Origin of the sequence: Tropicimonas sp. TH_r6 (assembly GCF_033101155.1) — a bacterium.
Taxonomy (GTDB): Bacteria; Pseudomonadota; Alphaproteobacteria; order Rhodobacterales; family Rhodobacteraceae; genus Tropicimonas.
The window spans coordinates 287,536-343,903 of the sequence record NZ_JAWMPX010000002.1; the positions used below are offsets into that span (position 1 = coordinate 287,536).

General features: G+C 59.0%; 54 protein-coding genes, 1 tRNA gene and 1 pseudogene (1 of these 56 cut by a window edge). 23 read left to right on the forward strand and 33 right to left on the reverse strand.

Going from position 1 to position 56,368, the window contains the following annotated elements; genetic code table 11:
- Nucleotides 1-278: 278 nt before the first annotated feature.
- From R3X27_RS03370 to R3X27_RS03385, 4 genes are all read left to right on the forward strand, one after another.
- Nucleotides 279-1,253, forward strand: a complete 975-nt coding sequence (locus tag R3X27_RS03370) for a substrate-binding domain-containing protein (protein ID WP_317707412.1) — start codon at nucleotides 279-281, stop codon at nucleotides 1,251-1,253.
- Nucleotides 1,254-1,350: 97 nt separating this feature from the next.
- A complete protein-coding gene (locus tag R3X27_RS03375; RefSeq protein WP_317707413.1) occupies nucleotides 1,351-3,273 on the forward strand; it encodes a sugar ABC transporter ATP-binding protein in 1,923 nt (640 codons plus the stop codon).
- 10 nt (nucleotides 3,274-3,283) lie between these two features.
- Nucleotides 3,284-4,234 carry an ABC transporter permease gene (locus tag R3X27_RS03380; RefSeq protein WP_317707414.1) on the forward strand — a complete coding sequence of 317 codons (951 nt, stop codon included), beginning with the start codon at nucleotides 3,284-3,286 and terminating at the stop codon, nucleotides 4,232-4,234.
- 17 nt (nucleotides 4,235-4,251) lie between these two features.
- A complete protein-coding gene (locus R3X27_RS03385) occupies nucleotides 4,252-5,157 on the forward strand; it encodes an SMP-30/gluconolactonase/LRE family protein (protein WP_317707415.1) in 906 nt (301 codons plus the stop codon).
- 224 nt (nucleotides 5,158-5,381) lie between these two features.
- On the opposite strand, the gene R3X27_RS03390 is transcribed toward R3X27_RS03385, so the two are convergent.
- On the reverse strand, nucleotides 5,382-6,269 hold the full coding sequence (locus tag R3X27_RS03390; protein WP_317707416.1) for a LysR family transcriptional regulator: 888 nt from the start codon (nucleotides 6,267-6,269) through the stop codon (nucleotides 5,382-5,384).
- A 103-nt stretch (nucleotides 6,270-6,372) separates the two neighbouring features.
- Between R3X27_RS03390 and R3X27_RS03395 the strand changes: the two genes are divergently transcribed.
- Complete coding sequence (locus R3X27_RS03395; RefSeq protein WP_317707417.1) at nucleotides 6,373-6,870, forward strand: lactoylglutathione lyase family protein; 498 nt, start codon at nucleotides 6,373-6,375, stop codon at nucleotides 6,868-6,870.
- 393 nt (nucleotides 6,871-7,263) lie between these two features.
- Nucleotides 7,264-8,607, forward strand: a complete 1,344-nt coding sequence (locus tag R3X27_RS03400; RefSeq protein WP_317707418.1) for a sodium-dependent transporter — start codon at nucleotides 7,264-7,266, stop codon at nucleotides 8,605-8,607.
- Nucleotides 8,608-9,038: 431 nt separating this feature from the next.
- On the opposite strand, the gene rquA is transcribed toward R3X27_RS03400, so the two are convergent.
- Nucleotides 9,039-9,749 carry a rhodoquinone biosynthesis methyltransferase RquA gene (gene rquA, locus R3X27_RS03405; RefSeq protein ID WP_317707419.1) on the reverse strand — a complete coding sequence of 237 codons (711 nt, stop codon included), beginning with the start codon at nucleotides 9,747-9,749 and terminating at the stop codon, nucleotides 9,039-9,041.
- 536 nt (nucleotides 9,750-10,285) lie between these two features.
- On the opposite strand from rquA, the gene aroQ reads away from it, so the two are divergent.
- The 3 genes from aroQ (at nucleotide 10,286) to R3X27_RS03420 (ending at nucleotide 12,367) form a co-directional block, all read left to right on the forward strand.
- Nucleotides 10,286-10,729, forward strand: a complete 444-nt coding sequence (gene aroQ, locus R3X27_RS03410) for a type II 3-dehydroquinate dehydratase (RefSeq protein WP_317707420.1) — start codon at nucleotides 10,286-10,288, stop codon at nucleotides 10,727-10,729.
- Nucleotides 10,726-11,478 (forward strand): LuxR family transcriptional regulator, encoded by a 753-nt coding sequence (locus R3X27_RS03415; RefSeq protein WP_317707421.1) that lies wholly within the window; start codon nucleotides 10,726-10,728, stop codon nucleotides 11,476-11,478. The genes aroQ and R3X27_RS03415 overlap by 4 nt, the downstream gene beginning before the upstream one ends.
- Nucleotides 11,479-11,983: 505 nt before the next feature.
- Nucleotides 11,984-12,367, forward strand: a complete 384-nt coding sequence (locus R3X27_RS03420) for a hypothetical protein (RefSeq protein WP_317707422.1) — start codon at nucleotides 11,984-11,986, stop codon at nucleotides 12,365-12,367.
- Between the two features lie 227 nt (nucleotides 12,368-12,594).
- On the opposite strand, the gene R3X27_RS03425 is transcribed toward R3X27_RS03420, so the two are convergent.
- From R3X27_RS03425 to R3X27_RS03435, 3 genes are read right to left on the reverse strand one after another with little or no spacing between them, the layout of a single operon-like run.
- The gene (locus R3X27_RS03425) at nucleotides 12,595-14,070 is read right to left on the reverse strand and encodes a carboxypeptidase M32 (RefSeq protein ID WP_317707423.1); all 1,476 of its coding nucleotides are present in this window, start codon (nucleotides 14,068-14,070) and stop codon (nucleotides 12,595-12,597) included.
- A gap of 1 nt (nucleotide 14,071) precedes the next feature.
- Nucleotides 14,072-15,217 (reverse strand): heme A synthase, encoded by a 1,146-nt coding sequence (gene ctaA, locus R3X27_RS03430; RefSeq protein ID WP_317707424.1) that lies wholly within the window; start codon nucleotides 15,215-15,217, stop codon nucleotides 14,072-14,074.
- 11 nt (nucleotides 15,218-15,228) lie between these two features.
- The gene (locus R3X27_RS03435; RefSeq protein ID WP_317707425.1) at nucleotides 15,229-15,951 is read right to left on the reverse strand and encodes an RNA methyltransferase; all 723 of its coding nucleotides are present in this window, start codon (nucleotides 15,949-15,951) and stop codon (nucleotides 15,229-15,231) included.
- Between the two features lie 141 nt (nucleotides 15,952-16,092).
- On the opposite strand from R3X27_RS03435, the gene R3X27_RS03440 reads away from it, so the two are divergent.
- Entirely contained in the window at nucleotides 16,093-16,707 is a 615-nt protein-coding gene (locus tag R3X27_RS03440) for a thiamine phosphate synthase (RefSeq protein ID WP_317707426.1), read from the forward strand.
- 67 nt (nucleotides 16,708-16,774) lie between these two features.
- Here R3X27_RS03440 and R3X27_RS03445 read toward each other — a convergent pair whose 3' ends face one another.
- Together R3X27_RS03445 and fumC are read right to left on the reverse strand one after the other, a co-directional pair.
- Complete coding sequence (locus tag R3X27_RS03445; protein ID WP_317707427.1) at nucleotides 16,775-16,975, reverse strand: DUF4169 family protein; 201 nt, start codon at nucleotides 16,973-16,975, stop codon at nucleotides 16,775-16,777.
- Nucleotides 16,975-18,375: a class II fumarate hydratase gene (gene fumC, locus R3X27_RS03450; protein WP_317707428.1), complete on the reverse strand. Its 1,401-nt coding sequence runs from the start codon at nucleotides 18,373-18,375 to the stop codon at nucleotides 16,975-16,977. The genes R3X27_RS03445 and fumC overlap by 1 nt, the downstream gene beginning before the upstream one ends.
- 344 nt (nucleotides 18,376-18,719) lie before the next feature.
- Between fumC and R3X27_RS03455 the strand changes: the two genes are divergently transcribed.
- Nucleotides 18,720-19,304 (forward strand): HNH endonuclease, encoded by a 585-nt coding sequence (locus R3X27_RS03455; protein ID WP_317707429.1) that lies wholly within the window; start codon nucleotides 18,720-18,722, stop codon nucleotides 19,302-19,304.
- A 22-nt stretch (nucleotides 19,305-19,326) separates the two neighbouring features.
- Here R3X27_RS03455 and R3X27_RS03460 read toward each other — a convergent pair whose 3' ends face one another.
- From R3X27_RS03460 to R3X27_RS03485, 6 genes are all read right to left on the reverse strand, one after another.
- A complete protein-coding gene (locus tag R3X27_RS03460; RefSeq protein ID WP_317707430.1) occupies nucleotides 19,327-19,662 on the reverse strand; it encodes a DMT family transporter in 336 nt (111 codons plus the stop codon).
- Between the two features lie 12 nt (nucleotides 19,663-19,674).
- Complete coding sequence (locus R3X27_RS03465) at nucleotides 19,675-20,295, reverse strand: YitT family protein (protein ID WP_317707431.1); 621 nt, start codon at nucleotides 20,293-20,295, stop codon at nucleotides 19,675-19,677.
- Nucleotides 20,296-20,365: 70 nt separating this feature from the next.
- On the reverse strand, nucleotides 20,366-21,103 hold the full coding sequence (locus tag R3X27_RS03470; protein WP_317707432.1) for an SDR family NAD(P)-dependent oxidoreductase: 738 nt from the start codon (nucleotides 21,101-21,103) through the stop codon (nucleotides 20,366-20,368).
- 66 nt (nucleotides 21,104-21,169) lie between these two features.
- Nucleotides 21,170-22,030 (reverse strand): lysophospholipid acyltransferase family protein, encoded by an 861-nt coding sequence (locus R3X27_RS03475; protein WP_411572452.1) that lies wholly within the window; start codon nucleotides 22,028-22,030, stop codon nucleotides 21,170-21,172.
- Nucleotides 22,027-22,803 carry a GNAT family N-acetyltransferase gene (locus tag R3X27_RS03480; protein WP_317707433.1) on the reverse strand — a complete coding sequence of 259 codons (777 nt, stop codon included), beginning with the start codon at nucleotides 22,801-22,803 and terminating at the stop codon, nucleotides 22,027-22,029. Before R3X27_RS03480 ends, R3X27_RS03475 begins: the two co-directional genes overlap by 4 nt.
- Before the next feature lie 153 nt (nucleotides 22,804-22,956).
- The gene (locus tag R3X27_RS03485) at nucleotides 22,957-23,127 is read right to left on the reverse strand and encodes a DUF3553 domain-containing protein (RefSeq protein WP_411572456.1); all 171 of its coding nucleotides are present in this window, start codon (nucleotides 23,125-23,127) and stop codon (nucleotides 22,957-22,959) included.
- Nucleotides 23,128-23,165: 38 nt separating this feature from the next.
- On the opposite strand from R3X27_RS03485, the gene R3X27_RS03490 reads away from it, so the two are divergent.
- Nucleotides 23,166-23,771 carry a histidine phosphotransferase family protein gene (locus R3X27_RS03490; RefSeq protein ID WP_317707435.1) on the forward strand — a complete coding sequence of 202 codons (606 nt, stop codon included), beginning with the start codon at nucleotides 23,166-23,168 and terminating at the stop codon, nucleotides 23,769-23,771.
- Nucleotides 23,772-23,787: 16 nt separating this feature from the next.
- Here the strand turns inward: R3X27_RS03490 and R3X27_RS03495 are convergent, their stop codons facing one another.
- The 9 genes and pseudogenes from R3X27_RS03495 to R3X27_RS03535 all read right to left on the reverse strand — a co-directional run bounded on the left by R3X27_RS03495 (nucleotide 23,788) and on the right by R3X27_RS03535 (nucleotide 31,192).
- A complete protein-coding gene (locus R3X27_RS03495; protein ID WP_317707436.1) occupies nucleotides 23,788-25,041 on the reverse strand; it encodes a glutamate-5-semialdehyde dehydrogenase in 1,254 nt (417 codons plus the stop codon).
- 145 nt (nucleotides 25,042-25,186) lie between these two features.
- Nucleotides 25,187-26,299, reverse strand: a complete 1,113-nt coding sequence (gene proB, locus R3X27_RS03500) for a glutamate 5-kinase (RefSeq protein ID WP_317707437.1) — start codon at nucleotides 26,297-26,299, stop codon at nucleotides 25,187-25,189.
- Nucleotides 26,299-27,339: a GTPase ObgE gene (gene obgE / locus R3X27_RS03505; protein ID WP_317707438.1), complete on the reverse strand. Its 1,041-nt coding sequence runs from the start codon at nucleotides 27,337-27,339 to the stop codon at nucleotides 26,299-26,301. The genes proB and obgE overlap by 1 nt, the downstream gene beginning before the upstream one ends.
- Nucleotides 27,336-28,385 carry a GNAT family N-acetyltransferase gene (locus R3X27_RS03510; protein WP_317707439.1) on the reverse strand — a complete coding sequence of 350 codons (1,050 nt, stop codon included), beginning with the start codon at nucleotides 28,383-28,385 and terminating at the stop codon, nucleotides 27,336-27,338. The genes obgE and R3X27_RS03510 overlap by 4 nt, the downstream gene beginning before the upstream one ends.
- A 12-nt stretch (nucleotides 28,386-28,397) precedes the next feature.
- Entirely contained in the window at nucleotides 28,398-28,940 is a 543-nt protein-coding gene (locus R3X27_RS03515) for a GNAT family N-acetyltransferase (protein WP_317707440.1), read from the reverse strand.
- A complete protein-coding gene (locus R3X27_RS03520; RefSeq protein ID WP_317707441.1) occupies nucleotides 28,931-29,365 on the reverse strand; it encodes a hypothetical protein in 435 nt (144 codons plus the stop codon). Before R3X27_RS03520 ends, R3X27_RS03515 begins: the two co-directional genes overlap by 10 nt.
- Nucleotides 29,366-29,437: 72 nt before the next feature.
- Complete coding sequence (gene rpmA / locus R3X27_RS03525; RefSeq protein ID WP_317707442.1) at nucleotides 29,438-29,707, reverse strand: 50S ribosomal protein L27; 270 nt, start codon at nucleotides 29,705-29,707, stop codon at nucleotides 29,438-29,440.
- A 27-nt stretch (nucleotides 29,708-29,734) separates the two neighbouring features.
- Nucleotides 29,735-30,097 (reverse strand): annotated as a pseudogene (gene rplU, locus R3X27_RS03530) (50S ribosomal protein L21); the annotation flags it as partial.
- Nucleotides 30,098-30,325: 228 nt separating this feature from the next.
- Entirely contained in the window at nucleotides 30,326-31,192 is an 867-nt protein-coding gene (locus R3X27_RS03535) for a DUF2059 domain-containing protein (RefSeq protein ID WP_317707443.1), read from the reverse strand.
- Nucleotides 31,193-31,356: 164 nt separating this feature from the next.
- Between R3X27_RS03535 and R3X27_RS03540 the strand changes: the two genes are divergently transcribed.
- From R3X27_RS03540 to R3X27_RS03550, 3 genes are all read left to right on the forward strand, one after another.
- A tRNA-Ser gene (locus R3X27_RS03540) sits at nucleotides 31,357-31,446 on the forward strand.
- 653 nt (nucleotides 31,447-32,099) lie between these two features.
- Nucleotides 32,100-32,564: a hypothetical protein gene (locus R3X27_RS03545; RefSeq protein WP_317707444.1), complete on the forward strand. Its 465-nt coding sequence runs from the start codon at nucleotides 32,100-32,102 to the stop codon at nucleotides 32,562-32,564.
- Nucleotides 32,561-33,493: a TerB family tellurite resistance protein gene (locus tag R3X27_RS03550; protein ID WP_317707445.1), complete on the forward strand. Its 933-nt coding sequence runs from the start codon at nucleotides 32,561-32,563 to the stop codon at nucleotides 33,491-33,493. Before R3X27_RS03545 ends, R3X27_RS03550 begins: the two co-directional genes overlap by 4 nt.
- Before the next feature lie 300 nt (nucleotides 33,494-33,793).
- Here R3X27_RS03550 and R3X27_RS03555 read toward each other — a convergent pair whose 3' ends face one another.
- The 9 genes from R3X27_RS03555 to R3X27_RS03595 form a co-directional block, all read right to left on the reverse strand.
- Nucleotides 33,794-34,873 carry a tyrosine-type recombinase/integrase gene (locus R3X27_RS03555; protein WP_317707446.1) on the reverse strand — a complete coding sequence of 360 codons (1,080 nt, stop codon included), beginning with the start codon at nucleotides 34,871-34,873 and terminating at the stop codon, nucleotides 33,794-33,796.
- A gap of 510 nt (nucleotides 34,874-35,383) precedes the next feature.
- A complete protein-coding gene (locus tag R3X27_RS03560) occupies nucleotides 35,384-35,827 on the reverse strand; it encodes a hypothetical protein (protein WP_317707447.1) in 444 nt (147 codons plus the stop codon).
- 68 nt (nucleotides 35,828-35,895) lie between these two features.
- Nucleotides 35,896-36,288, reverse strand: a complete 393-nt coding sequence (locus R3X27_RS03565) for a hypothetical protein (protein WP_317707448.1) — start codon at nucleotides 36,286-36,288, stop codon at nucleotides 35,896-35,898.
- 175 nt (nucleotides 36,289-36,463) lie between these two features.
- The gene (locus R3X27_RS03570) at nucleotides 36,464-37,876 is read right to left on the reverse strand and encodes a hypothetical protein (RefSeq protein ID WP_317707449.1); all 1,413 of its coding nucleotides are present in this window, start codon (nucleotides 37,874-37,876) and stop codon (nucleotides 36,464-36,466) included.
- Complete coding sequence (locus R3X27_RS03575) at nucleotides 37,876-39,771, reverse strand: tyrosine-type recombinase/integrase (protein ID WP_317707450.1); 1,896 nt, start codon at nucleotides 39,769-39,771, stop codon at nucleotides 37,876-37,878. Before R3X27_RS03575 ends, R3X27_RS03570 begins: the two co-directional genes overlap by 1 nt.
- A 190-nt stretch (nucleotides 39,772-39,961) precedes the next feature.
- Nucleotides 39,962-40,381 carry a helix-turn-helix domain-containing protein gene (locus R3X27_RS03580; protein WP_317707451.1) on the reverse strand — a complete coding sequence of 140 codons (420 nt, stop codon included), beginning with the start codon at nucleotides 40,379-40,381 and terminating at the stop codon, nucleotides 39,962-39,964.
- Nucleotides 40,382-40,577: 196 nt separating this feature from the next.
- A complete protein-coding gene (locus R3X27_RS03585; RefSeq protein WP_317707452.1) occupies nucleotides 40,578-42,209 on the reverse strand; it encodes a YfjI family protein in 1,632 nt (543 codons plus the stop codon).
- 256 nt (nucleotides 42,210-42,465) lie between these two features.
- On the reverse strand, nucleotides 42,466-44,157 hold the full coding sequence (locus R3X27_RS03590; RefSeq protein WP_317707453.1) for a hypothetical protein: 1,692 nt from the start codon (nucleotides 44,155-44,157) through the stop codon (nucleotides 42,466-42,468).
- Entirely contained in the window at nucleotides 44,157-44,936 is a 780-nt protein-coding gene (locus tag R3X27_RS03595) for a hypothetical protein (RefSeq protein ID WP_317707454.1), read from the reverse strand. Before R3X27_RS03595 ends, R3X27_RS03590 begins: the two co-directional genes overlap by 1 nt.
- 446 nt (nucleotides 44,937-45,382) lie before the next feature.
- Between R3X27_RS03595 and R3X27_RS03600 the strand changes: the two genes are divergently transcribed.
- The 8 genes from R3X27_RS03600 to R3X27_RS03635 all read left to right on the forward strand — a co-directional run bounded on the left by R3X27_RS03600 (nucleotide 45,383) and on the right by R3X27_RS03635 (nucleotide 54,233).
- Entirely contained in the window at nucleotides 45,383-45,562 is a 180-nt protein-coding gene (locus R3X27_RS03600; protein WP_317707455.1) for a hypothetical protein, read from the forward strand.
- A gap of 162 nt (nucleotides 45,563-45,724) precedes the next feature.
- A complete protein-coding gene (gene dcm / locus R3X27_RS03605; protein ID WP_317707456.1) occupies nucleotides 45,725-46,801 on the forward strand; it encodes a DNA (cytosine-5-)-methyltransferase in 1,077 nt (358 codons plus the stop codon).
- A gap of 13 nt (nucleotides 46,802-46,814) precedes the next feature.
- A complete protein-coding gene (locus R3X27_RS03610) occupies nucleotides 46,815-47,291 on the forward strand; it encodes a DNA mismatch endonuclease Vsr (RefSeq protein ID WP_317707457.1) in 477 nt (158 codons plus the stop codon).
- A 1-nt stretch (nucleotide 47,292) separates the two neighbouring features.
- The gene (locus R3X27_RS03615; protein ID WP_317707458.1) at nucleotides 47,293-48,918 is read left to right on the forward strand and encodes an ATP-binding protein; all 1,626 of its coding nucleotides are present in this window, start codon (nucleotides 47,293-47,295) and stop codon (nucleotides 48,916-48,918) included.
- Nucleotides 48,919-48,927: 9 nt separating this feature from the next.
- Nucleotides 48,928-49,746, forward strand: coding sequence for an HNH endonuclease (locus R3X27_RS03620; RefSeq protein WP_317707459.1), 819 nt, complete (start codon nucleotides 48,928-48,930; stop codon nucleotides 49,744-49,746).
- Entirely contained in the window at nucleotides 49,736-51,559 is a 1,824-nt protein-coding gene (locus tag R3X27_RS03625; protein WP_317707460.1) for a DEAD/DEAH box helicase, read from the forward strand. The genes R3X27_RS03620 and R3X27_RS03625 overlap by 11 nt, the downstream gene beginning before the upstream one ends.
- Nucleotides 51,556-51,990 carry an EcoRII N-terminal effector-binding domain-containing protein gene (locus R3X27_RS03630; RefSeq protein WP_317707461.1) on the forward strand — a complete coding sequence of 145 codons (435 nt, stop codon included), beginning with the start codon at nucleotides 51,556-51,558 and terminating at the stop codon, nucleotides 51,988-51,990. Before R3X27_RS03625 ends, R3X27_RS03630 begins: the two co-directional genes overlap by 4 nt.
- Entirely contained in the window at nucleotides 51,987-54,233 is a 2,247-nt protein-coding gene (locus R3X27_RS03635) for a helix-hairpin-helix domain-containing protein (protein WP_317707462.1), read from the forward strand. Before R3X27_RS03630 ends, R3X27_RS03635 begins: the two co-directional genes overlap by 4 nt.
- A gap of 892 nt (nucleotides 54,234-55,125) precedes the next feature.
- On the opposite strand, the gene R3X27_RS03640 is transcribed toward R3X27_RS03635, so the two are convergent.
- Nucleotides 55,126-55,767 carry an aspartate/glutamate racemase family protein gene (locus R3X27_RS03640; protein WP_317707463.1) on the reverse strand — a complete coding sequence of 214 codons (642 nt, stop codon included), beginning with the start codon at nucleotides 55,765-55,767 and terminating at the stop codon, nucleotides 55,126-55,128.
- A protein-coding gene (locus tag R3X27_RS03645) for an ABC transporter permease (protein ID WP_317707464.1) crosses the window boundary here: on the reverse strand, nucleotides 55,768-56,368 show its 3' portion. Its footprint extends 242 nt past the window's final position; 601 of the gene's 843 nt are visible here — the last part of the coding sequence; the start codon falls outside the window, past its right edge — the gene reads right to left on this strand; the stop codon is at nucleotides 55,768-55,770.

Here is a 56,368-nt window from a genome sequence, read left to right on the forward strand (position 1 = left end):
CCCGCAAACGATCTGCGGCTGCTGGTGTTTCGCTTCGCCGGACCATCGGGCAGTCTCGCACCTACACGCAAGATTGGCCGATGCAATCCGGGAGGGCGCAAAGGCCACTTCGTCCGACACAGGTCCCGAAATCAGGCGCATTCATGCGGTCCTCGGATGTGTCGCGACGCGGCGACTTGCGATGATGCCATTCCTGTCAGCCCGCCAAGGCCGGCGACAGAGAGGTGACGTTTGAAACGGGACGAACCGTTCGTCCTCGGTACCTGGGAGGTAACAACATGAATAAACGTGGTTTTCTGATGGCGTCGGTCGCGCTCGCCAGCTCGATGCTGCTTGGCACATCCTTCGCGTCGGCGGCGGATGGTAAATTCGTTTATATCACGCCGTCGCTGAACGTATCGTTCTGGCGCTATGTCGCCTCGGGCGCGGAAGCGGCTGCGGTGGAAGCCGGCTACACGTTGGAGACGCTCGATTCCAACAATGACGCCAAGACCCAGCTCCAGAATGCCCAGGACGCCATCACGCAGGGCGCCGTCGGCATCGTCATTTCGCCGACCGACAGCTCGACCGCCCCGAGTGTTCTGAAGCTCGCCGAAGAGGCCGGCATTCCCGTCGTCATCGCCGATATCGGCACGACGGGCGGCGAATATGTCGCCTTTGTCGGCTCGGATAACTATGGCGGCGCCAAGGGGATCGGCATGGCCACGGCCGAAGTGCTGACGGAGAAGGGCTGGACCGATGGCTCCTATGGCATCATCGGCATCCCGCAGGCCCGGATCAACGGCCAGCTGCGCACCAACGGTTTCCGCGACGCGATGAAGGAAATCGGCATGGAGAAAGAGGTGCCGATGCAGCAGATGGCGACCTTCACGCCCGACGAGTCCTTCCGCTTCGCACAGGACATGATGACCGCCAATCGCGACCTGCGCGTGATCTTCGTGCAGTCCGACGCACAGGCCGTTGGCGCCCAGAAGGCCGTGAAGGCGGCGCGCAAGACGGGCGACATGCTGGTTGCCGCCTTTGACGGCACGCCGGAACTGGTCGAGCTGATCAAGTCGGGCGACATTGTCGGCGCCGGCATGCAGCAGCCCTACCTGATGGGCTTCACCGCCACCGAGACGCTTGCCAAGAGCATCGCGGGCGAAGAGGTCGAGAAGGAGATCGCGCTGCCGATCCTGATCGGCACCACGTCGAATATCGAAGGCATGCTGGACGAGGTCAATCTCAACGTCTTTGCCGGCGAACTCGACTGACGCGCCCCCGAAACCGGCCGGCGCCTTCGTGGCGCCGGTCCCCCGCCGGTCCAACCCGACCGGCGACGTTCTCAGGATCGGCATGCAAGGAAATACGGTGCCCGCCACTCAGGAAATTCTGCTCACCGCCGATGGTATCAGCAAGGCCTTCGGAAGTTTCTACGCGCTGAAGGGCGTCGAATTCGAGTTGGCCGCCGGTGAGATTCACGCGCTGTTCGGTGCCAACGGGGCCGGGAAGTCGACCCTGGCCAAGGTGATCTGCGGCCATATCGCCCCAACGGCCGGGACGATCCGCGCCTTTGGCGAGCCTGCAAGCTTTCAACGTCCGCGCGACGCGATGGATGCCGGGATCGGCATTGTCACCCAGGAAACCAGCCTCGCAGGTGATCTCTCGGTCTGGGAGAACATTATCCTGCCGGTCTATGGCAGCCGCTCTACGCCGTCGCAATCGGCGCTGCGCAAGATCGCGAAGGATGCGATCGCGCGGCTTGGATTTGCCGGCGAGATCGATATCGAGAAGAACTGCGAGGAGCTTTCGGCCGCCCACAGGCAACTGGTCGAGATCGCTCGTATCGTCGCGCTCGGCAGCCGAATCATTATTTTGGACGAACCTACTGCCGCCCTCAGCCCCGGCGAAAGCGCGCGCCTTTTCAAGGTGATGGATGCGCTGCGCGCGGAGGGACGTGGGTTGATCTTCGTCTCGCACCGGCTGGAGGAGATCTTTGCGATGACCGACCGGATCACCATCCTGCGCGATGGTGCGTCGGTGAAGAGCAACCTGACGACGACCGATCTGACCCAGCCCGAGCTGATCCACCTGATGGTCGGGCGCGAGGTCGAACAACTCGCGCCGGAAGAGATCCCCGACACATCCGCTGCGCCGATCCAGCTCAGCTTGACGGAGATCCGGTCGGAACCCGCAGTCCGGTCCGTGAGCCTTGAGGTGCACGCGGGCGAGATTGTCGGGCTTGGCGGGCTCGTTGGTTCCGGTCGCTCGGAACTGGCAGAGACGCTGATGGGGTTACGGCCGCTGGACGCGGGCGCGATCACTTTGCTCAGCAAGGATTATCAGCCGAGCAATCCGCGCGGCGCGTTGACTGCGGGGCTGGGCTTTCTGCCCGAGGACCGGCGGCGGCAGAGCATCGTGCCGGATTTCTCCGTGCGCGAGAACATCCTGCTCAGCCATCTCAGCCAGCTCACCGGCCCGCGCCTGCGCTACGGCACACGCAACAGCCGCATCGACGAGTTGGCCGATATGATCGGGCTCGACCGCGCGCGGCTGGATGACAGCTCGCTGCTGAACTATTCCGGCGGCATGCAGCAAAAAGCGCTGGTGATGCGAGCGCTTCTGCTGGAGCCGCGCGTTCTGTTGCTCGACGAGCCGACAAAGGGCGTCGATGTCGGAGCGCGGGCGACGATCTACAGCTTCCTGCGGCGGCTGGCCTCCGAGGGGATCGCGATCCTGTTGATTTCTTCCGATTTCGAGGAGCTGCTGGCGCTCTCCCACCGCATCGTGCCGATCAGCGACGGCCGCACCATCGGCACTGTGTCCGCCGGGGATATCAACGAGGAGCAACTGACGCTGATCTGCGCCCCGCGCAGCTCGCATGAGCACCAGAACGCGCTGCTGTCCAGGCTCGCGGAGCAGTTCGGCGTCCAGGCCGGCTGGGTCATGACCGCCGGCAACCAGCTGCTTTGCCTGACGCGGCAGGGGGCGGCCAGCGGCGCCTCGCTGCCGGATCCGGGGATTGTCGCGCCGATGGCGGGCTCGCAGATCGCGGTCTCGCTGGAACGGGAGAGCAGCACCGTCTGCGACGAAGAAGGCGGCCACCAGTCGCTGCTGATGATCATCGAGAACCAGCGCGGCATCGGCATGGGATCCATCGCGATCCTGTCCGGAAAAGATCAGACGCTGGACGAAACCGCCATTCGCGAGGCCGCGGCGCAGTCGCTGTCGGTCTTCGAGGAGGGCCAGTTGCGGTTGCGCGCCACCGGCCCTGACACAGATTGCGAGCAGTGAGAAAACCGATATGAAACAGACCCTCACCCGCCTTTCCAGCGTTCTCGAGATCCGCATGGCCGGGCTCGCGCTGCTCATCGCCATCGCGCTCTCCATCGCCTCGCCTTATTTCCTGACGGCGAGCAACCTCTACAACCTGATGGACCAGTCTGTCGTCGTCGGCATCGTCGCGATTGGCATGACCTTCGTCATTCTCACCGGCGGGATCGATCTCTCGGTCGGCTCGGTCATGGGACTGACGGGTATCCTCCTGGGGCTCGCCTTGCGCGAATTCCCGATCCCCATCGCCATCGTCCTGGCCATTGCCTCCGGCGCCTTCATCGGCAGCATCTCCGGCACACTGGTCTCGGTCTTCGGCCTTGCGCCCTTCGTCGTCACGCTCGGCGCCATGGCGATCTGCCGGAGCCTCGCCTATGTCGTCTCCGGTCAGCGAACCATCTCTGGCTTGCCCGAGTCCCTCGAACGGCTGGTCTATGACAGCTTTCTCGGGTTGCAGATGAACGTGATTATCCTGATCCTGCTCTATGTGCTGGCCTGGATCTACCTGTCGCGCATGAAGGGGGGGCGGACGATCTATGCCGTTGGTTCCAACAAGGAAGCCGCGCGGATTTCGGGCCTGAACGTCCAGTTCTACACCATCCTGCCTTATATCGTCTCCGGCGCGCTCTGTGCCGTCGCCGTCACCCTCATCGCTGCCCAGATCGGTTCCATCGACCCGCTGGCGGGCAATGGCATGGAGCTTGACGCCATCGCGGCGGTCGTCATCGGCGGCGCCAGCCTCTTCGGCGGGCGCGGCTCCATCATCGGCACGCTCTTCGGCGTGCTGATCATGGTGATGGTCCGCAACGGCATGAACCTGCTTGGCGTCTCGCCCTTCTGGCAAGGCACCGCTATTGGCACAATCATTATCGCTGCCGTCCTGGTCGAGAGCCTCCTCTCTGGCCGGTCCCGGCGCAAGTAAGAAAGGGAGGAAGCCCCATGTTCATGACCCACCTCGACATCATTGATCCTGCCTTCAAGAAGCTGATCCTGCTCAACACGCATCTGGAGAAGCTCTGGGAGGGCGGACGCTGGCTGGAAGGCCCGGCCTGGTTTGGCGGCGGCCGCTATCTCGTCTTCTCCGACATCCCGAATTGCCGGATGATGCGCTATGACGACACGGACGGCTCGGTCTCGGAGTTCCGAAAGCCTTCCAACAATTCCAATGGCAACACGATGGACCGTCAGGGGCGGCTGATCACCTGTGAACATCTGGGCCGCAGGGTCGTGCGCACCGAGCATGACGGTTCCCTCACGGTGCTGGCCGATAACTATCAAGGCAAGCGGCTGAACTCGCCCAATGACGTGATCGTGGACAGCAGGGACGTGATCTGGTTCACCGACCCGTCCTACGGCATCGATTGGGAATATGAGGGGCATGTCAGCGAGCACGAGGTCGGCTCCAACAATCTCTACCGGCTCGACCCGGCCGATGGCATCCTGCAGGCCGTTGCCACCGATTTCGTCCAGCCCAACGGGCTCGCCTTCTCGCCGGACGAATCCGTGCTCTATGTGGCCGACACCGGCGCGACCCATGTCGATGACGGCCCGCAACATATCCGCCGTTTCGCGGTCGATGGCGGCACGCTCACGGGCGGCGAGGTCATCGCCAACTGTCCGGTGGGACTCTATGACGGGTTCCGCATCGACACGCTTGGCAATATCTGGACCAGCACCGGCGAGGGCGTCCACTGCCTGAACGCGGAGGGCGCGTTGCTCGGAAAGATCCTGCTTCCGGAGGTGGTGTCCAATGTCTGTTTCGGCGGGCCGAAGCGAAACCGGTTGTTCATCTGCGCCACGACAAGCCTCTATGCAACCTTCCTGAACGTCTCCGGGGCGGTCTGATCCGGCTGCACCGGGCGCTTTGACAGCCACCCGGTCCCGATCTCGCGTCGTCTGGACGGAACAGGATTGACCGTTTTGTCCGGACCGTTTCGCGAGGAACGGAGGTCCTGGTGCCGAGCGCGGGGCAGGGGGGATGCGCGGGGAACCGGTTGAATTGCCGACCTGGACTCAGGACCCTGTCCGGGATCTCTGACGGCTTTCGCTGTCATGCGGTTGGAAGTGCCTCAATCAAGACTAGCGGCAAGATCGCAGATGAGATCCATGATCCGCTTGAGCCGTGCGCTCGGTGTCCGTCCACGATGGGAGATTGCCCATAACTCGTGATAGCGGCGTTCTGGCAAGCTGGCGAAGTTCAGACGATCTGTCTCGGAGAAGGCGGAAAAGCCACTGCGTGGCAGGAGCGTGTAGCCGACGCCCCTGGCGACCGGGGCAGGGATCTGGCCGATCTGGTTCACCTGGGTACGGATATGCAACCTGTCTGCACCGGAAAAGGCGTCAGGGAAATTCAGCGGAAACAAGTCGTTGATATAACCGAAAACATCGGGATGGGCGACAAGACCAAGCGCCTCCAGGTCGTCAAAACGAACCGGACCATCCGTGCCGGCTGGAAGGACGAGGCATAGCTCCTCCTGTCCGATACGCTGCGCCTCGATGCGGGGGTGGCGCGGGTCCTCGGCAATCACTCCGAGGTCGAAACGCCCCTCCAGAACACCAGACAGGACACGAGCCTGCGGCGCCGCTTCGACATGGATCGCGAGGCGGCTGGACTTTTGCATCAGTTCGATGGCCCGTGGATAGAGGAGCGTCGCGAAGCTTCCGGCACAGGCGACGCGCACCTCTCCGACATCAGGAGAGTCCAGCGCGATCGCATCGCGCAAGGCGCGTTCTTCGGCGCGGCGGGACAGCCCGAGATCGCGTATCGTCTCGCCTGCGGCGGTCAGGGTGAAGTTCTTGCCATCCTGGGAAATCAGCGAGTGTCCCAGTTGGCCTTCGAGCTTGCGCAAATGTTGCGACACGCCGGGTTGAGTCATGTTGAGCCGCGCCGCGGCGCGGGTGAAGTGGCGTTCCTCGGCCAACACGGTGAAGGTCTCGATCCAGGTGGCGTTGAGCATCGTTTTTATAACGCTTGGTTTGGATAAACATACAAAATGATAATTTTGCATTGAATGCAAGTCGGCCTACATCTGGATCAACTTCAAATGACAGGAGACAGACATGACACCGACCCCCCGCACATTCTCGCATATCGGCCTGTCCGTCCCGGACCTCGACGCGGCCGTCACGTTCTATTCAGAGGTCATGGGCTTCTATGTGCTCATGCAACCGAGCGCTGTTGTCGAGGATGACAGCGCAATCGGTGTGATGTGCACCGATGTGTTCGGCCCGGGCTGGGAACATCTACGGATCGCGCATCTTTCGACCGGTGATGGCATTGGCATCGAGCTCTTCGAATTTGCCGGAAACCATGCGCCTGACGACAATTTCGCGTTCCGTCGGCACGGCACGTTCCACTTCGCGATCCAGGATCCGGATCTTGAAGGTCTGCTCGAAAAGATTGTCGCGGCGGGAGGCCGGCAACGCATGCCCGTGCGGGAGTATTTCCCGGGCGAAAAGCCGTACCGCATGGTCTATGTCGAAGACCCGTTCGGAAACATCTTCGAACTCTACAGCCACAGCTACGAGCTGACATATTCCGCGGGCGCCTATTCCTGATCCGTCTCGACCGATCCGGGTTCCGGGACCCGGGTCGGCAACCCACCGGTAGCGCCGTGAAAGAAGGTGAGGAGAGGGCAGGGCCCAACCCCCCCCCGATAAACGGTGGATGAAACCATCGATCTGACACCGACAGCACCACAGATACGACCCGTCCTTTCCGAAAACCCACCCCAAAGACTCCGCAACGAACAGTCCAATCTCTCGACATTTGTGCTTTGCGAGACGTTGCCTGTGCCGGGCGGTCGGCAGGACTGTGTCAAACGGTATCCGCGCCACGGATGCCGCATTTCCATTGCCTATTTCTTGTGCTCTACCGCCGGCCAAAGTCCGGATGGAACCGGACGCATCACCAGCATTCTATCTGAATGCAGACAGTTCAGGAACGGGACAATGAAGACAGCACATGAAAACTGGGGCTCTCGCCTTGGTTTTATCCTGGCGACCGCAGGCTCTGCGATTGGCCTCGGCAATATCTGGAAATTTCCATATGTCGCGGGGGAGAATGGAGGCGCCGCCTTCATCCTTATCTATCTCGGGATCGTCTTCACCATCGGCCTGTCGGTCATGCTGGCGGAAATCGCAATTGGTCGCAGCGCCCAGACCGATGCCATCAGTGCTTTCAAGAAGATCGGCAAGCCCGGCTGGACTTTCGTTGGCGTCCTCGCGGTGATAACGGCGGTTATCATCCTGTCCTTCTATTCCGTCGTCGCGGGCTGGTGTATCGCCTATATCGTCAAATCCGCCGGCGGTGCCTTCTCCGGCATGGACGCGGAAGCCATCGGCGGAGCCTTTGGTGGCTTTATCGGCGGACCCGTGGCACCGATCGTCTATCACGGAATCTTCTCGGCCCTGACCATTGCTATTGTCATCGGCGGCGTCTCCGGTGGCATCGAGAAGACCAGCAAGTTCCTGATGCCCCTGTTCTTTGTGATCCTTCTCGCCCTCGTCGCGCGCTCCGTGACACTCCCCGGCGCTGAAAAAGGCCTGGAGTTCTTCCTTGCCCCGGACTTCTCCAGTATCTCGCCCCACACCGTCATCGCTGCGCTCGGCCAGGCCTTCTTCTCCCTGTCCCTCGGCATGGCCATCCTGCTGACCTTCGGATCCTATGTGGACCGGCAGACCAATCTCGGCAAATCCGTGGTCCAGATCGCGTGCCTCGATACGCTCGTCGCCATTCTGGCCGGGCTTGCCATCCTGCCGGCCGTCTTTGCGTTCAATCTTGACCCTGCTGCAGGGCCGGGCCTGACATTCGTCACCCTGCCGACGGTCTTCAATTCGATGCCAGGCGGCTACTTCTTTGCCATCATCTTCTTTGTGCTGCTGACCATCGCAGCCCTGACCTCGTCCATCTCGATCCTCGAACCGGTCGTCGCGTTCTTCACCAATATGGGCCTGTCCCGCAAGACGGCCACGATTGGCTCCGGCGTGCTCATTTTCCTGCTCGGCATTCCGTCTTCTCTGTCGGTGGGAATCTGGAGTGACGTTCACTTCATCAAGGGGCAGGGCTTTCTCGACTCCGCCAGTTGGCTGACGGACAAGCTGCTATTGCCGATCGGTGGCCTGCTGATCTGTATCTTCGCCGGCTGGATCATTGCTCCGATGATGACACGCGAAGTGTCTGGAGATGGCGCACCGGGTGTCCTGAGCAAGGCCTGGCTTTTCATATTGCGGTTCGTCGCACCGGTCGCGATCTTTCTGATCCTCTTGAGCGGATTGGAAATAGTCTCGTTCTGACCGGCATGTCCAAAGGGCAGGGAGATCCGGTGGGTCTCCCCAAAAGCCAAGCTCGGACCTTTCTCAAAGACGGTCGCTCGGACGCCAAGCGACCGGTTCGCAGCGAACCCAGGATAACGCGCCACCGGCATGTCGGAAATCTCTGTCGCAATACGCCGGCTGGATCAGGTTGCGCATCAGAACGCCGCAATGTTCGCAAACCGGATCTACCTCGTAGGATGGACGGATCCGGGAAACTCTCCGCGCTGCGGGGGGGTAGCACGAGCGAAAAACCTCTTCTTTCGTATTTGCAGTATTTCACGGGGCTCGGAAGCCAAGCTGGAATGTGCCGTCGCCACAGCGCAACATCCCATAATCGGTATTATGTAAACTATATGTTTGGTTCGATCCGGGCCACTTGAGCCCGGTTCTTAAACGCAGATACGATCAACTCAGGCTTTCCTGACGCCTACGACCTTCTGGTACAGTCCACCGAATATCGTTTCCTTGCGCCATTCAAACTGGTCGCGATCATCGACATAGTCCCAAAGCTCATGACTCCAGAGCGCCTTGGCAAATGGCTCGAGCCATTTGAAGACGAGCCAGATGATCGGTCGCATCGGATGCAGGAACGCTGGCTCATGGTAGTCAACGAACATCAGCTTGCCGCCCGGTCTGACATGGGACGCGAGGTTGTTGGCAATGTCGCGTTTGTAGTCGTCCGGCACCTCGTGCAGGAGGAAATAGGAATTCACCACGTCATAAAGCCCGTCACCTGTCACGCGCGCATCGCAGATCCCGGTCCGCGTCTGCGGCAGTTGCGCAATCTTGCGGTTCACGTGATCGATCTGGACCTGCTGGATATCCGTGACGTGATATTCGCCCTCCGGTCCGACCTTCTCGGCCAGATGCGAGACCAGTTTGCCATAGACGGCAGCGGGCTGAAGCACACGACAGCCCGGCGTGATTTCATCACGGGCAGCACGCATCAGCTTGTTCTGTTGCAGCCAGAGGATCGTCGCCACGACGACTTCACGGTCCAGCAGTTCGACCATATTCGGCGCCACATAGGCCCAAGTATAGACGTCGACCAGGTAATCCGGGAGTTTTGGTGCGGGCATGTCTTCCCAGTCCACCGACGGCCCGGCGGAAACGACATCCACTTTCCCTTTTCCCCCGAAATCTACGCTGGCATTCATGGCTAGACCCTTTCGAAATATGGAGGCGTTTCCGCTTCCAGAAAATTGCGGCGTGAAGCCGGCGCGCCGCTTTCGCTTCCCATAGCGCAGAAACCGGCTTTGCGGCGACATTATCCGGCTTTTGGCGACCCGAAAATGCGTCAAAGCCTGTAAAGAGCCGCTATCGCTGCATTTCCGAGTTCACGGGAGCGCAAGGCTCGATCCGACCAGAGGGCGCATTCTTCGTCGAGGCCTGCCTGCCTGCGCTGCACATTTTTCGCGGCAACGCGTTCAGCACTGGTAATTCAATGTGAATGAAGCCATAAAATAGGCTTATAATCAGACTGTTGCCGAACTTTCTTCAGAAAGTCTCCGGTTTCGGCTCCGAAGTGACGGTTGGCCAATCAATACCCCCTGCCCCGGTGCCGCGTCCATTCGCCACGATGCGCTTTCCCCGGCGTCTCGACACTTGCACCGTATCAGACTATTTTCATCGAAATATCACGGGACAATACGCTTAAATGACCTCAATTCTTGTATTAAACGGCCCCAACATCAATCTGCTGGGCACGCGCCAACCCGAAGTCTACGGAAAGACAACCCTGTCCCAGATCGAAACCACATGTCGTGCGACAGCCGCCGAGTTGGGTGTGGAGTTGGCATTCCGCCAGTCGAATCATGAGGGCGTGATGATCGACGAGATTCACGCCGCACGTGGCGTGCATGACGGCATCGTCCTCAATGCCGGCGCCTATACGCACACTTCAATAGCCCTGATGGATGCGATCGCATCCGTTGAACTGCCGGCCATCGAAATCCACCTGAGCAATGTGCATGCGCGCGAGCCCTTTCGGCATGTCTCCTATATCTCGAAAGTCTCGATCGGGATCATCTGTGGCTTCGGGCCGGCGAGCTATCCGCTTGCTTTGCGGGCCATGGCCGGTCATCTGGGAGTGACCGCTTGATCCTCGACTATGTGGAACGGGTAACGGCGCTCTCGGAGATGCAGGACATCTGGAGCTATCACAAGGAGGTCATGGCCTCCTATGGATTCAATCGGGTTCTCTACGGCTTCACTCGCTTTCGCACCGAACGATCGTTGGGCGATCCGCAGGATCTCCTTGTCCTGAGCAACCACGACCGCGACTATATCCGTCCCTTCCTGGATGACGGTCTCTATCTCAATGCCCCGATGACTCAATGGGCGCTCAACAATGCCGGCGTTTCCTCCTGGCGACAAACCGATGAGATGGTGACCGACGGCTCGATGAGCGAAACCGCATCGAGGATCTGGGAGTTCAACAAACGTCATGGGCTCGGTGCCGGGTATACGGTCAGTTTCAAGACCAATTCCAAGCGCTCGAAAGGCGCCATCAGCCTGACCTCCGTTCCTGCGATGTCATTCGATGCAGCCGACGCGATCTGGGAGAAGCATGGGCGCGAGTTGGAAGCCATGAACAACGTCCTGCATCTGCGCCTCTCTTCGCTGCCCAATCCTGACACCGAACGCTCCCTGACCTCTCGTCAGCGCGAGGTGCTGGAATGGGTCGGTGATGGAAAGACCACGGCCGAGATCGCGGCGATCATGGGTCTGACCGCGGCCACGATCGAGAAACATCTGCGACTCGCTCGCGAAGCGCTCGATGTTTCGACCACGGCTCAGGCCGTTCTCAAGGCGTCCTTCCTCAACCAAATCTACATTGTCGAAGAGTAGCTTCATAAAAAACGCGAATTGTTACCGCTAAACCTATCCATTCGGCTAGGTTGGTCCGGGATTCCTTACTTCCTTAACCAAAGGTAAACTGGCATTCTGAGCGTGTTCCGTGAGTGGTGGCAATTAGCCAAGGAACTACGGGCTGTAATGGCTGCGCGATTACGTGGTTTACGGTCTGTTCCGGGAAACCGGTTGTCGGCCCGGCTCGATGTATATTCCATCGGCCGGGTCGACACATTTATCCACGAACAGTGCTCATCCCCAGCATTCTGTTCGCGAAGTGGATTTGAAACGGCGCAGCTCGCCCGTGCTGCGCCGTTTCTTTTTCCCGGGACCATCCTCTTTCCAGTCGCACGCGCCAGCAAGCGCCAACCAACGTCCTTGAGCAGGACGATGGCGCGAAATCTTCCAACGTCGGCCTTCACGAAAAATCCACTTCTTTCTGTCGATAAAAGGCAGGAGCATCACTTGACCGGTGCAACAGCTGGAGCAGGACCTGGCACATATGGACAAACCCGCGCGTGCTCCAATGGAGCAGGTCTACACGTCGCCGATGGCGGAGGTTCTATCCAGGATCTCCTCGGAGCTGACCAGCACCAACGAAATGCTGCAGACAATCCAACAGCACTATTCTGTCCTGATGGGGTCTCTCGACACCGAAAGCAGTACGTTCAAGGATCTGCAGAATCTTGATCTGGCCACCCAATTGGTTGCGGATCTTGCAAGCGCGGTCGCCTTCCTCGCCGAGACCTCGGACGAGCAATCCCACTGCAACACCATCGCCTTGTCCGAAATACTGACGCTGCAAGCGCTGCGCGGCAGTCTGTGCGACATACCGACGGTTCCGAATGTGAATGGCAGCGAATCCGGGGCGTTCGACCTGTTTTAGCACGCAGCGCGGCTGCTCGCGCCGATAGACCAGCGGCCAACGATGCACCAACTATCAATCCATAGTAGGCAGATTTGGCTCCCTGGCGGGGAATGCCAGCGCGAGGCTCAAACTGCGCAGCGCATGGATCTGCTCTTCTGGCTTGCGGAGCGTGCCCACCCGCCAGGTGTCGCCAGAGATCTTTCTTGGCCGCGTGCCCCCTGCCCCGCCCCTTGCCAAAAACGACGTCAGAGTGCGTAGAGGCCCGAGAACTTCTCTTCCAGGTAGGCCAGAAACGGTTCGGCAGAAATCTGCCCGGCCACGGCATGTTCTATGGTCTCGCGTGGCCCGCGCCGCGCGCCATGGCATTGCAGCCGCGTTCGAAGCCATTCGGTCGCCGGCGTGGCGTCTCCGCGCGCGAGGGCGTTCTCCCAATTCGGAACCTCCAGGCGCATCGCCTCGAAGAGGCAGCCGGCATAGAGATTGCCCAGAGAATAGGTCGGGAAATAGCCGAAGAGCCCCACCGGCCAGTGAACATCCTGAAGCACACCGTTGGACGGCCGGTCAACCGCAAGCCCAAAATCCGCCTCGAACCGTTCGTTCCAGGCCGCCTCCAGGTCGCGCACCTCCAGGTCACCCGCAATCAGCGCCCGTTCAAGGTCGAACCGCAACAGGATGTGCAGGTTATAGTGCACCTCGTCAGCCTCTGTGCGAATGAATCCGGTGCGGACATTGTTGACGGCGGCGTAGAACTCACCCTCGCTTGAAACCCCGATATCACCGAAAGCCTCCCGACACTGGCCAAAGAGCCAGCCCGTGAAGGCACGGGAGCGACCAAGCTGGTTTTCATAGAACCGGCTCTGGCTCTCATGGACACCCATCGAAACGCCCCGACCGATCGGGGTCAGCAGATAGTCACGCGAGACGGATTGCTCGTAGCGACTGTGGCCGACCTCGTGGATCGTCGAATAGAGGCATCCAAACGGATCGCTCGGGTCAGTCCGCGTGGTGATGCGCGAGTCCAGTCCGGAGCCCGAAGAGAAGGGATGCACGGCCTTGTCGATCCGACCATGGCTGAAATCATAGCCGAAGGCGCGTGCGCAGGCCTCCGAGAGCGCGAGCTGCGCGGTCTCGTCGAAATGACCCTCAAGCGCGGGCGACTCCCGCCCGCTCGACAGGACGGATTCCCGCAGCGCGACCAGACGCGGCCGCATTTCGTCGAACATCGCCGCGAAGCTGTCCCCCGTCGCGCCCGGCTCGTAATCCTCCAGCAGCGCGTCGTAAAGATCGCCATCGCTGCCGGCAAGGGCTGACGCCTGCTGCCTTTGAAGGTTCAAGACCTCTTCGAAACTATCTGAAAACGCCGAAAAATCATCATCTGCCCGCGCCTCGGCCCAGATCCCTTGCGACAGGCTCGTGACCCGGGTGATCTCGGCCGAAAGTTCGACCGGAACCTTCATCGCCCGATCATACGCCCGCCGGATCTGATACAGCTGCGATTCTGCGACGGCGTCCTCTGCGTCCGCAGCCTCCAACCAGTCGGCCAGTTGTGGCGCGACGCAGCGGGCATGGATCACCTTGTCCAATGCCGCCATCTCCTCGGCCCGTTGCGCCGCCGCCCCACTTGGCATCACCGTCTCCTGGTCCCAGCCAAGTCGACCCTGGATCTGTTTCAAGGCCTCCGTCTCGCGAACGAAGGCCATAAGATCAGAATATGCACTCATGTCAGAGTCCCTCGCGGACAGAGCTGGCCAACGGGTAGCCAGACAGGAAGCGTGCTCGCAGGATCGCCACCCAGAGCAGCACCGCGATTAGCTGGTGGGTGATGGCAACATGCCATTGCGCCTGGGTCAGCACCGCGACGATGCCGAGCACGACCTGCCCGAAACAGAGTACGAGCATCCAGTCGAAGGCCCGTCGCGTGCGCGGATGGGCCGATTTGCGGCCACGCGTCCAGGCGAAGATGGCGAAGGCGAAGACGATGTACCCGAGTGTCCGGTGCATGAACTGCACAAGCCCCGGATCTTCGAAGAAATTCCGCCAGACCGGCTCCAGCAGGAAGGGCGACGGCGGGAAGATGCCGCCATTCATCAGCGGCCATGTCGGGAAGGCGACGCCGGCATCGATCCCGGCAACCAGCGCACCGAGCAGGATCTGCAGGAAGGCGAGATGCAGGAGCCCGGTCGAGAGCCCCCAAAGCTTTGCCTCCTTGGCGCGCCGCGCCTGCATCAGCTCGCGTTCGGGGCGCGACAGCTTGAGGAAATACCAGCCCAGCAGGCCGAGAATGACGAAAGCCAGGCCCAGATGCACCGCCAGCCGATAGGAGGCCACGTCGAGCATCCCCTCGCCCAAACCGGACGAGACCATCCACCAGCCGATCGCACCCTGCACGCCGCCGAGAACCCCGGGCAGCGCCAGCCGCCCGGTCCAACCGGTCGGGATCTTGCGCAGCGCAAGGAACCCGAAGAAACCGATGGCCCAAACCAGGCCGATCACCCGGCCAAGCTGTCGATGCCCCCATTCCCACCAATAGATGCCCTTGAACTCCTCAAGGGTCATCTCCGTGTTCTGGATCTGGAATTCCGGGATCTGCTGGTATTTTGCAAACTCCGACTCCCAGGCCTCGACGCTCATCGGCGGCACAGCCCCGGTGACCGGCTTCCACTCGGTGATCGACAACCCGCTATCGGTCAGCCGCGTCAGGCCGCCAACGACGATCATCGCCACGACCATGGCAAAGAGCAGCCCCAGCCAGATCCGGATCGCGCCGCGCGCACCTTTTGCGCCGCGATCGATCATCCCGGGTTGGGCGACCGGGGTCTTTGGGGTCTCGGCCCCGACATCCTCAAAAATACTGCGCTTGGCGGCCATGACGGTCTCCTTCACTCATCCTTCGGGCGCTGGCGGGTCAGTTGCCGCAACATCCCGTGGAATATCTGCACATCGGCGCGTGTGAGCGCCAGCCGGGAAAGCATGTTTCGCACCGACACCTTCATCCCCGCCGCCTTGGCCTCGGGGAAGAAGAAGCCGGCATCTTCGAGCCGCTGTTCGAAATGATCTCCGAGCTTCTCGACCTCGATCATCTGCGCCCGCTCGATCTCGGGCGCCTCGGGCAGCGGCTCTGCCTGCCGACGCCACTCATACGCGGTCAGCAGCACGCATTGCGCGAGGTTGAGCGAAAAGAACTCAGGATTGACCGGCACGGTGATGATCGCATGGGCCCGAGAAACATCCTCATTCTCCAACCCGGCCCGTTCCGGCCCGAACAGCACGCCAACCTTGCCGCCCTCAGCCGCAACCGCGCGCGCTTGCGCCATCGCCTGTTCCGGCGTCAGCACCGGCTTGGTCAGGTCGCGCGACCGCGCCGTGGTGGCATAGACATGGGTGCAATCGGCCACGGCCTCGGCGACAGACCCATAGAGCCCGGCATTGTCCAGAACCCGGGCCGCGCCGCTCGCGAGCGCCACGGCGCGCGTGTTCGGCCAACCGTCGCGCGGCTCGACCAGCCGCATCCGGTCGAGGCCGAAATTCAGCATCGCGCGCGCCGCCCCACCGATATTCTCGCCCATCTGCGGACGCACGAGGATGAAGCTGGGCTGGGACATGGAGGCTCCTTGGCTGAGTTCCGGGGGCTGAAATCCCGGACCTGATACGCCGCCGCGCCGCCTGCTTCAAGCAGCCATGGCACGCCGCGCAAAAGGGCGCTAAGAGAAGCGAGCGCAACAAGAAGCCGGGAGACACGAGCAATGGCCGACCAGGAGCAGCCGCAGATCTATCTCATCAGCCCGCCGGAGCTGGACCCCGAAGGGTTCCCCGAGCAGCTCGCTCGCGTCCTCGACGCGCGCGAGATCGCCTGTTTCCGACTCGCGCTGGCGAGCACCGACGAGGATCATGTCGCGCGCGCCGCCGATGCCTGCCGCGCCACCTGCCACGAGCGGGACGTCGCCATCGTCATCGCGCAGCACCAACGCATGGTCGAACGGCTCGGGCTTGACGGTGTTCATCTTGACGGCGCCCGCGCCATTCGCGACGCCCGCAAGGAGCTGGGCGAAGACGCCATTGTCGGCACGTTCTGCGGCGCGTCCCGGCATGACGGCATGAATGCCGCGGAAGCTGGCGCGGATTACGTTGCTTTCGGTCCGGTCGGCCAGACCGAACTGGGCGATGGAACGCGGGCCGAGCTCGATCTCTTTTCATGGTGGAGCGAGGTGATCGAGATCCCGATTGTGGCCGAGGGGGCGTTGACGCCGGAACTGGTCGGGGCGATTTCGCCCGTGACGGATTTCTTCGGCATCGGGTCGGAGATCTGGAAGAGCGACGACCCTGTCGCGGCCCTGGCCAGCCTGCTGGAACAGGCCTGACACGCGCCCGATCCCAGTGGATCGGCGATGACGCGGCTGTTGCCGGGCGTCTTGCGAAGTTCGGCTTCTAGGACTGTTTCCCGGAGCCGTCTTCCGGCTCGACGCGTCCCTCGTCATGCAGCTTCTCGACTCGCTCCGCTTCGGCGCGGGCGCGCTGCTTCTCGGCCTTTGTCAGGCCGTGAAAGGCGGCGTTTCGATCCGCCGCCTCCCGGGCATCCTTCCGGGCCCGCTCCTTGCGGACCCGGTTGAGATTGATCGGCTTGGCCATCAGCCCTTCGGCTTCGGGCCGACCATGTTCTCCGGGCGGACCACGGCGTCAAAAGTCGCCTCGTCCACGAAGCCGAGATTGATGGCTTCTTCCTTCAGCGTCGTGCGGTTCTTGTGCGCGGTCTTGGCGACCTTGGTGGCGTTGTCATAGCCGATGGTCGGCGCCAGCGCGGTCACGAGCATAAGGCTCTCGTCGCGCAGCTTCTCGATCCGCTCCCGGTCGGCGGCGAGTCCGTCCACGAGATTGTCGGTGAAGGCCGAGCAGACATCGCCCAGAAGCTGCATAGATTGCAGCACGTTATAAGCCATCATCGGCTTGTAGACGTTCAGCTCGAAGTGACCTTGCGAGCCGGCCATACCGACCGCCATATCATTGCCCATCACATGGCAGCAGATCTGGGTCATGGCTTCGCACTGGGTCGGGTTGACCTTGCCGGGCATGATCGAGGAGCCGGGCTCGTTCTCGGGCAGGATCAGCTCGCCGAGGCCACAGCGCGGGCCGGAGCCGAGCAGGCGGATATCCGAGGCGATCTTGAAGAGCGAGGCGGCGACGGTCTTCAGCGTGCCGGACATCTCGACCATGGCGTCATGGGCGGCCAGGGCTTCGAACTTGTTCGGCGCGGTAACGAAGGGCAGGCCGGTGATCGCGGCCATGTTGTCGGCGACCTGCACGTCCCAGCCTTCGACCGTGTTCAGACCGGTGCCGACAGCGGTGCCGCCAAGAGCCAGTTCGTTGATGTCATCCAGAGCGATCTCGATCCGCTCCATCCCCTTGGCGACCTGATGCACATAGCCGGAGAATTCCTGGCTGAGGGTGATCGGGGTGGCGTCCTGGGTGTGGGTCCGGCCGATTTTGATGATGCCGTCGAACTCGGCGACCTTCTTCTCAAGCGCGGCGTGGAGCTTTTTCAGCCCCGGCAGCAACACGGCTTCGGCCTGCATCGCGGTGGCGATATGCATGGCGGTCGGGAAGACGTCGTTGGACGACTGCCCCATGTTGAGGTGATCGTTGGGGTGGATCGGTTCCTTGGAGCCGATCACGCCGCCCAGCATCTCGATGGCGCGGTTGGCGATGACCTCGTTGGAATTCATGTTGGACTGGGTGCCGGACCCGGTCTGCCAGACGACGAGCGGGAAGTTGTCGTCGAGCTTGCCGTCAATGACTTCCTGGGCGGCGTCCATGATCGCGGTGCCCAGCTTCTCGTCCAGCTTGCCGTTCTCCATGTTGGCCATGGCGCAGGCTTTCTTGATCACGCCGAGCGCGCGGACGATCGGGATCGGCTGCTTTTCCCAGCCGATCGGGAAGTTCATGATCGAGCGCTGCGTCTGGGCGCCCCAATACTTGTCGGCGGGAACTTCGAGCGGGCCGAAGCTGTCGGTTTCGGTGCGGGTCTGGGTCATTCGTGATCCTCCGGATGAACGTTGCCAGCCGTTTACCGCCGGAGCGGCCCGGGGGCAATTGAACGGGGCGCCGCAGGTACGGGATGATTTTGGCAGAGAGACGAGCCGGCATGGGCACTCTCACCGAGCACCATTGACGCGGCTTCCATTGACATCGGCTTTGCCCGATTTCGAAGCCGTCACATTCCTGTAACGCCCAATCGCTAGCCAATGATCGGCAGCTACCGCATCACGGGGGTTGTCAGGTGGAAAACGCCACATATAGTTACACTCACAGTCGGGGCGGGTCGTCCCGCCCTGAGCCGGAGATGCTGGCCGTCAGGGCGGGGGTGGAGTCACTGAAGATGGACGTCGATTTCAGAAAACAGTTCGTGCGCGAGCCGAACAGTCTCAGGCACCACCCGGCGCTGGTGCTGAATGCCGATTACCGACCGCTTTCCTACTACCCGCTTTCGCTTTGGCCCTGGCAGGACGCAATCAAGGCCGCCTGGTTGGAGCGCGTGGATATCGTGGCGGAATATGACGAGGTCGTGCGCAGTCCCTCAACCGAGATCCGGCTACCGTCTGTGGTTGTGCTCAAGGATTATGTCAGGCCACAGAAGCGCGTGGCCTTCACACGCTTCAACCTTTTCCTGCGGGACCAGTTCTGCTGCCAGTATTGCGGCACCAAGGGGGATCTGACCTTTGATCATGTCGTGCCGCGCGCGCGCGGCGGGATCACGAGTTGGGAGAACGTGGTGGCGGCCTGTTCGAGCTGCAATCTCAAGAAGGGCGCACGGTCGCTGAGGCAGGCCAATATGAGCCTGCTCAGGGCGCCACGCCGACCGGGCGCGGAAGAGTTGCGCAACACCGGTCGGAAGTTTCCGCCGAACCACCTGCACAAGTCCTGGCTCGATTTCCTTTATTGGGATGCTGAACTGGAGGCGTGATCTGCACCAAGATTGGTGGGTTTCAATGATGCGCGCTGCCTGAAAATAGCTGAATAGTCACCACTCCGGCCAGGATCAGCCCGATCCCGACAATTGCCGGCAGGTCGAGCTTTTGCCCGAACACCACCAGTCCGAGCAGGCTGATCAGCACGACCCCGAGCCCGGACCAGATCGCATAAGCGACGCCCACGGGAATCACCTTCAGTGCCATCGCAAGCAGGTAGAATGCGGCCCCGTATCCCAGGACCACAAGTAGGGACGGCAGCGGCCGGGTAAATTGCTGCGAGGCTTGCAGGGCCGATGTGCCGATGACCTCGGCGATGATGGCGCCGATCAGGGCGAGGACATGGCTTGGCATGAAAGGGTCCCGTCAGGTTGCGATATAGCGGTCGCGGCGATGGTTGAAGGCGATGACGAAGTTGAGCACGACTGCTCCGAGCAGGGAATAGAGAACCACCTGGGCCGGGAAGAGAAAGGCTGCCGTGGCGAAAAGCGCGGCATCGAACAAAAGCTGGACATAGCCGGCGGGAAAGCCCGTGCGGTCCTGGATCAGCAGCGCCGTGACGCCGAGCCCGCCGAGCGACCCCTTGTGGCGGAACAGAATGAGCAGGCCGGCCCCCACGAGGCAGCCGAAGATCACCATGCCGAGCGCCGGGGTGACCTCGGCCAGCACAAGATGCCCGGGCAGCCATTCCGAGAGCAGCGACAGGGCCGTGACGCATCCGAGAGAGCGCAGGGTGAAATTCAGGCCCATCCGGCTCCAGGCGAGCCAGTAGAATGGCAGGTTCACGACGAAAAACACCGCGCCGAAGGGCCAACCGGTCAGATAGGCGATGATCAGGGCGAGCCCGGCGGTCTGACCGGTGAGAAAGCCGAGATGGGTCAGGACTTGCAGCCCGAGCGCGCAGAAGAAAACACCGATGGACAGCCCCTGGATGTCTTCGAGGAGCGAGTGGCGGAGCGGGTCTTGGGTCTGATCGGGCTGCCTCATGGCGCGCAGATGACAAATCCGCGCGCCAAGGTCCAGAGGCGAGTTGCCCTGCCCCACATGTGCCCGAAGGTCACTGCATGCGCAGCGCGCCGTCGAGCCGGATCGTCTCGCCATTGAGATAGGGGCAACTCGTGATGAATTTCACGAGCGCAGCGAATTCCGCCGGATTGCCGAGCCGCCGCGGGAAGGTCACATCCTCGGCCAACCCGTCCTGCACCTCCTGAGGCAGTCCCATCAGCATCGGGGTCAGGAAGATCCCCGGCGCGATGGCCATGACCCGGATGCCGTCGCGCGCGAGATCCCGCGCCATTGGCAGCGAGAGCCCTGCGATGCCCGCCTTGGAAGCGCCATAGGCCGCCTGCCCTTTCTGGCCGTCAAAGGCCGCGATGGACGCGGTGTTGACGATCACGCCGCGCTCCCCATCTGCATTGGCGGCGTTCTTCGCCATCTCGGCTGCGGCCAATCGAGCAATGTTGAAAGTGCCGATCAGGTTGACCGAAACCGTCTTCTCGAACCCTTCGAAACTATGCGGGCCTTCCCGGCCCAGCGTCTTCTCTCCGGTGGCGATGCCGGCGCAATTGACCAGCAGGCTCACGCCGCCCATCGCCGTCGAGGCCGCCGCGACCGCCGCTTCCGCCGCCGCCGGATCCGTCACATCGACGGCCTGAAACCCGGCCCCCTCCGGCGCCTCTCCGGCCCGGTCCAAAACCGTGACCGCAGCGCCCGACGCCAACAACTCCTCGACCGTTGCCCGGCCGAGACCGGAGGCGCCGCCGGTCACGATCGCCTTAACCTGTTTGATATCCATGATGTCCTCCCTCGTGGCCGATAGCTATTGCCCGGGAGGCCCTTTCTGTCCAGCCCTCTGCGCCGGTCAGTCACCCGCTTCCAGCGGAGCGTCCACCATCGCAGCCGCCAGACCGTCCCGCACGGCGCGTTCGCATTGCCTGGCCAGTGCCTTGCGCCCGCCCGCCTCGGCGACCGAAATGGGCGGGTGATAGTAGATTTCGACCGAGCCCTGCCGCTTCTGCCGCAGCACCTTCAGGAAATGCTCCCCGAATTCCATATCCGCCCACCAGCCATAGAACCGCGGATCTTCTCCGTCCGGTCCGTGATAGACCAGCGTGATCGGCTGTACCTGAAACTCATCCGAAACATCGTCCGCGTGGAAGGCCTGAAACAGTGTGGTCTTGAAGGGCAGCACCCGCAGCCCGTCCGTGCTGGTGCCTTCCGGGAAGAAGAGCAGCCGATGCCCCGCTCCCAGACGTTGCTCGAGGAGCGCGCTCTGCGCCTGCGCCTCGCGGCGGTCGCGATTGATGAAGACTGTGCCGGTTGCCCGCGCGAGCCAGCCAATGCCGGGCCAGCCGGCCACCTCGGCCTTGGAGACGAAATAGATCCGATCGCAGGCATTGAGCGCGAAGATATCCAACCAGGAGACGTGATTGGAGACCTGCGCCCCAAGCCCCTCCATCGGCTGTCCGTGAACTGTGCGCCGTATCCCCATGATAAAAAAGGCTGTTCGGCAGACAAACCGTGTGATGGCCGGGGTCCATGGCCGGTGCAACCCAAAGATTGGCCGTTCGATCAGCCGCACCAACAGCAGAAGCGCGAGGCAGCCGAAGGTCACGAGCGCAAACGGGATCGCTCGGCGCAGGACACGCGCCCAATCCGCCGCGCCGCTCGGCACATGCATCTCCGGTTCATCCTCGGAGCGCCATGTCGCCTCCGAGCTCATCCACGCGCCCCGGAATAGGTCGCACGCTGCTGTGCCGTCAGCCGTTCCGTGTCCATGACGAGACAGATGTCGACCGTGTTGAAAAGGTCGTCCACGAAGGCGCCCTCGCCGACATGACCGCCGAGCCGCAGGTAAGCCTTGATCAGCGCCGGGATCTCGCGCACGGCCTGCACCCGGTTCACCGCCTCCGGCGGCAGGATGTCCATCGCGGTGAAATGCGACGCGACGGCCCGGACCCGCAGTTCCTCCGGCGCCAGATGGGCGTGATGCAGGAAGGAGAGCGGCTGCGCCAACGCGTTTACATCCGTGCCGTGAAAGCTCGCCACACCGAACAGCAACTCGATCTCGCGTTCGAGAACGTAATCCCCCAGCCCCTTCCAGAGCTGGAACAACGCCGTGCCACCGCGATAGTCCGTGTGCACGCAGGAGCGCCCGAGTTCCAGAAGCCGTCGCCCCGTCTGCTCCAGCGTCTGCAGCTCATATTCACCGGCGCAATAAAATCCTCCAGCGGCCACAGCGCGCTCGCCCGGCAAAAGCCGGTATGCGCCCACGACATGCTCGAGCGCGGCAGCGTCTCTCCGCCGGTCGACAAGGATCATATGGTCATAGAACGGGTCGAACCGGTCCTTCTCGAGCCGGGCCGCGTGATCGACAAGTGCCCCGTCGCCCTGCAATTCCTCGACGAAAACCTCGTAGCGCAGCCGCTGCGCGCCCAACAGATCCTGCTCGCTCTCCGCCAGCCTGATCTCGAAATACGGCTCATCCTGGCGCATACGCGGCCCACTCTTTCCAGGTTCGTCACCGAAGCGTCTTTAGGCAAAGAGGTGCGACTTGTCTACACTCCCCATTTCCAGCGGGTTGACCGACGCCAAGCACCCGTTAGGCTTGTTTCGTTTTCCCAGTGTGTCGCCGCGTTAAGCGAGAAATCAGAAGTCTTCCGGAAGAAGTCCGATGACACGACCATCCAGCACGACCTTACCGGCGTGTTCGAAATTGACGGTGATCCGGTGGCCTGCGCGCGACTGGACCTGTCCCAGCCCCCACTCCGGCTGGTCGGGATGGCGTACGAGCATTCCGGGCTCAAGGAAGGCATTCATGTCGATCATGCCGCCCATACCGTCAGGAATCCCCCCTTATGTCCAGTGACGAACCCACTACCGTCGATCTTGCCTCTCTGATCGGCTCACGCATCTGCCACGACCTGATCTCGCCCATCGGCGCAATCGGCAACGGGCTCGAACTGTTGTCGATGTCGGGCACAGGCGGGCCGGAAGTGGCGCTGATTACCGACAGCGTCGCGAATGCCAATGCCCGCATCCGCTTTTTCCGTATCGCTTTCGGCTATGCCGCGCCCGAACAAGGTTCGGCGCGCTCCGAGATCACCGCGATCCTTCAGGATGTTTACGGCCAGACCCGGCTGAAGGTCGACTGGAATGTCCCGGGCGATTGTCGTCGCCAGGAGGCCAAGGCCGCCTTCCTCGCGCTGCAATGCCTGGAAACCGCCCTGCCCTTCGGCGGCGAGGTTTCCGTTTCTCGTGGCGACGGCGCATGGCATTTCACCGGCCGGTCGCAGAAGATGAAATTCGATCCTGAGCTCTGGACCTGGCTCTCCGGTGAGATGCCCGGGGGCGAGCTTGCCCCCAAACATGTGCATTTCGCCCTGTTGCCCGCAGCATTGGCAGGGCTCGGGCGCTCCGTCACCCAGCACCAGGATGACACCATGATCACGCTGAGTTTCTGATCCCTGACGACGCGCCTCAGGGGCGTGTCGTGCCGTCGCCCTCCACGAGATATTTGAAGCTCGTCAGCTGTGCTGCGCCCACCGGTCCGCGCGCATGCATCTTGCCGGTGGCGATCCCGATCTCAGCGCCCATGCCGAACTCGCCGCCATCGGCAAACTGCGTCGAGGCGTTGCGCATCAGGATTGCACTGTCGACCCGGGAGAAGAACCGCGCCGCCGCCGCATCATCCTCGGTCAGGATCGCCTCGGTATGGCTGGAGCCGAATTTCCGGATATGCGCGATGGCATCATCAATGGAATCAACAACTTTCGCGGCGATCTTCATGTCCAGGAACTCGGTTCCGAAATCATCAGGCACCGCCGCGACCGAGCCGTTCAGCCCTTCGGCCCGCACCTCGACCCCGGCCGATTTCAGATCATCCACGATCTGCTGACCCAGCGTGTCGGCCACATCCTTGTGCACCAACAGGCATTCTGCCGCGCCGCAGATTCCGGTCCGCCGCGTCTTGGCGTTCAGCACCACCGCGCGCGCCTTCTCCGGGTCGGCCGCCGTGTCGACATAGATGTGGCAGATCCCCTCGAGATGCGCGAAGACCGGCACCCGCGCCTCGCGCTGCACCAGCCCGACAAGCCCCTTGCCGCCGCGCGGCACGATCACGTCGATGGTGTCGGTCATGGTCAGCATCTCGCGCACGGCTTCCCGGTCCCGCGTCGGAACGCGCTGGATCGACGCCTCCGGCAGCTTCGCGGCCCTCAGCCCCTCGACGAGGCAGGCGTGAATAGCCCCCGAAGAATGGAAGCTCTCCGATCCGCCACGCAGGATCACGGCGTTGCCAGCCATGAGACACAATGCGCCAGCATCGGCAGTCACGTTCGGCCGGCTCTCATAGATCACGCCGACGACGCCCAAGGGCGTCCGCACCCGCCGGATATGCAGCCCTGACGCCATGTCCCACTCGGAGATCACCTCGCCAACCGGGTCCGGCTGCTCCGCCACGGTCCGCAACCCGTCGACAATGCCGCGGATGCGCCCTTCGTCGAGCATCAGCCGATCCATCATCGCCGCCGACAGCCCCTTCTCGCGCCCGAAGTCCAGGTCTTTGGCATTGGCCTCGATGATCTCGGCCCGCCGTGCCCAGACAGCATCCGCTGCTGCGATCAGGGCCGCATGTTTCCGCTCGCCCGTCGCAAAGGCCAGCTCCGCAGACGCCGCCCGCGCCTTGGCGCCGATCTCGGCCATCAGCGCGGAAATATCAGTCTGTTCAGTCATCCGATCTCTCCCTCATGAGACAGCCTGCCGCCAGCAGTGTCCCACCATTTCGCGTCAAAAGATTCCAGCAGAATCTCCTGATCTCAAATACTTCCGAGGCAAGCCGCCGTTTGGAGCAACGGCAGCAATACCCTTCCCCGGTCGATCACAGCGCCATGTCGTCCCGGTGAACAAGCGCCGCCCGCCCCGGATAGCCCAGCAATCCGTCTATCTCACCCGAACGATGCCCGGCAATGATCCGCGCCTCGGCGCTGGTATAGCGGCAGAGCCCCTGCCCCAGCTTGCCCGCCGGCCCGACAATCTCGACCGGTTCTCCGCGCCCGAAACTGCCGTCAACGGATGTCACGCCCGCCGGAAGCAGCGACTTGCCCCCCGCCAGCGCCGTCGCGGCCCCGGCATCGACAAATACCGCCCCATGCGGCTTCATCGAGGCAATCCAGCGCTTGCGCGCCACTTGTGGGTCGCCCTCGGTGGTAAACCAGGTCGCCGCCGCGCCGCTGTCCAGCGCCTGCAAGGGGCGTTCCACCGAGCCTTCCGTGATCACCATCGCGCATCCCGCCTTCACAGCCGTTGCCGCCGCCATGAGCTTGGTCTTCATCCCGCCCTTCGAAAGCCCGGAGCCGGCATCCCCGGCCATCGCCTCGATTTCCGGCGTGATCCGCTCGATCACGTCATAGCGGCGCGCCGTCGGATCCTCGCTCGGATTGGCGGTGTAGAACCCATCCACATCGGAAAGAAGCACCAGTTGATCCGCGCCGACCGTCACGGCAACCTGTGCGGCCAATCTGTCATTGTCGCCAAAACGGATTTCATCGGTCGCGATTGTATCGTTCTCGTTGACAATCGGAACGACACTGAGCCCAACCAGCGTTTCCAGCGTTGCCCGCGTGTTCAGGTAGCGCCGGCGATCCTCGGAATCCTCCAGCGTCACAAGCACCTGTGCTGCCTTGATGCCATGCGGCGCCAGCGCCGAGCGATAAGCCCGCGCCAGTTCGATCTGCCCGACCGCGGCCGCCGCCTGTGCCTGTTCCAACGGCAATTCGCCGGTGCCAAGCCCGAGGCTCGCGCGCCCGAGCGCAATCGAGCCCGAAGACACCAGGATCACATCGGTGCCCCGCGCCCGCGCCGCAGCAACGTCGTCGGCAAGCCCCGTGAGCCAGGCCTCGCGCAGATCGCCGCTGTCCCGGTCAACCAAAAGCGCCGAGCCGATCTTGATCACCAGCCGCCGTGCAGCCGCGATCCTCGGTCTCTGCGTCATCAGGGCCGCCACGGACCGTCCTCCTCCTCATCCACACCGGATTCCTTCCGGCGGGCCGCATCGATCTCCGAGCGAAGCGTCCGCAGGACTGGCAACAGCCCTTCCTGGCTGACACCGGACATCGCATAGACCCGCCCACCGGATGCCTCTTCCAGCGCGGCCATCCGTTCGGCACGCTCCTCTTCGTCCAGCGCGTCGATCTTGTTCAACGCCGTCACACGCGGCTTCTCGGCCAACGCGCCGCCATAGGCCTCCAACTCGCCGATGATCGTCCGGTAATCGCCGGCCACATCCTCCGAGGTTCCGTCCACGAGATGCAGCAACACCGCGCAGCGCTCGACATGGCCCAGGAACCGATCGCCGATCCCGCGCCCCTCGCTCGCGCCCTCGATCAGCCCGGGAATGTCCGCAACGACGAATTCGGTGTTGTCGATACCCACGACCCCGAGATTCGGATGAAGTGTCGTGAAGGGATAATCCGCGATCTTCGGGCGCGCATTGGACGTCGCGGCGAGGAAGGTCGACTTGCCCGCATTGGGCAGCCCGAGCAGCCCCGCATCCGCAATCAGCTTCAGTCGCAGCCAGATCGTCCGCTCGATCCCCGGCAGGCCCGGATTGGCCCGGCGTGGCGCCTGGTTGGTCGCGCTCTTGAAATGCAGGTTGCCGAAACCGCCATTGCCGCCGCGCGCCAGCACGAAGCGGTCGCCCACCTCCGCGAGATCGGCAATCACCGTCTCCTCGTCCTCGTCGAGGATCTCGGTGCCGGCCGGCACGCGCAAAAGGATGTCCTTGCCATCGGCGCCGGTGCGTTGTTTGCCCATGCCTGGAATGCCGTTCTTGGCGAAGAAATGCTGCTGGTAGCGGAAGTCGATCAGCGTGTTCAGCCCTTCTACGGCCTCCACAATCACATCGCCGCCCTTGCCGCCATCGCCGCCATCGGGACCACCATACTCGATGTACTTCTCCCGCCGAAACGAGACGGCCCCGCCGCCGCCGGCGCCAGAGCGGATATAGACTTTTGCGAGATCGAGAAATTTCATGTGCTTGCCTCGAAGCTGGATCGCTCTAGGCGATAGTGTGAAACCGGCGTGGGCTCAAGCCGCAGCCGTGTGGGGTCGGTGATCCGATCACCGGTATACCGGAAGCCGAGCTTGCGCAAAACCGCGCCGGAAGCCGGGTTGTCCGTGTCGTGATCGGCCTCGATCGCGGTGAGCGGGAAGGCCCGGAACATAGCGGGCAGGAAACGGGCCATGACCTCGGTCACGATCCCCCTGCCCCAGAGCGATTTTTCCAATAGATATGCGAGGCTTGAAACTCCGTCTTCATCCATCGGAGACAGGCCCGCCATGCCGATCAGCTTGCCCGCGCGATCACAGATCCCAAGCCGGAAGCCTGCTGTGCCCTGCCATTGGCCCTGCGCGATCCAGTCCCGCGCTTCAGCGACCGGCCAGGGGCTGGGAATGGAGGAGGTGTTGCGGGCAACGTCGTATTCGCCGCCAATTCCGGCCATGGCCTCGGCATCTTCCGGACGCAGCGGACGCAAGCGGCAGCGTGGTGTCACAAGTTCGGGCAGGCTGTTCCAATCCTTCCAGCGAACGCGAGTGAGAACCATGCAGCAGCTCTCGACAGTCTCGCCCCGTGACCGCGCATGTTGCTGACGCCGCTCGCCGGTGTAGATGAAGCCCAGCTTCTCAAGCACCACGCCGGAAGCTGTGTTCTGGGCGAAATGGCTCGCGGCCAGTTGCTGACCAGCGGGATCGGCGAACCATTTGTCCAGAACGGCGAATCCCGCCTCTGTCGCGATCCCCTGCCCCCAGGCCTCCTGCGCCAGCCAATAGCCAAGTTCGCTGCCGATGGAAATCGTTCCGACCAGCCGCCCTCGTTGCTCGATGGCCCAGGTATCCGGGCGGGTCCGCGCGTGTTCGATGAAGTCCCGCGCCTCCGTCAGCCCATAGGGATGCGGCACGGTCGACAGCCACTTTGACACCTCAAAGGGGCCGACGCCGCGCGCCAGCGCGTCCGCATCGTCTCCCCGCAGGGGCCGGAGCCTGAGGCGGGGCGTCTTGATCTCGTTCTCGCCCCGCATGTCAAAATCCTGTCAGAGCTTTTTGAGATATGTCCAGGTTGGAACAGAGGCGTCGCGCGCAACCGAGAAGGTCTCCGCATCGCCCAGATACTGGAAGCCGGAATTGGTCAGGATGCGCGCCGAGAAGGCGTTGTCCTGGAAGACCTCGGCAAAGATCGTGTCGCAATCCTGCGGATTGTCCGCCAGCAGCGCGTTCACCGCCTCGGAAGCAAGCCCGGTGTGCCAGAGCACGGGCGCGACCCAATAGCCGATCTCGGATTGGCTCGGCGCGTCTTCCATTCGTTTCAGCGAGATCACCCCGACAAGTTCGCCAAGGCCAGCCGGCGTGCCGTCCATGGCCCAGACATCTTCCTTGCGGGTCTCGGAAAGGCTGCGCGTCACGAAGGCTTCAGCGGCCCCCGGCGGCAACGGATGCGGCACCGAGCGCGTGCCGACCGCAACCCGCTCATCGCCCGCATAGAGCTCCAGCAGCCCGATATCGGAACGCTGGAGGGGCCGCAGCGTCACGCGCTCGGCCCGGATCACCTGCTGTCCCGAAATTGTCTTCAATTCCATGTCGTTTCCCTCCTCCCGGGAACCGTTTCGGCCATGACGGCCAGTAATTGCCCGCGTCCCCCTCCCAGGGCCTGCGCGCCGTTCCAGAGCAGCCCAAACAGGCCACAAATGGTCACTGACACGGCGATCTGCAGTGACAGGAGCATCGTATCGTTCGCCTGCAGGCTCGCCGCAGCCCAGTCCAGCGGCCGTATCACCAGTCTGAACAGGAAACCGGGCAATCCTGTGGCGATCGCATCCGGCTGCAGGCGCGCCTGGCCGAGCTTGAACCCAGTCCAGGTCAGTTGCGCCAGAGACGCCCAAAGGAGCGCCCAGACGATCGGACGGATCCGACGCGCTCGCGCCGTGCAGCGAAAGGGTATGCCACCCCCCTCTCCGAGTCCGAAACCAACCAACATCGTCTTGCTTGCAACCTGCTCTTGCACTCTTTGAATCACCAAGGGGGACCGGCTTTTTCGCCGATCCCCCCTGACATTTCCTTAACGTCCGGGTTCGGCTTATTCCGCCGCTTCCGCTACCGGAAGAACCGAGATGAAGGTTCGGCCCTTGAGGCCCTTGTGGAACTTCACCGCGCCATCGGCCGTCGCGAAGATCGTGTGATCCTTGCCCTGGCCAACGCCCTCGCCCGGCCACCACTTGTTGCCGCGCTGACGAACGATGATGTTGCCGGGGATGACGGCTTCGCCGCCATATTTCTTCACACCAAGGCGACGACCTGCGGAGTCGCGACCGTTACGGGAAGAACCGCCTGCTTTTTTATGTGCCATATCGCTTGTCTCCTATCACTCGGCGTCGGCTTGCGCCGGAGCCTTGGACGCGCCGATGGCAGCTTTCACGCCGCTTTCGGCCGCACCGGTTTCGAGGATCTCGGTTACGCGCAGAAGCGTGAGCTGCTGGCGATGCCCGCGGGTACGCTGAGAACCGTGCTTGCGGCGACGCTTGACGAAGGTGATCTTCTTGGCGTCCTTGATCTGGTCGATGACCTCGGCCTGAACGGCCGCACCATCGATAAGCGGCACACCAACCGTGGCGCCAACCATCAGCACATCATTGAATTGAACGGTTTCGCCGGCAACAGCCGCCAGCTTTTCGACGCGCAGCACATCGCCTTTTTCAACGCGATATTGCTTGCCGCCGGTCTTGAGGACCGCAAACATGGGTCTATCCTTTTCGTTTCCGCGTCGCTTCGGCCCCCGTCCCCGGGTGTTTGCGTCGATCAGATCGACACCTCGGACTGCGCGCCCTTCAGATGGACGTATCTATCATTCCCGCTACGGAGAGCCCGTTAACGGAAGTCTGCATATGAGGCAGAAAACCGCGCCAGTCAAGTCCATGATCCTTCAGTTTACGTTCAAAAGTGGTGGCTGAAGCCCGCAAAGCCGGGGTCAGAGTTCCTCTCCGGCAAGAAACTGCGCCGCAGCCTCGCCCAGGTCATAGGAAATAACCTGGAAGAGTTCGTTGAAAGCCACGAAGAGGGTGTGATTGAGACTGTGGCCGGCCTCGCTGCGTGAGAAGTCGATATACCGTTGCAACTCGGCGTCGCTCAAGGGCTGGTAGGCCAGCGACAGATACGACATCAGCCAGCGCGCAGTCTCGCTCCGTATCGCGTCCTGCTGCATCCAGATCTCGCGCAGCATTTGGCCTTCTTCACGCATTGGACCAAAGGCGCCCGCATTGTTCAGACCCATCTGGAAAGCCATGTTGGCGTTGATGGCCGTTTTAACATTCGCCTCGACGAGATCGTTCGTCTCTGCAAATTCCGTCAGGAGTTCATGGCGTTCAGGGTCGCTGTTGCGCAGCAGGTCAAGATGGTCACCGCTGGCTTCTTCCACGCCGGGCTCAAGAAAGGCCTGCCGCGCGGAGATCTCCAACCTCAGAATCCGTCGTCCAAGCTCGCTGTCGAAGAAATCGACCAGCGGGTCGATATGCCAGGGCTTGGTCGCCGCCTCCAACTCGGCGCCGAGAATCTGTATCATCCGTTCGGGATCGTAGATATCGGCGACGAGTTTGGGCCAGCGCTCCTCACCGCGCCCCGGAAACATCGCCGTTTGAAGCTCTTCCGCATGAAAAACCCCTTCGTCGCGGAACGTGTCCACGAGTTCGTCGATTGCCAGCGCTTCAAGAAGTGGCGCTGTACGCGCTGAAGACGTCTCGTCCGCCTCCGAGGCAATAGCCGCGGTTGCCAGATGGATGAACATCGAAATCTGCAGAAGGGCGACAATGATGCCTGCCCGAGCAAATCTGACCTGCATAGAAATCTCCAATCGCCAATCAGGTGTCTTCCGTGGTGCTTGAATGTCAGCCGTGACTCAATAACATCAACAATAGGCGAATTTTACTGCCGAGGTGGAGAGAAAAGCACTTGCGCCCCTCGCGCAACACAACTAAACCGCGCCCACCCTGACCACGGGAGCGCGGAGAGGTGCCGGAGTGGTCGAACGGGGCGGTCTCGAAAACCGTTGAGGGTGCAAGCCCTCCCAGGGTTCGAATCCCTGTCTCTCCGCCACTAACCCTATAAAATAAATGAAAAAAACACCCGCCCAGTCACTGCGGGGGATTGTGAAAATTCCTACAGGATTTTCATAAAGGGGCATACTATGCCCCTTCCGAGCATGCCGATTGGACGTTCTATGCCGCCTCGGGCCAGTATCTGTCCCTACAGATCTGCTGATAAGATGTCTCTGGCGTGCCGACAAAGTCGTCTCCGGACACAAATGACCATTGCGATCTGCTCCCCAAGAACGTGTTGAAGCCAAGCTTTGGTCGACGTCGCGTCCGATATCCCGAAACCACAACGCATCACCATCCCCCTTCCAGACCAAAGCGTGCTGTCGCAACATATGACACCAAGGGAGGACTCCGGCCATTCGTCGCAGTTTACAGCAAGGTCGGCCTCGCGGACCTTGCTGCCGTTCATCCAGCCAACTCTAACTGCGGCTACCTGCGCGAAGCTACCGGCAGGGTGATCTTGTGCACCGTTGGCGTTGTCAACACGGATGGCTTGGGGAGAAAGATCAAGTTGCTGCAACAGACGGAAAACAGGCAACCCAAATGCCGCATTTCCAGACGACAAGTAGGAGGTCTACGTTTTGTCTGCCAGCCAAGCCGTGCGTTTTCTAAGCCGCTGAGGCTGCGAGTGACATGAAGGAAACTCCAAGGATGCCCTCGATAACTGAAGCAGAACCCAAGACGTTTGAAGAAGCGCTGGAGGTTATTCAAACTGCCCCGACTCTCCGCAAAATCAAATCCTACTTGGACAACACTGCTCTTTCAGCCGACATGAAAGCCCTGCTCTATGATGTCGCCAAGGTGACCGTCAAAATAGGTGAAAGAGTCGTTGCCATAGGAAGGTATGTCCTTTCCTTGGCGTCGGCATTGATGGAGAAGTATCCAAGCATGTTGCTGGCGGCGGCAGTTGGGCTGGTTCTTGTGACACTGACAGGAGGCGTACTCGGCAGTGTTCCGGTTTTCGGTGCTATTGCCGTGTATTTAAGTAAGATCGCTGCTTTGATAGGGGTGGCCAAAGGTTACTTTGAAGATCTTCGCCAAAATGTCGCCAAGAGCGAAATGGATCGCGTCGCTGCCCAGTTCGCCGCTCTCAACATGGGTGTCGTCCAGCAATGATCAAGCTTTCCGAAGAGCAGCAAGTTCTCGGCTTTGATTGTGTGCAATCCGTATTGGCGAACGAAGAGCGCTTCAAGATCAGGCTGAAGATTGGACGGGATGCCTTCACATCGCTGAAGACCGGGGAGCGTTTGGGGCATTTGTTTCACTTGGGTACCGCAGCAGGTGCAGGTGCAGGCGCTGCGGCTTCAGGCACGGTCGCGACTACGTTTTTCGGATCGATCTGGACGAGCGTAGGACTTGCGACCGCTGCTACGCCAGTTGGATGGATCGTGGGCGCCGCAGTTGCTTCAGGTGGCTTTGTTTATGGCGTGTCGCGACTGTTTCAATCGTACTCCAATAGCCGCGTCGATGAGATCCCTAAGTTCCTCAACTCTGCGTTGGACATAATGGCGGCATCGACGCTGGATCTCTTGGGCAGTCTGGCGATGAAAGTTGCGTCCATCGACGGCCATGTTGATCAAACAGAACGCAATAGCATGCAGGAGTATTTTGTCGATGAATGGGGATACGACCCTACCTACGTCGAGCAGGCTTTGAACGTTCTTGAGCAAAACATCGAGAAAACCCGTTTGTCTGAGATGACGGCGTCCTTGGCAGAATTCGCAAAGAGCAATCCCGACTGTGATTTCGGCACCATGCAAGCCGGACTTCGAGAGCTATTGGTTGAGATCGCAGAGGCTGACGGTCATCTCGACGAGCGTGAAGAGATGGCTATCGAACGGATTGAGGCATCGCTATGCGAACAGAATTCGTTGCTCTATTCGGTAAAGGCAGCGGTATCCGCTACGGCATCTGGCGTGTCATCAGCATCTGAGACCTTGGGAAAGAGCGCGACCGGTGCTGTTTCACGTGCAGTTTCGGCGTTTCGGGGGGCATCTGGGAGACTGCGGTCCAAGGGAGCGAACGGTTCGGGCCACGACGATTAGTTACCCCTATATCTGCCATTCGAGACAAACCTCCAACGACCGCACCGTCGGCAAACTCATCGTTCGTGCCGCCAGCAGCATTCGGAACTTCGGCTCGCTCCAACCATTCGCCGCAGCTGGTATCAATGACCGACCTGGACGATTCAACACCAAAATTTTTATCCTTCCGAAAATCGCAGGCACCGTCTCAGCGACTTTGTCGATGATCGCCAGGGAGCCTTGGTCGCCGGGCCAATCATGCACAAAGGGTCGCCTGTAAAGACGACCCTTTATTTGTTCAGAAGTCCTGGCTGGCTACCTCTACCGGATGCCGTTGAAAGCGTCGGCCCTCGCGCGGATCTGTTCTTCCTGAGTCAGATAGCGGAAGTAGTAACGTTCGGTCGTCAGGATCGAACCGTGCCCAATGTACTGGCTGACCCTGTAAATCGACCAACCTTCCTTCAATCGCTCAATCGCGAACTTGTGCCGTAGATCATGAAGTCGGGAACCGAACTCGACTTCTTGCCCGTACTGCCAGAAAAGGTTCGAGACATCCTTGTAATGACCGTGCGCGGTGTCATTCCAGAATACGTAGGGGGACACCGGCGAACGAGGAATATCGCGTAGGATAGCTACTGCTTCCGGACGTAAAGTGACTGTGCGGATCTTGCCTCCCTTGGTCTTCCGGTATGTGACTTGTACGTCTTGGCCACCTTCCCCCGAAAAGCCGGAGATATCGGTCCATTGGAGAAGCGCTGTCTCTTTCGCGCGTCCCCCAGTCGCATCCAGAAAATCCGGGAACCAGGCAAGTGTTCCCGGGGCCCTTGAGGAAAGCTTCCCTACATCATCCCTCGTCGGCAGAACGATGTCTGGCAGAACCTCCTTCATTCCTTGCTTGACGAACATGTCCATGGGGTTCTCGGTGATCATCTTCTTGTTGAGCATGTAGTTCATCAGATGCCGAAACGCTGTAAGATCCCGATTGATTGTGGCGACCGAGCATTCTTCCTCACGGCGTCGGGAAACGAACTCGGAAATCGTGGCTACATCGATTTCACTTGCCTGGATGCTGTGAATGTCGCGCCCCAAATCGACGAAGAGCTCGAACAATGTCTCTCCGATCTGCCGAGCGCTGACCATGTACCGTTTCCGGGTTTCTGTCCCCCAACCCAAATCCCCTGCCTTGAGTGCCTCACAGAAGTCGGCAAAGCCCTCCACAAACCGCAGTTCAAGGGCTCCGCTCGATATCTGTCCTTTCAGTTCCCGGATGCGCTCCCGCGCCTTTTTCTCCGCGGTCCGCCTATGATTTGTTCGAAGCGACTCCCGGCGTTCGACGCCGTCGATCTTGATGCGGAGATACCAGTTCTTGCTGCCGTTTTGCTTGTAGATGTTGTCTGGCACGACTCACCTTCCTCAATCCATGAGAGGATTTGATCCGGGTCGAATGTCCAGACGCCACCGAGCTTACGAGCACCGGGAATAACTCCCCGAACTGCCTGTGATGTGATCGTCCGTTCGTTCAAACCTGTCACCCGTACGACGTCGGCTGTACGGATCCTCTGTTCCATTGTTTTAAGGACGTTGGTCGCTTTTCCAGAACCGGAAGAAAAAAGTTCGCCGGAAGGGAAGTTCATTGTTTCTGCTCCATTTTCTGCTTCCCAGAGGACGTGGTACCTTCTTGTTTCGCGCGGAAACATATTTCTTTGAGGAAAGGTGGAGAAAAGCATCGGGATACTTCAAACCGCCAGATACCGATCTATTGCTTTGATTTTATTGCCGTTTTCGTCCCGCCTCGTCCTGACCTGCCAAGCAGGTCAGGCTTTGAAGGGGGGATCCTCTGGCGTTGCCCCCGCCGGAGCTGATCTCAGAGGCAATGGTTCCCTCTGGCGGAACCTGAGGGAACCGTGGAAATCAATGGCGACCGTGTTGTTCGAAAAACAATTCGACCTTTTGCATGACCACCATTTCACGGCGTGACTGTCGGAATTCGACAAGCGCATCCTCCAGGCGCTTGAAGCGCTCGCCTTTCGCCGAGTACTCCGGCTTGCTCCTGATCTCGTACTCGATGAGCCCAGCATCAGCGTAAACTTCTTCGAGCGTGGTGGTAACGCTCAGAACTTCCTGGAGGAGTTCGTTGGCCACGATATCCTGCAGGATTTCGAGCTGTGCGTCCGTGTCCCGGCTGAGGAATTCGGGTTTCTCCAGGCCTCTGGAGACCGTATCGATCAGACGGTGATGGCCGAAGTCGAACAACGGTCGGGCATCCCCGAGTTCTTCCGTCAGGGTCTCGGAGGCTCGGACGGCTCGAGAGACGACCTGGGCAATTCTGTCGTTGTCGTGTTGTTGTATCTGCATTTGGTACTCCTTTCAGGTTGTGCGCCGTGGCGCTTCAAGGGAGCCCACCGATGGGGCTCTGGAAGGGGTCATGCAGATTCCAGTGCTGGTTGCTGATCTTGCTCCTTTGCAATTACTGCCATGTGGTCGGCCATCTGGTTCGCCAGCAGGCAGATTTCTTCAACGACCGGGGATGCCGGATCGATCATCGAGAAACAGACGGCTTCGACGCTGTCTTCGATGTGCACATCTTTCAATGACAACAAACTGTGCAGCTCGACCAGGGCGTGCCTGTGGCGGAGTGTCAAAACTGCAGAGGTGGATACCTCCTCAATAAGATACGCGGTCCTGCGGACCGCTCTGCGACCTCCAAGAAGTCTCGCCGACGAAACCAATCCAACAGCGTTTTCGAGCAGAAAGCTCGAGAGTTGGAGATGGGGCTCGCTGCAAGACGGAAGCGTGAAGTTCTTGTCCAAGTACATTGAATTATCCGAAAAAGGCGCCGAGCCATCGTGCTCGATCAAGAAAAAACCCGAACTGGGTTGAACGCTTTCCTTCGGATTTAGGTGTCTTTGCCTTGTGGTCGGTGTCGGTCATTGCCGCCTTCAAAGAAGGAGGCGGCAGTGACGACAATGAACACAGGCGTCTGGTCTTCCTTCACGCTCGAGCAATTTCGCGAAGCGCCTCGTGATACTGCTCAATTCCTGCGGTTTCCCGGAAATCAGTCCGGTAGGCGGATTGCGACCAACGCGAGGAGTGCCCCAGCAAAGTCTGAACGGCCCATGCACCATCCGGTCGGTGCTGACGGATCAGGTTCGTGATCAGCGTTCTTATAAGATGCCCAGAAATGCGGAACTCCTCCTGGAGGAGCTTCGATGGGTGGTAGGTGTCGAAGCTTTCCTCACCAAGGCTCAACAGGTTGCATCCGTCGAGTTCGGCAATCCGATCATCTATCGACCACGCTGGGCGACCGCCGAGGATGTGCAGATCGATGATTTCGCTCGTCACACCCCAATACGGGCCAAGATCCTTCTTCTTTCGGGTCTTGGATTGCCGGAAACCTGCCTCCCAAAATCCGCCGCTGCCCCGCTCGACCTCTCGACCGATGCGAAATGTGGATAGGTCTCCTTGCCGATCGGCACCATTCACCAGCAGGGCGAATACGACGGCCTTGCGGCGCAGCCGGTGGGCAAGCGCCGAGTGGGACTGCAATTTCTCCGCAGAGTCGATACATCGGTTCGCGGCAACAAGGATATCCGAGAGATCGAAATTCCGATGAAAGTCCCGAAGCTTCTTCTTCTTTGACGGGTCCTGGTCCGTGGCCTCTGCTTCGAGGGCTCCCAGGATTTCACAGAAAACCTCTTCACCTTCTGGCTCAAGGAGCCTCGCGCGGCGCGCGAAGTGGATCACGCGGCCGAAATAATCTGCCGCAGAGCGTGCCGACATCTTCGGTCGCATGAAGAGAAAGCGAAGAAACACTTCCGCAACTTCTTCGCTGAACGCTTCACTGGTTTCGACCCCCTCAGAATTTGCCCACTGTCGAGCAGCGGCACACATACCGACCGCTTGAATGATCATTTCGCGGGTGTTCGCGTGAGGTCGTCGATAACTGCATCTCTCGGTTCGAACCCGCTTATCCAGCAATGGTGCGGCCTTGGCCCAGCTTTCCGGCCACTCATCAGGGAGAAGTGAGACACGTTGCGATCGCCGAGGTTTGCGCGGTTTCGCATTATATTTCTGGTTCAGCCAGTGATCCCACTCCTGCCGAAGCGGCTTTGCGACGGACAGGGGAACCGACGCATCGACCAGTTCCAGAGCAGTCATAAGGTTGATCAACGTGGTCCGGTTGGACGCCGCCGCCACAAAATCATCTGCAGTCGCCATCTCTGGCGGACGCCCTGCTTGCGACAGCGAGGCATAGAAACGCTGCAGGGAAATCGCCACACCCCGGGCAGAGAAGTATCCCAGGACAATGGCCGAGGCTGTATCCCGCGCCACTGAGGCGGGAACGTCAGGCATGCGCCTGACGAACCGATCAATGCGTTCTTCGTTGGTAAGCTTCCTCCCCATCAAGTTTTCCTCTTCTGCAAAACGAGGTTCGGATTCAGCTCTGCGAGGACTTCGGCGAACATTTCCATGGCGGCGCGACCCTCGCCACGGGCGTAGAATTTCTCGACAGTGCGGACGCTGTCCCCGAGCAGCGCAGCGACGACTTCGTAGGCCCCTGGATGCTTGGCGAGATAGATCGTAGCGGCCACGTGGCGCATCATATGCGGGGTCAGCCCCTGCAGCCCCAGGCGACGCATGGCGCGATTCCAAGCCTTGTTGTAGGTGCCGCGGGACATGACGCGGTTCACAGTCTCGCCTGGAAACATGTGAGGTGTTTCTGGAGCATCCTTTCCCTCCTCGACTTCGACGAAACGCCGGATCCAGAGGTCCCGCCCCAGATCCAACCACACGGAAATGACATTCCAGAGCCAATCTGGGATCGGGCCTTCGATCGGTCGCCGGTTTTTCACCCTATCCCGCCCGATATCGAGCCAGGCCGACACTCTCTCGTTCTTGGGCGCGATGAGCTCGCCGTTCTGACCGTCGTTGGTGATTTCGTGGATGTTCAACGGCCGCATGGGTCGGGCAAGCGCCAGGCCCAGCATGGATGCCCCGGCCAACAGATGCAGAGCCTCGGTTCTCGGATGCACGGAGAGGGATTTCCACTTCGCGAATGCTCTTTCCCATTCTCCCAGCAGGCGCTCTGGACCACAGACAATTGTCCGGGCAATCTCTGGATCGCGCTCCATCAGCTTGACGAAGGCCTCGCGTGTCGCTGACATCTCGTCGGATCGGTCGGAGTAATTGTCTGGGTCATAGCGCTGCTCTTCCAGTTCCCACAGGATCTCTTCCGGAAGCCAGTTTCGACCGGCGATTGTAGAGAGGTTGCAGAGGTAGGTGTTCATTGACGATGTGTCTCGAACCTCCATCAGGAATTCGCTTTCCTGACACCGCGCTCTGAAGGCCTCGACCGCGGTCTCAACGTTCTCCACCGTCAGGAGTTCACCGAGTTCCTGAAGACAATACGCATCCTCACGATCTGGAAAGGCGTGCCGAACCAGCCAGGACAGAGCAAGGATGTGGTTCTTTCGGGCTGCTTCCGGCTTTCTGACCGGTTTCTTCCGGCCACGCGTCGCCGCACGTCGGCGCGCCATCGGATCTTTGCCGAGGCGCCCTGCAAATCGATCCTTCTTTACCTCGCCACGGATCGCCCGCTTGATTGCCTTGTCGCGCGATTTCAGAAATTCGGGGGAGAATTTGGACCAATCGAGTGGGAAGTCTCGAATCCTTGGCAACGGACCGATCGGCTTTTCTGGCAACAGATCCTTGATAGGCTCGTGGACATCGCGGGCAAGGATGATCTTGTTGAAGAACAGGAAAGATCGCCGCAAAGACGCGACTTTGTCAGCGGGAGTGCCCTTGATCACTTTGGTCGCCGTTTCGGTGTCCAGTTCCCAAGACGGCACAATACCGGTGCGGGATTTCAGGTTGTCGATTGACCGGGTGGCCTGGTTCGGGAAGAACCCGTCGGAAACTTGGCCTCCTGGGGTTTCGAGGCCTGCAACATAGTCGATGATCTTGTCGTAGGAGGCGTCGGCATCGAGTGCTACATCCTGTTCGCAAACTGTCTCCAGCACCTTGTCGATCGTCGCGCCGATCTTCTTCTCCCAGGTGTGGAAGGCGCGTTCCTGAGCTTCAGGTGGTTTACCCTTGCCGAACTCGCCGGCCCATACGATCTTCTTGGCCGCATGGGACCATGCAACTCGGTTCGCTGGAATCTGGTGGAGGTGTTTGCCGGTCAGGCGCACAACGCGATCAAATGCGGAACCCAGGGATTTGGCCGAAGCCGCACTATATACCTGCGGAATATGATCTTTGATATCTCTAAGGTTTTGAATATTGGTGTTTTCATTCATTGGAATGACCCTTCATCTACCGGCTTGTTCCGTTCATTCGCAGGAAGATGAACGGAACGGCCCGGTAGATTTGGACCGTAAATCTGTAGGGGCGTTTGGTTCAGAGCACTCGAAATTCCGTTCATCGACAGGGATGGCCGTTCATTCAGGCAAAGGGCGGAACCTGCTGGCATGCTTCCGACAACCAAGCTCATGACCATCTCCGCAACCAACGGAGAACTTCCTCCGGAACGAAGAGGTAGTCTTTCCCAACCCGCCGGAATGGCAGCGCCCCGGCCTTGGCTCGGCCGATGATCGTGTCTCGGCAATATGGCGTCAGCGCGACAACATCGTCGACAGTATAGAGGTCTTCGCGATAGGCGCCTTCGAGCCCCTCGGGTGGTTGCCCACCTTCGAAGTCGAAGACGTCCGGCCAGCGATAGCCGATCAACCGACCTTCCCTATACCCTGGAAGCAAGCCATCTCTTTCGGCACGCCAGAAAAACGCATCGCTCCCTTTCTGCCAACGATTGAACAGGCGTTGACGGCTCAGGAGTTCATGTTCTGGCTTCGCAAGAACGATGTTTGTGGGAGCATTCTTGTGTCGTGAGTGAATTGTTTTTGTTCGCATTTTTCATCCTTCCAGTTCAGCAATGAACTGGACAAAGGGAAAAACCGCCGTTCACCCAAACGGCGGTAGAGAGAATTTCGCGAAACGATTGAGTTAATGAGGCCGATCGAAGGAGACGACTGAGCGTGAGGCTTGCGGGGCTGCTAATCCTGCGGTTCTTGTGCCGAATTGCAGGATTAGCAGCTCGCAGGGGCCATCACGATGCAGGTTCGCTACGATGTTCATCGCCTGCAACGCGATGCGGTCCCGAAGCAGCAACGCCGGCTTGAGGATGAAGCCTATAGGGCGCCTTCCTCGCCTTTCCGCCAACCACGGTCTCCGGCGGAAGAGCCTGAATCCAGCCATGCTGAACCAGGATATCCAAAGCCTTGTTCAAAGGAACAGCCTTCCGGGTCGCAAAAGGACCGCGTTGTTGAAGCGCCTCCTTTGCGAATGCATCGCCGGGTGCATAGTTGACCATCAACCAGTCCAGTACTCCCTTAGCATGATTGACAGAAACGTCAGCAAGTGCAGCTGCGCGAAGATGCTTGAACTCTTCGATGTAGAATTCCAACATTTCACATGCAGACTTCATTGTGTCGCCCTCCACCGACACGGCGTACTCATCCTCAAACAGGGTCAGCATTCCGGCGATCCTGCAGGCGTGTTCGGGTGCCTTTGCGGCGAAACCGGAAACCTCGGCAAGTTTACCACCGGTTCCCAGTTGCGCCTCGATTTGGTCGTGGAATTCCCGGCAGATTTCGAACGCTTCATCTGATAGCTTCAGGATCCGCTGCTCTTCCTGAGTCTCAAGGGCTGCCTCCAACAGATGCTCTGTTCTGTCCTGAAAACCCTTAACTCGCTTCCGATCTTCAACTGAAGGTCTTTTGAAAAGCCGATTTCCCATGTTGGACTCAGGCCAAACCGGCAACATGCGCGCCAGGAGCCCCTGTCCCACGAGAAAATCATCTCCATACGTTTCCTTGAGCAGGACGGGCTGGAACATCAGGTTCAGGCTGGTAGGGCATGGCGGGATGACGGCAACGCTATCCCGCCCGGAACGGGGTTGAGAGATCACTGAACCATCCCACAACTTGGAAAGGCCTCCGCTCGATTTTGCACGGTTCTCTTTCGACATCGCAAATCCGCCAAAAAACTGCGCGGCTTCATCGGTGAACCATCCGATGAACCCCGCCCCCGAAGAAATCGCTTTCAGCAATCCCTCATAGGTAGGCTCGGTCACAAGAAAACTTCGAAAACTTGGACATTCCGGCTTTGGATCTCCCCTTGAAAGCTGCGATAGCTCTGCGTTGAACTGCGCCAACTCCTTTTCGTGTTGTCGGTGGCGGCGCTCAAAGACATTCATGACGCCCTTCATAGCCCTGCCATCCGCGGCGCTCTTTCTTTCTCCCGAGTTGGCAATGGTGGTGAAGTATTCAGACACGAATACCTCGTTGCCATCGAGGAGCGTCTCGACCTTTGCGAAACGGGACGTGGCCAGAGAGCAAGCAGCAAGGACCGATTGCACACAGATCGCCATTGGTGCCTGGGTTATCCTGCCAATGGATTCAGCGGCCTCTCGCAGTTTTGGCGTGAGAGCGTGAACAGGATAGGAGTTGGCACTCGGCAGCGCCGCTGGCAGCGGTGACGGCGTTTGGTTGGCATGCAAGTTGCAGCGAGGCTGGGGCCGCCCCTTTCTGCCGCCCTTGGTGCTCCTTGATTTTCGAACCGCCGGTTCCTTGCGCGGTGGCTTGCTGGATGTCACAAGTGTGGAGAGCCAGCTTCGAAGTGCAAATGGCATAAGATCATGTACCTTTGTTCCACCGTGAGAGGCGGATATTTCAGTCATGATCAGAATTTTTGTTCGATGGAGCCGGCGCGGAAACAGGTGCGGCACATTGCCAACACCAATCTTGCATTGCGTTGTTTTTGCTTTCTCTTCTGCCTGTATTCAGTGCCCTTCGGACAGATTTTCGGATTGGATCAACGGAGAATTGCTGGTTCAGCATAGAGTTCATGGTGTGAAGTTGAACAAGACATTCGGAACATCGAAGAGCGCCGCTGAAAAGCTGGTCAAAAACATCGTCCGCAACGGCGACAAGAAATCAGCTCTTCTCCGCACAATCTGGTACGAACTCCAATTCCGGCAGTCTGTCACCTTCCACGAGCAACTCCAGATTCACACTAACTTGATCCTGCCGCGAAGAACTGGCATTGGCCATGCCATTCCCATCTTTGACGAGTGAAACCGGGACCTCCAGCGTCAGGTGCGCCAGCAAACCGTCGACCCCACGCGTTTCGCCCAGTGCATTGAGCGCCACCTCTCCCTGGAATCTTCGGTTGGTGCGAATTCGAAGGTGCTGCTCCAGGTCAATCGAAACTGAAAGATTGATCATGTCCAGACGTGCCCCCCCCGGTTCTGCAACCAGCGAGAACCCTTCTTCTTCCGTTGCAACTGCGCGAGAAATAGCCTTTTCGTACCCGTTCACCTCAAGACGCGCCGAAACTTTGCGGTTCGCACGATAGCCAAGCGGAAGGTTCCCGATAATGCGTACCTGCTGCAACTTTGCATAGGATGCGTGTCCCGTCAGGTTCTCCCGGATTTCGCGCACCAGCCTGTCCAATGAGATTCTTTCGGCACCACTTTCCAGCTCGGCTTTTAATGCCGAAATGTTGGTGGGGGTTCGTCCATGAATGTTGCCAGCCAGTTCATCGTAACGCGCGATCAGCTCAGATGCCACTCCACAGGCCGCAGACCAATCCCCACCGGAGAGCTGTCTCAGTGTGAATTTCTGAACCTTCCTATCTGAATACACCTGAACCTGGAGCGCTCTTTCCGCCAAGAGTGACACGAACAGCGCCTGTTTGGCTGCTTTGTCGACTTCAATCAGATGATGCAGTTCGGCCTCAAAGGCTTCGCGATTCCACAGTTCGTCAAGTTTACCGGCACCGGCATCTGTGACCAACCATGCGACCGCTGCGCCACCCACAGCACAAACGGCGGCACCAGGTCCCAGCCATCCACACGCGGCTGCCGCGCCGCCTCCACCCATTGCCGAAGCACTCCACTTGGCGCCAGCTTTTGCTGCGGCTTTCGCGGCGATCTTTGTCCCCATTTTCTTGCTGATCGCCAGGGCCACGACCTTCGTCGAGCCACCTCCGACTGAAAGCGCAATCGCCGTTTTTCCGGTTTGCTCTATTGCATCGTCAAAGACCGCCGCCGTCAATGTACCAGCAGTCACGTCATTTTCTTCGGCACTGTTCACTTCGGCAGCCAGTTCTTCCCTATATACTTGGGAGAATCCCTCATTGAGTTTATTGGCCACGCCCGACAACCGCCCCTCCATGCCAGAGAACAGCATCTGCTGGAGTTTGACCGCCGGATCTCCAGAGACTGCTGTCCCCAACTCGACGTAGGATCCCCAGACCGAATAGTGAAACTCTGCATATTCAGGCACCGCGGCGTGGACCGGCGCATAGGCTTCTTCGAGCAACGGCGCCACCAAAAGAGATACCTTTCTGAGGGTCGTTGAGTTGGCTCTACTCAACACATCCTGAACGCGGGGTGGTGACCACTCGCCGAATTGCTGTTGGTTTTCTTCCATAGCGTCGCGGCTGCGATTGAATGCGACTACATTCAACACGACCGTCACCGCGACAAGGGCCAAGATGGTTCCCCAGAACCATCGTCCCATGTTTGGCTTTTTTCTGTCGCGCATCTCTGCGTTGTTCTTGCCGGCTTTTCGGCGAGGACGAGTTGCTCCCGATGCGCAAACACGTTTTTTAGGCGCCGGCATCATTTCGTCCTTTCAAATATCTGCGATTGCAGAAAGTGGGTTACGACGACGCCCGTACGAACCACAACGAAACTGAACAGCGCAGCATCCGCGCTAAAGAGCAAAGCAATGAATGGATGTTCCCGGAGTTGCACCACCGCCCAGAGCTTGGCGCCATCATAGGCAAAGGGCACCGAAAGGACTTCCGATAGAATTCCTCGAGCGGCTGGCACCTGACTGCGGCCAATCTCGATGGCTTCGACAAAGGACGCTTCCAACATGGTGCCGGGCTGCTCTCCCCATGCCCAAATACCATACCAAGTCACGAAAAACACCGGAATAGACACCAACCACGTCGCCATGCGCGACGCGTATTCCCGGTCGAAAGGCCTATTGAAATGGCGAGCAGCAAATCGCTGGCCAGTACCGTAGACAAAACCAGCAACAAAAACAGCAGCAAGAATGAGACCGATCTGTTCAGACGGCAGTTTCAGAGTCTGCCAAGCCAAAACCATGATTCCGACTGTTGCAAAGACTGTGGACACTATCGAGGTCCCCAACCTGCCTGAACACCAAATGTGGAGCGATGAACCTTTCCGTACAGCCCTTTGCACACGGGCTTCCCGCGGGGCGAGAGCAATGTCCCAAGCACCGGCAAACATGAAGACCGCCAGCGGGAACAGCGAAAGCATGCCCCATGCTCCGAAGTCGATGGCAACGCGCCACCACCAAATCGTCAGACCAACCACCACCGTCGCCCCGAAAGCGCTGTTTATCTGCTGCCGCATAGAATCCCACATTCCGCATTTCCTGCCGGGTTTGTCCCCGTGCCTGCCGTTGGCATGTTCCGGGCACACCACAATAACGTTCGATGCGTCTCACATGGACAGGGTGGGATTGAGCCAGAGTACGCGCAGCACCGGAAATATCACACCGGTAAAAGACCCACAATTCGCGTAGTTGCGCGACATGAACCAAGTAGTCCGTCTGGGGAACCGAAACGGATTACTTCAGAAAGATGAACCGCGGGATTCTGATGAAAAAAGGCACGTTTCACTGAAGCCCAGAGCATAGGTGTTTCTCGGCAGATGAAGAGCGGAAGTTCGGCAAGCAAGGCACCAGCCGCGCACGACAATGGCTCAAAGTGCCTGCGCCCATCAACAACGCCACCTCTTTCTTCCGCACCTTGGAGCTCAAGCTCAATCGGGACGGCAAGAGCTCAGTTCTACCGGACCTACTGTAGCAGATGCCCAAGGATGAACAGATCGGCAACGTGATCACCGACCGTGACTGCGTCAGGGCAACAGGCGCACTGCAGGAAGCCGGCCAAACAGGGGTTTTTTCTGATGTGCTGGATCTCACGACCGGCCTCAGCCCTCCTTGGCCTCGGCAAACGTTCTTCTTCCTCTTTCCGGCCAAGTGCTGAAGAAGCACTGCCATCCTTGCAAGCTTTACCTGGGCGCCGATCATAGCAGTTGTGTGTCGGCCCCACTTGCCGCATACATATGGCAACAATCCATGCGCCGCGCCGTTCATAGAGGGCAACGTCCATGGGGCATACTTTCCAATGGAAGTCACGGTAGCTTGAATGAAGAAAACCACCGAATCGTTTCGTTTTATCGACCTTTTTGCGGGAATTGGCGGCCTTCGAATTGGCTTTGAAGCGATCGGTGGAACTTGTGTTTTCACATCTGAATGGAACAAGTTTTCGCAAGAGACATACAGGGTCAATTTTCCGGATGACGACCACGAAATTAAAGGGGACATAACCACGATCAACGAAGAGGATGTCCCAGTACACGATTTATTGCTCGCCGGATTTCCCTGCCAACCGTTCTCAATCGCTGGAGTATCCAAGAAAAACGCCCTTGGGAGGGCACACGGCTTCGCTGATGAAACCCAGGGTACACTCTTTTTCGATGTCGTACGCATGCTGAGGCATCACAAACCAAAGGCGTTTTTGCTGGAGAATGTGAAAAACCTACTGAGCCACGACAAGGGAAACACAATGCGCGTCATATTGCACGCATTGGATGAGCTTGGGTACGAAGTCGACTATCGCGTCATAGATGCCCAGAACTGGGTTCCTCAGCACAGAGAACGGATTTTCATATCCGGTTTTCGTCGTAATTTTTCTACCAATTTCACCATGGAAGACGTAAAAATCCCAGATGGAGAAAGGCCATTGTTGAAGGACATCCTTCACCCAGAAGACGGATCAGAAATCTCTGAACCCCCGTTTACCGTTGGCCCAAAGGCCGAAGTGGCAGAAAAATACACCCTGACCCCCAAACTCTGGGATTATCTTCAGCGATACGCCGCGAAACACAAGGCAGCAGGAAACGGATTTGGCTTCGGCTTGAGGGGCCCCGAAGATGTCGCAAGAACACTTTCCGCAAGGTACTACAAGGACGGTTCTGAAATCCTGATTGAGCAGGATGGAGACATTCCGAGACGCCTGACGCCACGTGAGTGCGCACGTCTAATGGGGTTTGACCGACCGGGCAACAATCGACCTTGGATCATCCCCGTTTCCGATACCCAAGCTTATCGTCAATTTGGGAACGCAGTTGCCGCACCTGTCGCCATTGCGGTAGCCAGTGCCATGGAACCGTGGCTTACGAACACAGTGGCAATCCGATCAAGAAAGGATAGGCGTGCCTAAGACCCGGCACCCGATGAGCCGATCAGAGATGATGTCGCGGATCGGACCCAAGGACACAAAGCCTGAACTTGTTGTCAGGCGCGCGCTTCACGCTTGTGGATATCGTTTTCGACTTCACAAAAAAGAACTCCCGGGAAAGCCGGATCTTGTGTTGAGCAGGTTCCAGTCAGCGATTTTTGTCCACGGTTGTTATTGGCATGCGCATGAAGGCTGCCGATATTTCAGACTGCCCAAGACACGGCGCGAGTTCTGGGAAGAGAAGCTTCTTTCCAACAGAAAGCGCGATCGGGCTGCGATTCATAGTCTGTTGGATAGCGGCTGGCGTGTTTTGGTCATCTGGGAATGTGCGACCCGTGAGCTTCGGGTTGAGCAACTTGTCGCCCGCATCATCGATTGGTTGCAGTCCCCTGAAAAATTTGCAGAAATATCGTCGGACAAACGGCAACCAACTTCTTCCACGCCAAAACGGAATACGGACAAGGGCGTTTGAAATGAACAACGATTTGATAAACGAACCAGACGCCCCAAGGCTCATCAACGGTCTACGGGATACAGGTTATGACTTCCGGACAGCTTCTGCAGACATCATAGACAACTCGGTGGCTGCTGGCGCTCAGGAGATCAATGTTCGCATCGATTTGATGCAAGACGGGCGAAAGTTTGTCTACTTCGGTGATGATGGTTCTGGTATGGCTGCCGACGGTGTGTTCAAGGCGATGCGATACGGAGCCCCCGAACGCGAAAACCCCGAAAGCCTCGGCAAGTTTGGCCTCGGATTGAAGACAGCCTCGAGTTCTGTTTGCCGCCAATTCACACTGATTTCAAGAAAATCGCCAGACGAAGCTCTCAGCAAGCTTTCGTGGGATCTTGATCATGTCGAAACAACAGGCCTCTGGGAAATGATCATGGACCCCGTGACCGTTGATGAGGAGGACGCCTTTGACGAGCTATGTGGGGAAGGAAGTGGAACACTCGTCGTTTGGTCAAAGTGCGACAGGATCCTCTCAAAAAACTATGATGAACCCGGTGGCTCGAAAGAAAAAGCTGCGATTGGCCGTCTTTCAATCGGATTGCAAAGACACGTAGGAGAAATCTATCACCGATTTCTGAATAATGCCGACACGCGTGAGCGAAACATCACGATTTCGGTAGATGGAGTCAAGGTCGGACCATGGGATCCCTTTTTCCGGGAACGTTCGGAACAAGTCCTTGCTGAGAAACATCAAGAGATGGAGGTGCAGGTCGAAGATGGGAGCACACACAAGGCTTCGGTCGGAGCATGGATCCTTCCCCACAGCGACGACCTGAACGACGCCGAAAAGACCCAAGCCCGCATATCCAACAGGGGCCAAGGCTTCTACATCTACAGGGAAGGCCGGTTGATCAGTAGCGGTGGATGGCTAAGCGTTTTCGGCGGTCTCGACCCACACATGTCCTTGCTGCGAATTGAATTCGATTTCGGACATGAACTGGATGAGGCGTTTCATATTGACGTGAAGAAATCCCGCGTTCTTTTTGATCCGGCCTTGTCCGAATACCTCGAGAAGCTTCTCGGACCAGCTCGTAGGGAGGCAAATCTTCGGTATCGCAAGAAAGCCCAGAAAGCCGCAGCGAAGGCCAAGGTTGATCATACGTCCGCAAACCGCTCTGTGGAGGGGACCAAAAACACGCGGCAGGCAACAATCGAAGGAACTGATCCCAATACGCAAACAGCGGTGGTCTCGAACAATCGCGGACCGAAGATCAAAATTCGCCAGAAGATCGAAAACAACGTCGAACCTGGCAGCCTCTATATTGAAGCTGTCGACACAATCACGTCAGGAGACCTGTGGGAACCCAGCTATAGGAGCGCGGGTATCGAGGGGCATGTTGGCGCAGTTTTGTTGAACAAGCACCACGACTACTACCAGAAAATCTACCTTCGAGCGGCGAACAGCGGCTACTCCGTGCAGGGAATGGATCTTCTGCTCTGGGCCTTCACGGCAGCGGAGCAGAACAATACCAACGAGGAACTGGATCCGATTTTTTCAGATATCCGCGAAGAGATATCCTCAAATCTGAGAAAGCTGTTGCGCGACGTCACCACACCGACCAACGACGATCTTGGGGACGAATAGGGCTTTCAAATGTTGAAAGATCACGCAGACTTGATCGCATCTGAGCTGAGCGAGGGTACGGGTGCATCTGTCGCGTTGAGCATTGTTGCTTCCGGAGTGAGGTCAGGTTTGGATATTTGGTTTCAGGACTTGGAGAAACGACATGGACCAATTGTCGAACTCCGCCCTCACGGTCTGAGAGCACATCGGGTGCAACTTCGTTTCGGGAATTTCTCAAAGCAGATTTTGAAACAGATCTCCGAAGCTCCTACGGAAGACATTCAGTTGGCAAGATCTCTCGTGACCAGCATTGGGGGCGAGGCCAACGTTGAAATTTCCGGTCAGAACCTTGAATGCTGGACTATTGATGATGGCAGATTCACGATAGAGGCCACACTCAGACATGAGACCACCGCAGAGGGCGGTGACGCAATCGTTGCAACATGCCGGGAAGTGATTGTTCCCATCATGGCTGCAATGGCGGAACTGATTGGCTACGACCAAATAGTCCCTGAGGGCACGCCAGGAGAGTTGGAAGGAGCCCTTTCCCTCGCGCTTGTTCGGAGGCGAGAGAGAAATCCAAGAAATAGGCTCCTTTGCCTCAGATTACACGGCTATAGGTGCAATTGTTGCGGCCTTGACCCGCAGGTGAAATATGGCTCGGCAGGCAAGGTTCTTGAGGTCCACCACCTGCAACCAGTATCGCAGTTGTCTGACGAGAAGCGCTACAATCCAAAGACGGACCTTGTTCCACTTTGCCCAAATTGCCACCGAGCAGTCCACACACGGCGGCCCACACCGTATTCAATCGAGGAACTGACGAGTATGATGGGTGCGAATGTCCACTGATGTGAATTCACTTCCCGAAAAATTTGCGGAACTTCCGGATACTCTTCCGGAGGGAATTCTCTTGAGTGGTCGCGTCCTCGATCCGGTGGTCATCATCGACAAGGAGAATGGAAAGCTCGTCGCAAAAATGGCCGGGCGTCGAAGGGTGAAAGGTAAAGAAAAACTGATATTTGCCTTTGGCAATCAATTCGACTGGGTCCTTGATGACAAAACCATTCGCCCTTTGCCTCGTGATGCTGCAGAGTTGCTGGAAGCTTCCTTGGATTTGGATCACAACGGTAGCGTTGGATACGGGCAGCTCCGCCAGTACATTGCCTCGTCGGATGGTTCCTTGAGCATCCAACAAACCGAGGCAGTGGAACAATCGGGGACGGAATCGGCTTCCCGATATCCAGACGAGTTGAGAATGCCCGGCCTCAACGCTGATTTGTACCCCTACCAAGCCAAAGGTGTGGCCTGGATGTGGGAAACCGTCGAGGCGCACGGCGGATTGATCCTCGCGGACGAAATGGGCCTTGGAAAAACTCTTCAGATTATTGCCCTGCTCGTGAAGGATCCCCCATCGGAACAATCACCGGCATTGATAATTTGTCCAACCAGCCTCATTGCGAATTGGGTCCGTGAAATCGAAAGGTTTGCGCCCTCTCTGTCGATCCAGGTTCACCGTGGAGCGTACAGAACCGGCGTGTTCACAGGCCTGCAGTGCGCCAATGTGGTCATCACCACGTACGATACGATGGTGAACGACATCTCGATTTTTTCGGCGTTTGAATGGTCTTGGGTAATTTGTGACGAGGCTCAGGCCATTAAGAACCCGGCCTCCGGGCGGAGAACTTGCGTTTCTTCTATTCCTCGCGCGCGGACTGTGCCCATGACCGGGACACCTGTAGAAAACAGCCTCGTGGACCTGTGGTCGCTGTCCGACTTCGCCATACCTGGGATCCTCGGGACATTATCTGATTTTGAGGTCAAGTTCCCTGACGGGATAGAGACAGCAGCAGAAGTCGCAAAAATCGTCGAACCAATCATGCTGAAGCGCCGTGTCGCAGACGTAGCCGACGATCTTCCTGAGCGCATGGATATCGAGATTCCCTTGGAAATGGAGAGTGATCTCGTTGAGCATTACAACGCTGTTCGGGAGGACACGTTGGCGAAATACCCAGTCGCTGGGGCACTTGTCGCCACCCTCCAGTTGCAGTTGGTGTGCGCGCATCCTTGGCTACGCGTATCCAGTACCGATGGCACCGATACAGAGAACGCCAACATCGTTGAGGATATCGCTCTCCCCCTGATCAACACCAAGATGGAGCAAACTCTCCGATTGATCCGGGAAGCATTCGCAACTGGCCGAAAAATCTTGGTCTTCGCTCTGTTCAATCGTCTCGGAGAATTGCTTCAGCGAGCGGCTCCTGACCTTTCTGACGCCTATTGGGGCGCAATCAACGGAGGAACAGCGCAAGCAGATCGACAAGGCATTATTGATGAATTTTCAGCTGTGGATGGCCCTGCCATTTTGGTTTTGAACCCGAAGGCTGCCGGCGCAGGGCTGAACATCACTGCCGCAACCGTGGTCATTCACATGACACCGGTCTGGAACCCAGCCTTGGAAGCACAGGCAAGCGCCAGGGCGCACAGACGGGGCCAGACAATGCCCGTCACGATCTATCACCTTTACTACGAAGACACAGTCGAAAGGATTATGCTTGATCGGTCGGCCTGGAAAAACAAAATGGGCAACGAGATAGCCCCGGTGTCTACGAGAGATGATGAAGACTTGAGGAGTGCCCTGAACATCAGGCCACAATTGCCATGACGAAAAGAACTTACAGAAAAACCCTGAGCGCCAATGATGCTGGCGAGACGAAGAGTCATCAAGCCGGGATGCTCATTCCCAAGGCAGACCACGAGCTCAGGGCATTCCTCGGAGAATTGGATCCAGCGACGAAAAACCCTCGCAGAACTATATTTTGCTTTGATGAACATGGCGAGAAGATCGAATTGCAGTTCATTTACTACAACAACAAACTCCATGACAAAAACGGCACCCGAAATGAGTTCAGGCTCACCTGCCTGACTGGATATCTGCGCCAGTCTGGCGCAAAGTCCGGTGACGAATTGGAGCTATCAAAGGACGAAGGTCAGGATTTTTTCAAGTTGAGGCTGATCGCCAGTTCTCACTCTGAAGAAGACACCGATGAGATGCCCAATCGAATTGTTCTGAGAGGATGGAGAAGGATTCATTGAACTTTCTTCGGGGCGCGGACCAAGGTGAGAATTTAGACGATCCTCACAGGCAGGCCATTCCATCGAAAATGAGCCATCGGCACCTTCATTTGTTGCCAGGAACGAGCACGTTTCTTGAAACCCAAGGTTTCTTTTTCCTCGAGGACCTCGAGCGCGCGCTTTCCTCAGCCTCTTTGACTCTGGAGGTAAAGGAAGACGTCCTTGCCCACTTGCAGAGACTTGTGTCCTGCGTCCATGGCGCCGGTGTTGACTGGATCGAATACTACGAGGGGTGTGAAGACGGGGTCCAGGAACTCTTCTTTGTTTGTCCTGAATTCAATGGTGTTGACTCCGAGAACCCATTGTTTGCTGTCAACAGAAAGTCGTTCGGAAATGCTGGGGCCATGTTTGAAAGGGAAGGCCTGACGAGTTTTGGAAAACTGCTTGATGCGCTTCGGGTCGGAATATCACCCCTTCCTGCAGGGCTGGGAGCCAAGAAACTGGCAGCATTCTGGACCCAACTTCTTTCGCTGGCAAAGGAAGTTCGCTCAGACAGTTCCGTCCTGTCTCGTCTCGGGGCATTGCATCCACTGGAGGAAGCCACACATCCAAACGCCGTAACCTCTCGGGAAGAGTCTACAGTCATTTCCGTTCTCAGTGAACAGGCACGGAGAATGACCATAGGATGTCTTCATCTTGGGCCAAAAACCAAGAAGCTTGTCGACAACGGTTTGGATACCATCGAAGACCTTGCCTCAACGCCGCAGTCAGTTCTACTGGATATCCCCGGCATGGGAAAGGCCACCATCAAACGGATTGATGGGGCCTTAAACGCAATTGCAGAGTCCCAAAACCCGGACGGGTCGATCGACTGGGAAGCATACTGCGAGGGAATGGACATCGGGCTATTTCCTGAAAGCCCTCAAGAGGGCAGTTTTTCCCAATTGCTTTCCCATCTTCCTGCGGTCCTGAAAGGGGCTTTTGAAACCTGCGAAAGTGAAGAGGACGAGATCATTCTCGCAAGCAGGATAATGGCCCCGCCCAAGGAAAGGTTGAGCCTCGAAGCGGTCAGCGATCTTTTCACTGAAAAGGTTACAAGGGAAAGGGTTAGACAAAAAGAGGCAAGAATTCTGGCGCGCCTGGCCAACGCTCTGATCCATGATGACTATGCAAAAGCGCCTTACCGCTTCAGACCAGAGTTTTCCGAACCATGGAAAGCTGCCGCTGAATTCTTTTTAGAATCAGATGACGAGATATCATTCGCTGACTTTGTCAATGGCCTTGAAAAGGCGTGGTCGGTTCCGAGACGAGAGTTTGCAAACGCCCTACCTCTTGTAACTGCTATTATTACCGGGGAACTTGCAAGCGGGAAGGAATTTCAGTCATCGGTTCTTTTCGACACCACCCCATTCAAGAAGGGGGATTTCCCGATCGTTGAACTCCCCTTAAAGCTACTTCAAGTGCACAAATCGGCAGCGGCTCTTGAAGAACAAAGCATCGCGACCGTTGGTGAATTTCTCACGGCGATGAAGAAGGGTGTCCTAACTGCTTCAGACAACTCCCACACCCGCCGGGTGTATGAAAACATACGAATGCTGGCCGAGTGCAGCACTCCTGATGGGCTGGTCGACTGGTGGAAGTATGCGGACTTGGCGGAAGTGGCTTTTCTTCCGATTGTCGATGTCAATGATCCGCTGAGCTTCCTCGATAACATCATCCCGACAACAGTTTCCTTGCTACACTCTCGGAAGATTTCCGCACATGCTGCCGATGTCTTCACCCAACGCACTTCCGTTGCACTGTTGGATCGGCCGACCACGGAGGCGCTTGCTTCAGACTTGGGTGGTCACGGTTCAACGATCAAACGAATCGAAACGGATCTGTTGAGGTTTCTAAGCGATGTGTACATCGGCCAGAACCTTGCGGTATCAACCGTGCACCTCAGTGCTGGCTTCCTGAAACACTGGGCTTTTATCGCTGATTGCTTTGGAAAGGCTGATGGGGACACAAGCCTGGCCTCAGAAATGTTGGCCACGGGATGGGAAGTCGAAAGAGACCAGATTTCGCCGTATCTGCCTGCCATAGTTGCTATCGTCACCGGCTACCCAATGGGGAGGCTTCACCGGTACACAAAACTGCAACCGGCCGATGATCAGACACCCAAGAAAGTAATTCAGGACGACCAGACTATTCGGTTGGACGAGGATGTCGAGGACGTTGCCCCACAACGGATCATTCTTCGGGGCTTCCGAAGAAGTCACTGAAAACCATTCGCATCACTGTGAACCAAGCTGTCTCTCTTCCGAAACATGCTTGGACTGCGAGCTTGTACGATTGCCAAAGACAATGGCACGGCGGCATTTCGTACGCTTGCCTCCCCGAAAGAGGCCGGACAACAGCACGACGGGCATTCGCCTTCTGCGATTTCCGGTCACCCAGAGCGAGCGATACTCCCTGAAAGAACGGATCCAACAGTTTCTTGAAACTATGCCACCCTACTATGCCACTTCAGACCGAACTTGATGCCGAATTTGCTCTTCTTGAAGGTCAATTGCCCTTGTTTTATTGACGCCGCTGCAGCTCTTCCATCACTCAAAACGGTCTCGAAAACCGTTGGGGGTGCAAGCCTCCCCAGGGTTCGAATCCCTGTCTCTCCGCCACTAACCCACCGCTTCTGTTGCAAAAACCGGCACGACGAGCCGTCGCGATAAAAGCGGTGATCCGCCAAAGTCGTTCCGCTAAGACGTCTTGTTGCATCGCTGTGCGCAGCGGGTTTGCCGAATGAACGCTCCGATAGACGGCAGAAACACCGGAAGGACAGCCAGGCAAACCGACAAAGAACCCGCACTTCTGGGACCCAAACTGAAATCATGACAGCAAAAGGCCCTTCAGTTTCAAACGAGGCTCTTTTGAGAGAGCTGGGATAGGACCTCAGAGACCAGCGGTTCCATCTGAACGAACAACCAGCTGCTGTTGATCTGTCTGGCACCTGAGTTGTTAGAACTCTGTCGTTGCCACAGTCCGGTGACCGGGAATAGCCCTTTGCCGTGACCGTGACGGTGACCGATGCTCCGCAGTCTGATCCGCGTGCAGGACCGTTCACCCTTGCCAGGACGGGCGGGGGATTAGATCCTGATCCACCCCTGTCGACGCATCTCAGGTCAGGGCGCCGGTCAACCTCGCGGCGGCTTCGACACCATCCAGCACCGGCACGGAAACACGCGCACGCAGATCGGCCGCAAGCCGCGCCATGCCACCGCACCCCAGAATGATGCAGTCGCAGCCATCCTCGGCCACCGCCCGATCCGCCTCTGCCGCGATGCGTTCTGCGGCTCCTACGCCGGTATCGGTCGTCTCCAGCACCGGCAGATCGCTCGCGCGCACCCGCCCGAGATGCCGTTCCAGCCCGTAGCGACGGATATTCGCCTCGATCACCGGCACCGAGATCTCCAGCGTCGTAACAACCGAGAAGCGCTCGCCGCGCAGGGCCGCGAGGTGAAAGGCGGCCTGCCCGATGCCGATCACCGGGCAGGCCGCGACGGCATTGGCTTCTTCCAGCCCGGTATCGTCGAAACAGCCGATGAGGATGATGTCGATCTCCGGCCCGGCGCGAGCAACGAGATCGAGCAGCGGCGGCACGGCGCGCGCGCCGTCTTCCGGGCCCTGGATCGCGGGTGGACCGTTGCGGGAGGTCCAGCCAACGAAATCCACGTCCGGGGCGACGGCCTTCGCCGCCACCACCATCGAGGCGGTCATCTCCTGCGTGCTGTTGGGATTGATCAGAAGTGCGCGGGGCATTCAGAGCATCCCCTTGCCGGCATCTGAGCCCAGCCGTGCCCGGCGGCGCGACTGCAGCCACACGGTAAGAAGGAAGACCGCGATGATGAGGAAGGAAAACAATGTCGTGAGTGTGCCAAGCGCGAAGATCACCGGCGTGGTGACATTGGTGGTCATGCCGTAGATCTCCAGCGGCAGCGTGTTGTAGCTGCCCGAGGTCAGCAGCGTCCGGGCGAACTCGTCATAGCTCAGCGTGAAGCCGAACAGCGCCACCCCGATCAGCGACGGCGCGATGATCGGCAGCACGACATGGCGGATCGTCTGCCAGGGGCCTGCGCCCTGATCACGCGCGGCCTCCTCGTAGCTCGGATCGAAGCGGTTGAATACCGCGAACATGATCAGCAGGCCGAAGGGCAGCGTCCATGTCAGCTGGGAGCCGTAGCCAGAGGTGGACCAATGCACGTTCAGCCCCGATTGCGAGAAAATCAGCCCGACGCCGAGCGAGACGAGGATCGATGGGATCACCAGCGAGGTGATGACGAGATAGAAGATCACCGAGGAGCCGGCGAAGCGCTTGCGGAAAGCCAGCCCGCCCATGATCGAGACCACGACGGTCGTCACC

Bases quoted from the DNA above. Each gene is read 5' to 3' on its own strand.
- R3X27_RS03370 (WP_317707412.1), top strand. From the start codon at position 279: ATGAATAAACGTGGTTTTCTGATGGCGTCGGTCGCGCTCGCCAGCTCG.
- R3X27_RS03380 (WP_317707414.1), top strand. From the start codon at position 3,284: ATGAAACAGACCCTCACCCGCCTTTCCAGCGTTCTCGAGATCCGCATG.
- R3X27_RS03385 (WP_317707415.1), top strand. From the start codon at position 4,252: ATGTTCATGACCCACCTCGACATCATTGATCCTGCCTTCAAGAAGCTG.
- R3X27_RS03390 (WP_317707416.1), bottom strand. From the start codon at position 6,269: ATGCTCAACGCCACCTGGATCGAGACCTTCACCGTGTTGGCCGAGGAA.
- R3X27_RS03395 (WP_317707417.1), top strand. From the start codon at position 6,373: ATGACACCGACCCCCCGCACATTCTCGCATATCGGCCTGTCCGTCCCG.
- R3X27_RS03400 (WP_317707418.1), top strand. From the start codon at position 7,264: ATGAAGACAGCACATGAAAACTGGGGCTCTCGCCTTGGTTTTATCCTG.
- aroQ (WP_317707420.1), top strand. From the start codon at position 10,286: ATGACCTCAATTCTTGTATTAAACGGCCCCAACATCAATCTGCTGGGC.
- R3X27_RS03420 (WP_317707422.1), top strand. From the start codon at position 11,984: ATGGACAAACCCGCGCGTGCTCCAATGGAGCAGGTCTACACGTCGCCG.
- R3X27_RS03425 (WP_317707423.1), bottom strand. From the start codon at position 14,070: ATGAGTGCATATTCTGATCTTATGGCCTTCGTTCGCGAGACGGAGGCC.
- ctaA (WP_317707424.1), bottom strand. From the start codon at position 15,217: ATGGCCGCCAAGCGCAGTATTTTTGAGGATGTCGGGGCCGAGACCCCA.
- R3X27_RS03435 (WP_317707425.1), bottom strand. From the start codon at position 15,951: ATGTCCCAGCCCAGCTTCATCCTCGTGCGTCCGCAGATGGGCGAGAAT.
- R3X27_RS03440 (WP_317707426.1), top strand. From the start codon at position 16,093: ATGGCCGACCAGGAGCAGCCGCAGATCTATCTCATCAGCCCGCCGGAG.
- R3X27_RS03445 (WP_317707427.1), bottom strand. From the start codon at position 16,975: ATGGCCAAGCCGATCAATCTCAACCGGGTCCGCAAGGAGCGGGCCCGG.
- fumC (WP_317707428.1), bottom strand. From the start codon at position 18,375: ATGACCCAGACCCGCACCGAAACCGACAGCTTCGGCCCGCTCGAAGTT.
- R3X27_RS03455 (WP_317707429.1), top strand. From the start codon at position 18,720: ATGGACGTCGATTTCAGAAAACAGTTCGTGCGCGAGCCGAACAGTCTC.
- R3X27_RS03460 (WP_317707430.1), bottom strand. From the start codon at position 19,662: ATGCCAAGCCATGTCCTCGCCCTGATCGGCGCCATCATCGCCGAGGTC.
- R3X27_RS03465 (WP_317707431.1), bottom strand. From the start codon at position 20,295: ATGAGGCAGCCCGATCAGACCCAAGACCCGCTCCGCCACTCGCTCCTC.
- R3X27_RS03470 (WP_317707432.1), bottom strand. From the start codon at position 21,103: ATGGATATCAAACAGGTTAAGGCGATCGTGACCGGCGGCGCCTCCGGT.
- R3X27_RS03475 (WP_411572452.1), bottom strand. From the start codon at position 22,030: ATGAGCTCGGAGGCGACATGGCGCTCCGAGGATGAACCGGAGATGCAT.
- R3X27_RS03480 (WP_317707433.1), bottom strand. From the start codon at position 22,803: ATGCGCCAGGATGAGCCGTATTTCGAGATCAGGCTGGCGGAGAGCGAG.
- R3X27_RS03485 (WP_411572456.1), bottom strand. From the start codon at position 23,127: ATGAATGCCTTCCTTGAGCCCGGAATGCTCGTACGCCATCCCGACCAG.
- R3X27_RS03490 (WP_317707435.1), top strand. From the start codon at position 23,166: ATGTCCAGTGACGAACCCACTACCGTCGATCTTGCCTCTCTGATCGGC.
- R3X27_RS03495 (WP_317707436.1), bottom strand. From the start codon at position 25,041: ATGACTGAACAGACTGATATTTCCGCGCTGATGGCCGAGATCGGCGCC.
- proB (WP_317707437.1), bottom strand. From the start codon at position 26,299: ATGACGCAGAGACCGAGGATCGCGGCTGCACGGCGGCTGGTGATCAAG.
- obgE (WP_317707438.1), bottom strand. From the start codon at position 27,339: ATGAAATTTCTCGATCTCGCAAAAGTCTATATCCGCTCTGGCGCCGGC.
- R3X27_RS03510 (WP_317707439.1), bottom strand. From the start codon at position 28,385: ATGCGGGGCGAGAACGAGATCAAGACGCCCCGCCTCAGGCTCCGGCCC.
- R3X27_RS03515 (WP_317707440.1), bottom strand. From the start codon at position 28,940: ATGGAATTGAAGACAATTTCGGGACAGCAGGTGATCCGGGCCGAGCGC.
- rpmA (WP_317707442.1), bottom strand. From the start codon at position 29,707: ATGGCACATAAAAAAGCAGGCGGTTCTTCCCGTAACGGTCGCGACTCC.
- R3X27_RS03535 (WP_317707443.1), bottom strand. From the start codon at position 31,192: ATGCAGGTCAGATTTGCTCGGGCAGGCATCATTGTCGCCCTTCTGCAG.
- R3X27_RS03545 (WP_317707444.1), top strand. From the start codon at position 32,100: ATGCCCTCGATAACTGAAGCAGAACCCAAGACGTTTGAAGAAGCGCTG.
- R3X27_RS03550 (WP_317707445.1), top strand. From the start codon at position 32,561: ATGATCAAGCTTTCCGAAGAGCAGCAAGTTCTCGGCTTTGATTGTGTG.
- R3X27_RS03560 (WP_317707447.1), bottom strand. From the start codon at position 35,827: ATGCAGATACAACAACACGACAACGACAGAATTGCCCAGGTCGTCTCT.
- R3X27_RS03565 (WP_317707448.1), bottom strand. From the start codon at position 36,288: ATGTACTTGGACAAGAACTTCACGCTTCCGTCTTGCAGCGAGCCCCAT.
- R3X27_RS03570 (WP_317707449.1), bottom strand. From the start codon at position 37,876: ATGGGGAGGAAGCTTACCAACGAAGAACGCATTGATCGGTTCGTCAGG.
- R3X27_RS03575 (WP_317707450.1), bottom strand. From the start codon at position 39,771: ATGAATGAAAACACCAATATTCAAAACCTTAGAGATATCAAAGATCAT.
- R3X27_RS03580 (WP_317707451.1), bottom strand. From the start codon at position 40,381: ATGCGAACAAAAACAATTCACTCACGACACAAGAATGCTCCCACAAAC.
- R3X27_RS03585 (WP_317707452.1), bottom strand. From the start codon at position 42,209: ATGACTGAAATATCCGCCTCTCACGGTGGAACAAAGGTACATGATCTT.
- R3X27_RS03590 (WP_317707453.1), bottom strand. From the start codon at position 44,157: ATGCCGGCGCCTAAAAAACGTGTTTGCGCATCGGGAGCAACTCGTCCT.
- R3X27_RS03595 (WP_317707454.1), bottom strand. From the start codon at position 44,936: ATGTGGGATTCTATGCGGCAGCAGATAAACAGCGCTTTCGGGGCGACG.
- R3X27_RS03600 (WP_317707455.1), top strand. From the start codon at position 45,383: ATGCCCAAGGATGAACAGATCGGCAACGTGATCACCGACCGTGACTGC.
- dcm (WP_317707456.1), top strand. From the start codon at position 45,725: ATGAAGAAAACCACCGAATCGTTTCGTTTTATCGACCTTTTTGCGGGA.
- R3X27_RS03610 (WP_317707457.1), top strand. From the start codon at position 46,815: ATGAGCCGATCAGAGATGATGTCGCGGATCGGACCCAAGGACACAAAG.
- R3X27_RS03615 (WP_317707458.1), top strand. From the start codon at position 47,293: ATGAACAACGATTTGATAAACGAACCAGACGCCCCAAGGCTCATCAAC.
- R3X27_RS03620 (WP_317707459.1), top strand. From the start codon at position 48,928: ATGTTGAAAGATCACGCAGACTTGATCGCATCTGAGCTGAGCGAGGGT.
- R3X27_RS03625 (WP_317707460.1), top strand. From the start codon at position 49,736: ATGTCCACTGATGTGAATTCACTTCCCGAAAAATTTGCGGAACTTCCG.
- R3X27_RS03630 (WP_317707461.1), top strand. From the start codon at position 51,556: ATGACGAAAAGAACTTACAGAAAAACCCTGAGCGCCAATGATGCTGGC.
- R3X27_RS03640 (WP_317707463.1), bottom strand. From the start codon at position 55,767: ATGCCCCGCGCACTTCTGATCAATCCCAACAGCACGCAGGAGATGACC.